Raw genomic sequence first — 57,671 nt, 5'->3', positions numbered from 1 at the left:
GCGTCTCGATTTTCAGGCTGTCGATGGCTTGCTGGGTCAGGGCGTCGAGCGCGGTGTCACGCACCGGATCGGTCTCCAGCCCGAGCATGTTGCGCACCGGGTTGATCACGTACTGGCGCAGCGGCGAACTGACGTAGCGCTTGAACGGATCGGCCACCAGTTTGCTGAACATGCCCGGCGAAGGCGTGTATTCGCCCTTGTCGCGCAGTTCGCTGATGGTCTGACGGATCAGCGCCGGCGAACGGAGGATATTGCTCTCGGTTTCCATGTCCGCCAGCGACGGCGGAATGAACGTGGCGTTGTCCACCGTCAGCGACGTGGTGGCGTCACCCTGGGAGAGTTTTTTCGACTGCACGATCACCTGCGCGGTGATATCGAAGCTCTGTTTGAGCAACAGCGGCAGGAGCAGGGCGATCACTGCAAAGATCAGGAAGACCCGTTTCACCAGTTGCTTGTTGGCGAAGAAGATCCTGAAGAACTCGTGCAGGTAGTTTTCCTTTGGATTCATGTCGGTCACCTGAGAGTTAGTTGCTGTCACTGTCTTTGTTGTCGACGCGGTAGCCGAAGCTGAACCCGACGCCCTGGAACAGCACCACGTCGGCCAGTTGTCGGGCGAGTTCGCCGGCGCTGGCCAGTTTGGTTTTCGGCACGTAGAGCATGTCGTCCGGTTGCAGGTAGGCGATTTGCGGCGCCTCGCCCGACAGGGCCTTCTCGACGTCGTAACGCACGGCCTGCACCTGATTGCCGTTGCGGCGCATGATCACCACCGAATCAAGGCGCGCCTTGACGTTGGTGCCACGGGCCAGGGTCAGCGCTTCAAGTACCGATACCGGCCGACGGATCGGGTAGGAACCCGGTTGGCCGACTTCGCCGAGCACATAGATTTCGTTGCCGGCGGTGGACTTCAGCAGCACGTCCACGGTCATCCGGCCCGGCAGTTGCGCGTACTTCTTGTTGAGGAAGGTTTCCAGTTGATTGACGGTCATGCCTTGCAGCGGCACAGCACCGATTTCCGGGAAACTCGCGTAGCCGTCAGTGCCGACGGTGATCTCGCGGCTCATGCCGGTGGCCGGGTGATTCAGCGCGCTTTTCAGGTTTTGCTCATTGGTCAGCGGGCTGATGATCTGCACGGTCAATTGATTGCGATTGGGCTGGAACAGCTGTTTGCGCTGATAGGCACGCTGGATTTCTTCGCGTGCCTGATCACTGGTCAGCCCGGCGATTTTCACCGAAGTGTTGGCGCCCGGCAGTTCGATGCTGCCATCGGGCAGCACCAATTGGTTGCCGTTGAGCTGGCTGGCGGCGGTGAAGTTCAGGCCGATCTGGTCACCCGACTGCACGCGGTAAGCGTCCGAGCCGCTGGTGCTGATATGGAAGATCACGTCGAGCACATCCTGCGGGCGCAGGGTCTGCTCGATCTTCGGCATATCCGTCGCTTGGGCGTTGGCCGGCGCGGCGGTGAGGATATTCACCGGCATGTTTTGCGTTTCAGAATTGCTGGAGCAACCCGCAAGCGGCAGCAACAGCAGGACAAGCATTTTGGCGTTCATGGCGTCATCCTTCGCGGTTGCTTACAGGTTTTTGTAAAGCCATTTGGGCATGTAGTACTTGCGCCGGTTGAACACGCTGCCGACCACTTTCGCGCCAGCCTGCGTCAGCCGTTGCACGGCGGCCTGAGCGACTTCCCAGCGGGTGTCTTCAGCGCGAACCACAAACACCACGCCATCGACCTGAGTGCTGATCACCAGGGTGTCGGCGGCGGAATACACCGCGTCGCCGTCGATCACGACGAAGCGATACTGGCTGCCCAGTTGATCAAGCAACGGGCTTAGACGCTCGGCGGTCAGGTGCTCCATGGTGCGGATCGGCCGGCCATTCGGCAGTACGTGGAACGGCAGGCTTGAGACCTGCACCACGCAGTCCTGCAACAGCGGCGGGTTGTCCGGGTTGAACAGCAAGTCACGCAGGCCGCGCTCTTTGCTCAGGTTCAGCTGCTGCGTCAGATTGCTCGCCGACTGGCTGGCGTCGACCAACAGCACCTGGCCGCTGCTCATTTGCGCCAACTGGCTGGCCAGCGCCAACGCACTGGTGGTGGTGCCGGCGCCCGGGTTGGCGGCGGTCAGGAAAAGGATCCGCAGATCAAGATCCAGCACGGTCGAGGTCAGGTTCGATTCGCTGGGGTTGGCAATGCTCAGGCTTTTGTTGGTTGAACCGTCCATTAGCTTGCTCCGTGGCCGCTGAATACTTTGAAGGGGGTTTTCAACAGAATCTTCAGATCAAGCAAAAGGCTCTGCTCGGCGATGTAGCTGAGGTCCAACTCAACGCGCTGGTCGAAGTCGATGTTGCTGCGCCCGGAGATCTGCCAGAGGCCGGTCATTCCGGGATAAATCGCCAGACGGGCGAGGTGACTGTCCTTGTAGCGATAGGCGTTGAACGAGGTCGGACGCGGGCCGACCAAGCGCATGTCGCCGGTCACTACATTGATCAGGTTGGGCAGTTCATCGAGGCTGGTGCGCCGCAGAAAACCGCCGATACCGGTGATGCGTGGATCCTGATCAATCTTGAAGTCGATGGCGTCGGCACCGTGCTTGTTCAGGTGGCGCAGCGACTCTTTCAATTCTTCGGCGTTGGCGACCATGGTGCGGAATTTGTACATGCCGAACTTGCGACCGCGATAACCGGTGCGTTTCTGCACGAACATCACCGGGCCTTTGCTGGAGTACTTGATGGCCAGCGCCAGCCCGAGCAGCAGCGGCGAAATCAGCAGCAGAATCATCAGCGCACCGAGGCAAGCGACCACGCGGTTGGTGCGCGACAGTTGCCATGGGCGACCGCCGTCACGGCCGGTGAACCAGCCACGGCCCTGACGATGAATCGCTGCATCGAGGCGCATTCGCTGCTCCGGATCCATGCGTTTATCACGCTGCAGTTGTTGGATCGGTACACCTTTTTCATGTCCAGTCATAAAGTCCTCCGCTGATGTTCAGCCGCGAGCGGCGCGTGGGCGATAGGCAGTCGGGTAGTAATCGCGAAACCATGCGATGAAGCGTCCAAGTCCTTCGTCCAGCTCTATGCGTGGCTGGAACCCGGTGGCCTGGGCCAGATCGCTGGCGTCGGCACAGGTGTTGAGCACGTCGCCCGGTTGCAGCGGCAGCAGCTCGACAATGGCGTTCTGGCCGAGGTGTTTTTCCATCAGCGCCAGATAGGTTTTCAGCTCGACCGGGTGTTGCCCGCCGATGTTGAACAGCCGCCACGGCGCCATGCTGCTGGCCGGGTCAGGCTGCTCGCGATCCCACAGCGGTTGCGCTTGTGGTGGGCGATCGGTGAGACGGGCAATGCTTTCGATGATGTCGTCGATGTAGGTGAAGTCGCGTTGATGCTCGCCGTAATTGAACAGCTTCAGCGGCTCGCCTTCGCTGATTGCCCGGGCGAACTGGATTGGCGACATGTCTGGCCGGCCCCAAGGGCCGTACACGGTGAAAAAGCGCAGGCCGGTACAGGGAATGCCGAATAGATGGCTGTAGCTGTGCGCCATCAGTTCATTGGCTTTTTTAGTGGCGGCGTACAGCGACAGCGGATGATTGACGCCGTCCTTCACGGAATAGGGCGTGTGCTGGTTGGCGCCGTACACCGAACTCGACGAGGCGTAGATCAAGTGCTCGACCGGGTGATGCCGGCAGCTCTCCAGAATGTTGAGGAAACCATTGAGGTTGCTGTCCAGATACGCCCGTGGATTTTCCAGCGAATAACGCACCCCGGCCTGCGCCGCGAGGTGAATCACCACCTGCGGGCGTTCACGGACAAACAGCGCGTCGACGGCCGCGGCATCAGCCAGGTCAACCGTCGCGAGCTGGAAATCGCCGACCTGCTCACGCACCCATTGCACGCGGTCGTGCTTGAGTTGCGGGTCGTAGTAGCTGTTGAAATTATCCAGGCCGACCACCGAGTGGCCGTCGCGCATCAGCCGCAACACGCAATGGGCACCAATGAAACCGGCCGCACCGGTGACCAGCACCTTCATGGCCGTGGTCCTTCGGGCGCGATATGTCGCAGGCCGATGCCGCTGTAGTGCAGGCCGGCGGCGGCGACGTGTTCCGGGTTGTAAAGGTTGCGCCCGTCGATGATCACCTTCGAGCGCAGTTTTTCCGCGAGCAGCTCGAAATCGACCACGCGGAAGTTTTTCCACTCGGTGCAGATCACCAATGCATCGGCGTCTTCAAGGGTGTCGTCGCGGGTGGCGCACAGGTGCAAATCGTTGCGGTAGCCGTAGAGGCGCCGGCATTCGGACATCGCTTCCGGGTCGTAGGCCTGCACGCTGGCGCCTTCGGCCCACAGTGCATCCATCAGATAACGGCTCGGGGCTTCGCGCATGTCATCGGTGTTCGGTTTGAACGCCAAACCCCAAATGGCGATGGACTTGCCGGCCAGGCCTTGCGGAAATTGCGCTTTGAGTTTGCTGAACAGGATGTGCCGCTGCAGGTCGTTGACGTCGGTGACGCTGCGCAGCAATTTCAGCGGCATGCCGTTGTGTTCGGCGGTGTGCAGCAGGGCGCGCAGATCCTTGGGAAAGCACGAACCACCGAAGCCGCAGCCCGGATAGATAAAGTGGTAACCGATGCGCGGATCAGAGCCGATGCCTTTGCGCACGGCTTCGATATCGGCGCCGAGCAGTTCGGTGAGGTTGGCCAGCTCGTTCATGAAGCTGATACGCGTGGCGAGCATCGCGTTGGCGGCGTACTTGGTCAGCTCGGCGCTGCGGTTGTCCATGAACATCAATTTTTCGTGGTTGCGGCAGAACGGCGCGTACAACTCGCTCATCTGCTCGCGGGCCGCTTCGTCGCGGGTACCGACGATGATCCGGTCAGGGCGCATGCAGTCGGCGAGTGCGCTGCCTTCCTTGAGGAACTCAGGGTTAGAGACCACGCGTACGTTCAGCTCGGATTTGCCGCGACGCAGCAGTTCACTGTTGGCTGCGGCGAGCACCTGATCCGCCGTGCCGACCGGCACCGTCGATTTGATGATCAGCGTGCGATCAGCCTCCATGAACGAGGCGATTTGCCGGGCGACGTTGAGCACGTGGCTCAGGTCAGCAGAGCCATCCTCATCGGCCGGCGTGCCCACGGCGATGAAGATCAGCTCGGCGTGCTCCACCGCATCACTGGCCTGAGTACTGAACAATAAGCGCCCGGCTTTAATGTTTTCTTCCAGGGTGCTGGATAAACCCGGTTCACTAATCGGAGGAACTGCTTGTTGCAGTTGCTTGATTTTATTCGGATCAATATCCACGCATAAAACGCGGTGTCCAACATCGGCAAGTGCTGCTGCTTGTATCAGGCCAACATAGCCCGTACCAAATACGCTCACGTCCATATTGGCGTGCCTCGTAAGACGGTGGAAAGAGTTCGAAATGAGACTGTCAAAAGGGGTATAGCGCAGGGTGAGAAAAGCGTGTCAGCAAAATGACATGTTGCACCTGTATAACAGGCCCATTTTTGGGGGCGAATGGCCATCAAGTGCTTGCTATTGCTGGATTTGTCCCGTTCTTGACGCTTTTTTCACAATTCCATTAATGCGATAAACGGTCGCAGGCCGCGAAATTAGAGGCTTGCAGCAACTGGAGTGTGTCAGATTTGAGTCAACGTTTTTTTGACGCTTTAGGGAAAAGTCAGCCATTTCTTGCGCTTTGATGGCCGGGTGCTAGTGTCAGTTTTTGACCGACAAAACCTTGACCCTTTGCCGTTTCGCGTGACCGGAAAAGCCATGTTTCGATACCTGAAAGAACTGCTTTTAATTATTTATCTGCTGCTTTATTGCGAATATTACATTGAGCGGTTAAATGCTATCGGCCTCGGTTTTCCTGCACTTCTTTTTGGCGCGATGTTTTTGGCGCTTACTTTAGCGTTATATCTAACGGCCTATATACGCCAGACACTCATACGACATCTATTCGCATTGGCAATGTTTGCCTCGGCGGTGTTTTTTGATGTCTATACCCGCGTTACCGCGGATTACCTGAACTACAGCAGTTTCGTCTCGCTGGTGTATTCCGGTGGCTTTATTCAGGAGGCGGCGTATCAGTACCGCGATGCGATCCTGCGCGGGGTGCTCAGTGGGCTGTTGTTACTGTTCGGCATCGGCCTCAAACCTCGGCATGCGCTGGTGGTGCCGAACGCCTTGCGCGTGGCCGCGCCGATTTGTGGGGTTTTGCTGCTCAGCGCCGTGCTGTTTTTACGCGCGGGCGAGGGCGCCCGTGGCTTGCCGATCATGTACACGCCGCTGGCCTATCTGAACCTGTTTGCCTATGAGGCGCTGCACAACACCGTCGGCCCGCGTGAACCAGTGACGCTGGCGCGCGCCTCGCAACCGGTCGGCCATGACATTGTGCTGATCATCGACGAAAGCATCTCCGGCAATTACCTCGACATCAACGCGCCGTTCGGCGTGCACAGCAACCTTAAGCAGGCGCACGCTGGCGTCGATATTTTCAATTACGGCTACGCGGCGTCCATCGCCAATTGCAGCGCCGACACCAACGTCACCCTGCGCTACGGCGGCACCCGCGCTGATTACATGCGCATCAATAGCACGCTGCCGTCGATCTGGCAGTACGCGAAAAAGGCCGGGCTGCGCACGGTGTACATCGATGCCCAGCGCACCGGCGGCAATCTGCAGAACCTGATGACCGATACCGAGAAGAAGGACATCGACGAATTTGTGCAATTCGACAAGACCAGCGTGCGCGACCGCGACATGGCGGCAGCGGCGAAGCTGATCGAGCTGCTCAACGACGACAAAGCGGAGCTGGTGGTGATCAACAAGGTCGGCGCGCATTTCCCGGTGCACGACAAATACCCCGATGCGTTCATGGCGTACCGCCCGACGTTGCCGCGCGGTCAGTTCACCGAGGTGGCGGATACTGGTGAGCGCACCGGTTTCAATGGCCAGCCCGATGATTGGGTGCTGTACCGCAACGCCTACAAGAACACCGTGCTGTGGAACGTCGGCGAGTTTTTTGCGCGGGTGTTTGCGCAGGCCAATCTGAACAATGCGTTGCTGATTTATACGTCTGATCATGGCCAGGATTTGCATGAACGCGGTAATCCCGGGCTCAACACCCATTGCGGTGGCGATCCGGTGGAGGAGGAGGGCTTGGTGCCGTTGGTGGTGATTCAGGGTCGCGATCTGAAGACGCTGGATTGGTCGGCGCAGTTGGCGGTGAACAAGGATCGCTCCAGCCACTACAACATTTTCCCGACGCTGTTGCAGTTGATGGGGTATGACCTGGCAGGGGTTGAGGCGGTGTATGGCAAACCGCTGAGCGTGGCGACTGGCGATGAGTTCACGTTTAACTACCGGTTTAATGCGCGGCTGGGGGCGAAGCCGGAGTGGAAGCATATTGATTTGGGGAGCATTGTCACGCCGACGCAGGCGCCGGCGAGTGTGGCGGCGGGGCAGTGAGTTTTGGGTTGGATGGGCGGGCCCTTTCGCGAGCAAGCCCGCTCCCACAGGTTGATCGCATTGCAAAATGTGGGAGCGGGCTTGCTCGCGAAGACGGTGTGGCTGTCACTGCCAATATTGAGTGTGGTACCGAGCCCGATAAACCCCCGGCGCACACCCCAACCATCTCAAACACGCGCGGTTAAAACTCTGCACATCGCTATACCCCAACCGATCCGACACCTCGACCAACTCCAGCTCTCCGGCCTGCAATAAATCCTCAGCCCGATAGCGCCGATACTCATCCAGCAATTCGGAAAAACTCCAGCCCAACGCCTTCAAGCGTCGCGCCGCCGTGCGTTCGATCAAATGCTGCGCCGCACAAAACTGCTTCCAGTCCGCCGCTGCGAGATCCTCGATCAGGTAATCGCTGAGCTGCTCCAGCAACGTCGATTCGCTGTTACGCCGCGTTTGCTCCAGCAACTCCACCAGCGTCTGTTCCAGCCCCTGATTGCCCGGCGTCAGCGCCGCAACAAACAGCTGTGGATCCAGCCGAATCGCCAGATAAGCCCGCTCACCCAGCACCGGCGCCCGAAAGGCGCGCTCATGTTCCTCGCTAGTCGCCGAAAGCAGCGACACGCCCACAACAGGATCACGCCCCAAACCGCTGGCGAGCAATTTGCGCCGCAACATGCTGCACAGGCTGACCAGAATGTAATCGGCAATCGGCGCCGCCGCGCGCAGGCTGCCGGTTTCGACCAGACGTAATTCCACGCGGTCATCCTCACGCACGATCTGCGCGTGGAAATGGCCGTTGAAGAAAGGGAAGAAACGCACGAAATAAGCGCAGGCACTTTCCAGCGACACCGCGACATCGAACAGATAGGTCAGGCCATTGGTGGCCGTCGAGACAAAGCGCCGTCCCGCCGCCAGACCGATCAGCGGGTCGCCGGTCTGCTCCAGCGCGAACGCCCAGAAGCGTCGCGACAGCACCAGCGGAATGCGCATGAACGGCGTGCGCAAGCCAAACAGGCTGCGATGAAATTGCGCTTCGATGGCGTCCTGCGGGATGCCGCGCGCGAGCAGTTCTTCGATGGCCGGCAGTAGGGTCGGCGCGTAAAAGGCGTTGGCGGGCGGCTGATTGATTTTTGTCATGTAGGGCTCACCGCTTGATTCGGGACACTGGTTAGGCTGGCCGACGTTAAGCGATTTGCCGGAGCAAGACCATGCTTGATTTACGCCAGCTCGACCTCAACCTGTTGCTCGCCTTCGACGCGATCTACCAACAGCGCAGCGTCACCCGCGCCGCCGATGTGATGAGCCTGTCGCAACCGGCGATGAGCAACGCGCTGCGGCGCCTGCGTGAATTGTGCGGCGATCCGCTGTTTATCAAGAGTCGCTTGGGCGTGACGCCGACGCTGGTCGCGCATCGGCTGGCGGACTATGTGCGTGCGGCACTTGAGTCTTTGCGCGATGGTTTGCGGATGATCCCGGCGGCGCGGCAGAACAATCCGTTGCTGCGCATCAGTTGCCTGGATTGCCTGCAACCGGTGTTGCTGGATGCGCTGCTTGAAGCGCCGCATGCCGATTGGCAAGTGCGCTATTTCCAGCCGCGCCGGCGTGATGCGCTGCAGGAACTGGCCAGTGGCAAGCTGGATATTCTGATCGACATTGATCAGCCGTTGGCCGGGTTGAGCGGCTTGCATAAACGCACGTTGGCGGCGGATCACTATGTGTTTGCTTACGGTGCTGCGTTGAAAGAGCCGCCGCGCACCTTGCAGGCATATTTGCAGCAGCCGCAGATTCAGGTTTCGAGTCGTAGGGACGGGTTGAGTCCGGTGGATTTGCAACTGGGGCTTAAAGGACTGCGCCGTACGATCGCGGTGACCACACAAAGTACCCTGGCGGCGAAGCTGATTGCTGATCGTCAACCGTTTGGCTTGAGTTTGCCAAGTCGAGTCGCCAGCGCATTGGGTTTGCAGCAAGCGCCGCTGCCGCTGGAGGATGCGGTGGAGCTGAAACTGGCGCTGTACATCGAAGCGCGATACCGCTTCGAGCGCAGTCGCGAAGAGGCCATGCATTGTTTGCTCAATGCCCTCGGCGAGCCCCAGCAAATCCCGGCGAAAACCCAGCACTTGTGGGAGCGCGCGGGCTCACGATAGTGGAGTGTCAGATCCCGGGATGTTGGAAGCACCGACGCCTTCGTGAGCAAGCCCACTCCCACATTCGACCGTGATCCTCCTGCCGGAATGCAATCACCTGTGGGAGCGGGCTTGCCCGCGAAAGCGCTATGTCAGACACCGGGATGTTGGAAGCACCGACGCCTTCGTGAGCAAGCCCACTCCCACATTCGACCATGTTCCTCCTGCCGGAATGCGATCCCCTGTGGGAGCGGGCTTGCCCGCGAAAGCGGTATGTCAGACACCGGGATGTTGGATGCACCAACGCCTTCGTGAGCAAGCCCACTCCCACATTCGACCGTGTTCCTCCTGCCGGAATGCAATCCCCTGTGGGAGCGGGCTTGCTCGCGAAAGCGCTATGTCAGACACCGGGATATTCAATGCACCGACGCCTTCGTGAGCAAGCCCACTCCCACATTCGACCGTGTTCCATCTGCAAAAATGCGATCAACTGTAGGAGCTGCCGAAGGCTGCGATCTTTTGATCTTGATCTTGAAAAACAGATCAAAAGATCGCAGCCTTCGGCAGCTCCTACAGGTGCGACGAGTTGGAGGTGTCGTTGGATTAGTGGTTGGCCGCGAGCAGGCGTTGGTCGACGCTGAGGATCGCGTCAACCATCGCCCGCGCCGCCGGGGTCATGGAGTAGCCGACGCGGCTGACGATGCCGTAACCCAATTGCAGCGCCGGGTCGTTGCGCGGCACGTCGGTGAAATCGAGCAGATGAATCAGCCCTTGATCAACCTGTTCACGCAACGCTTCCAGCGTCGCCAGACCAATCGCATCAGAACGCAACACCACCCGTTGAATCGCGTCAAACTGCGCGCATTCCACGCTCGGATTGAAATCCGGTTCACCCAAAATATCCGCGAGGATCTTGCGAATCATCGGCGGAATCCGCGTGCCCACCACTGGATAATCCAGCAGCGCGCGCAATTTCAAACCCTTCTGCCCGGCCAGTGGATGCCCGGCTCGGCAGAAAAACCGCCCCGGTCGCGTGCGCAGCAACTGCACGTGATACTGCGGATCGCCGACAAAATACCGCGCGTCCGCCACCAGAAATTCGATCTGCTGCTCACGCAACCACAGCGACAATTGCTGCCAGTCACCCTGATGAAAACGCGTGCGAATCGCCGGGTGTGCCTGAATGAATTCCGCCAGCGCTTCCGGCACCAGCACCTGCGCCGGATACGGCCCGCAACCGAATTGCAGTTCGCCGCCGGTGAGGCCGTTGTACTGGGTCAATTCGTTCTGTAACGCCTGACTGCCGGCAAGCAAACGCCGCGCATGCTGCAGCACCAGTTCACCCTGGCCAGTGAGGCGAAACTCGCGGCTGCTGCGCTCGACCAGTTCGCAATCGAGGTCACGTTCCAGCGTCTGAATGCTACGGCTGAACGCCGGTTGGCTTAGGTTGATCGCTTCCGCCGCGCGGCCAAAATTGCGGTAGTCGGCGAGGGCCACGAGGTGGCGAAGCTGGCGTAAATCCATCATGCGTCTCCTGCATTCTGCGGATACTTTTAATGCATTGGATCGATAACACGTTGACTGGCATAAGTACACGCCTGTCCCTCGGTAAACGTCGCCATGTCGCATCCCATGTTCGCTTCCAGCGCCTTCACCCGCACCATTCTCGGCCACGCCGAACAGTCAGGCCTGTGCCCGCAAACCCTGCTGGCACGGGCCGGAATCTGCGCATCGGCTCTCGACGGTCACGACCAGCAAATCCCCGCGCACGCGGTCGAGAAACTATGGCTTGAATGCGAGCAGGCCGGGGCTGCGCCGACGTTCGGTTGTGAATTGGTCAACGGTCTGGCGACCACGTGTCTGCAAGGCCTGAACATTTTGCTCGACTCGGCACCGACGTTGCGCGCCAGCCTCGATTGCTTTGTGGCGTTTGCGCCGCGCGTGACCAATTACGTCGCGGTCGAGTTGCAGGAGTCCGGCGATGACGCGCATTTGCACCTGCGACCGGTGCAAGGCCAGGCCCATCACTTCGGCCTCGATGCAGCAACGATTACCTTGGTGCGCAACATCGCCCGGCGATTGGGCAAGACGCCCGATGCAGTGTTCGTCAGCGTCACTCTGTGCCCAGCGCAAGCCGCCGGACACTGGCTGCACAACAACGGTATTCGCGTCGAACAAGGCGCTCATCCGCGCCTGACCTTGAAGCGCTCAACCCTCGAAGAACCACTGCTCGGCGCCAATCCGTTTCTGCACCAGAGCATGCTTCGCCATTGGCAAACCGAGTCCTCCGCGCCGAGTCGCAACGACAGTCTGGAACTGGCGCGGCACTGGCTGACCGCCGGCGATCAACCGATCGAACGCATCGCCGAACGCCTCGGTTATCGTCAGCCGAGCAACTTTATTCGCGCCTTCCGCAAACAATTCGGCATCACGCCGAAGCAGTTCCGCCTCAATCCGCTGTAAGCACGCCGATGATTGGTTTTTGTCAGCCATCGCTTGTGTGTCAGTGCTGAGGGTTGGGCACCGTGTCAGTGCTGAGCAAACCTGACCGGAGCCCAATAATGATAAGAAAAAGCTCGGTTACGCCCCAAGTCCGTCCGCGACTTGCCCGGCGTGGCCACCCCCGTACGCAACCCCTGACCCTGGCGATTCTCGCCGCACTGTCGAGCCCCGGCTACGCCACCAGTTTCGACCTCAACGAAGACTGGAGCCTGTCGACCAAAACCACCCTGACCCTGGGCAGCAGTTGGTCGACGCAGAACCCCGACAAAAGCCTGATGACCCGTGCCAACGCCTTGCAAGCACAAGGCGTGCGCGCCAATGGCACCAGTGTCAGCGCCGACGACAACCGGCTGAACTTCGAGAAGGGCGACCCGATCTCGCAGAACTTCAAAGGCCTGACCGATTTCAGTCTCGATGGCCAAGGGCAGGGCGCGTTCATTCGTTTCAAATACTGGTACGACCACGCCTACGAAACCCGCAATGGCCGCTTCAAGGATTTCGACGATTCGGGTTGGGATGACCTGAGCAAGTTTCAGGGTTTCAAAACCCTCGACGCTTACGTCTGGAAGGACTTCCAGATCGCCGATCACCCGCTGAACGTCAAGGTCGGCAACCAGGTGTTGTCGTGGGGCGAATCGCTGCTGATCCAGAACGGCATCAACGTGATCAACCCGTTGGACATTTCTGCCTTCAACCGTCCAGGGGTGGAAATCAAAGAAGGCCAGTTGCCGGTGGAGATGATCTCGTTCAGCTTCGGCCTGTCCGACACCCTCAACCTTGAAGGCTTTTATCAGTACAACTGGCGCGAAAGCGCACTCGACGGATGCGGGACTTTTTTCGCTTCCAGCGATGCGATTCAGAAGGGTTGCGGGCCGCTGTACCTGAGCCAGGTGCAGACCGATCAACAGATGCAAGCCGCCGGTTTATACGCCTATTCGCGCGGCAACGAATCGCCGTCGGACAACGGCCAGTTCGGCTTCGCGTTGCGCAACATGATCCCGGCGTTGAACGATGCCGAAGCGGCGATTTACTACATCAACTATCACTCGCGGCTGCCGTATTTCACCCTCGATGCGCGCAACACCTCGCTGCCCGGCACCTTTCCCGGCGGTATTCAGGCGCCGAGCTATGCCGCAGCGTTTCCGGAAAACATTCACCTCTACGGCATCAGCCTCAACGGTGTTGAGCCGATCAGCGGCATCTCGCTCGCGGGCGAGTTGAGCTATCGGCCGAACATGCCGCTGGCGATCAATGCGCCGGACATCAACGTCGCGGTGATCTCCGGGCCGGGCGGCAATTCTTGGGTCGATCTGCCGCCGGGTTTCAACACCAATGCCGGCAGCCGTTACGACGGCTGGGTGCGCAAAGGCGTGTGGCAGATGACCGGTTCGGCGACGCAGGCCTTCGACAACATCCTCGGCGCGACGCGTTTGAGTCTGTTCGGCGAGGCCGGCGTCGTGCACATCGACGACCTTGGCGACGAACGTCTGGGCCGCAACGCCGCGTTCGGTCGCAGCGCCCCGCGCAATGGCTCCGCGTGCAACACCGTGGCGTCGGGCGTGACCAATCAGTACTGCACCGACAAGGGTTTCGCCACCGAATGGTCGTGGGGTTATCGCCTGCGCGCGAGCCTTGAATACAGCGACGTGTTGCCGGGGATCAACCTGATTCCGGCAGTCAACTGGCGCCATGACGTCTCCGGTTATTCCTACGATCCGCAAGGGCCGTTTCAGGAAGGTCAGCAAGCCCTCGGCCTCAGCCTGACCGGCGTCTACATGAACGATTACAGCGTTGAACTGGCTTACAACACGTTCTTCGGTTCCAACGATTACAGCACCCTCGATGACCGCGATTTTGCCTCGGTCAGCTTCAAGGCCGACTTCTAAGGAGAACCCTCATGCGACTGCAATTGTGTGTACTGGCGCTGGCCTGCAGCGTTGGTCTGGCGCAAGCCAAAGGTAACGATCCGGCACCGCTGGGTAAAACCCTGACGCCGATGGGCTCGGAAATAGCCGCGAATGCCGACGGCAGTATTCCGGCGTGGAGCGGTGGCCTGGCGAGCAACGCCGGCACCGTCGACAGCAAGGGCAGTTACAGCGATCCGTATGCGGCGGAAAAACCGCTGTTCACCGTCACTGCGCAGAATCTGGCGCAGTATCAGAAGTTTCTCAGCCCCGGGCAGATCGCGCTGTTCAAGCGCTACCCGGACAGCTACAAGATGAACATCTACCCGACTCATCGCAGCGCCAATCTGCCTAAAGACGTGCTGGAACAAAGTCGCGGCAACGTCGCGAAAACCAGCATGGCTGACGGCGGCAACGGCTTGCACGACTATGCGCGCGGCATTCCATTCCCGCTGCCGACCGAAGGCCTTGAGGTGATGTGGAACCACATGACCCGCTATCGCGGCGGCAGTTACGAACGCATCAGCAGCTCGGCGCTGGTGCGCGAAAACGGCGCGACCAGTTATGTGCGCAACCAGTCGCTGATCAACTTTGCCGACACGGTTTCCGGACTGGAACCGGGCGCCAATACGCTGTTCCTGTTCAAGAGCCGCGTGCTCGAGCCGGCACGTTTGTCCGGTGAAGCGGTGCTGGTGCACGAACCGATCGACCAGGTCGCCGAGCCGCGTTCGGCCTGGCAATACCTGCCGGGGCAACGCCGGGTGCGTCGCGCGCCGATGATCGCTTACGACAACAGCGCGCGCTACAGCAACGGCCTGATCACCGCCGACAACATCGACGGCTACAACGGCGCGCCCGATCGTTTCGACTGGAAGCTGATTGGCAAACAGGAGCTGTTCATCCCCTACAACAGCTACAAGATCGGCAGCCACGCGCTCAAATACGACGAGGTGATCAAGCCCAATCACATCAATCAGGATCTGGCGCGCTACGAGAAACATCGGGTGTGGGTGGTGGAAGCCACGCTCAAGCCAAACGCCCGGCACATCTACGCCAAACGCCGGTTTTATGTGGACGAAGACAGTTGGCAGATTGCTCAGTCGGATCAGTACGACAGCCGTGGCGAGTTGTGGCGCAGCGGTGAATTGCACGCGATTCAGCAGTACGACCATGGTTTCACCTACAACGTGCTGGAGACGTCCTACGACCTGATTGCCGGGCGCTATTACGCCGGCGGCCTGGCCAACGAAGAGACCCAGCCAATGCGCGTCGGGTTCGCGGCGAAGACCGACGACTACACCCCGTCGGATCTGCGGCGTTGGGCTAAATAACCTCTCACCATCACACAACCCCTGTAGGAGCTGCCGAAGGCTGCGATCTTTTGATGTGGTTTTTCAAGATCAAAAGATCGCAGCCTTCGGCAGCTCCTACAGGGGATTTGTTTTCTGTCTGGAGATTGTTTATGCGTCACTGGATTTGTGCTCTAGCGGTCGGCGCCAGCCTCGGCACCGTTCACGCTGCTGACCTTGATGTGAGCCAGGCCAAAGCCCTCGCACAAGAGGCTTACGTCTTCGCCTACGCCACCGTCGAACACGACAAAGTACTCACCGCGATCAACGCCAAACTGCCGTCCAATCGCCTCTACAGCGAACCGCGTCTGCTCGGCCCGCAAGACAACAAAGTCGTCTCGCCGAACAACGACACCTTCTACTCCCGCGCCTTGCTCGACCTGCGCGCCGAGCCGATGGTGCTGCAAGTGCCGGCGATCGAGGATCGCTACTACAGCTTCCAGTTGGTCGACCTGCGCACCGACAACCTCGACTACATCGGCACCCGCGCCACCGGCAATCAGGCCGGGCGTTATCTGATTGTCGGGCCGGACTGGAAGGGTGCAGCGCCGACGGGTTTCAACGGCGTGATTCGTTCGCCAAGTCGCGTGGTGTTTTTGCTTGGGCGCACCGAAGTCAAAGGCGAGGCCGATCAAAAAGACGCCGCCAAAGTGCTGATGGGTTATGCCCTGCAGCCGTTGTCCCGCGCCACCAACAGCGTTGCACCTGACGCACCTGCGCCGTTGCATCTCCCGGCGTATCTGGACACCAAACACGGCGAAGCGCAGGCCCTGTTCAACACCTTTAATGCCTTGGCACCGCTGCATCAATGGACGCCCAGCGAGCAGGCCAAACTCGCTCGATTCGCCGCGATTGGCGTTCTGCCCGGCAGCGCGTTCGCCCCGGCCGATACCCTTCGCCAAGCCATCGCAGAAGGCGCTGAAGCCGGCCGCGAGCAGGTTCGCATCGCCTCCAGCCAACTGTCGAAAGAACAGAACGGCTGGTTTCCATCACCGACCAACATCGGCAAATTCGCTGACGATGACCTGACCCGCGCGGCCGTCGCCTGGCGCTACATCTACGCAAATGACGCGGTCGAAGCGGTTTACCCGATGGCCCTGCACGATGCCGAAGGCCAGTTGCTCGACGGTCGCCAGACCTATCGCCTGCATTTCCCCGCCGGGCAGTTACCGCCGGTGAACGCCTTCTGGTCGCTGACCCTGTACGACGGCAAAACTCAATTGCTGGCGAGCAATGCCATCGGGCGTTACGCCTTGGGCGATCGCAGCGCCGATTTGCACTACGACGCCGACGGCGGCCTCACGCTGCTTCTGCAACCGGACGCGCCGGCACAGGCCGAGCAAGGCAACTGGCTGCCGACGCCACAAGGCCCGTTCAACCTGCTGCTGCGTTTGTACCTGCCGAAAGCCGCTGCGCTGGATGGCAGTTATCAGTTGCCGACGATTGCGAGAGTCGAGCCATGAGTCTGACGATCAATCGTCGCCAGATGTTGGGTGGCATGAGTGTGCTCGGAGGAGGGCTGATGATGCCGCGCTGGTTGCTGGCCGATGAAACCCAAGCGGTCGCGCAAGAGGCGTGGATCTACGCTTTTCCGATGCTGATGCATTACCAGACGATGGAGAAACAACTGCTTGATCCGAGCGCGGCGGAGTACGTCGGCGGCTTCAATCGTTTCCGCCATTACAGCCAGCTCTACACCCCGGCCAATCGCGAAATCGTCACGCCGAACAACGACACGCCTTACTCCTGGGCCTGGCTCGATCTGCGCACTGAGCCGCAAGTGTTGAGCGTGCCGGCGGTGGATGCCGATCGTTATTACGTGCATCAACTGGTCGATCAGTACACGCATAACTTTGCCTATGTCGGCGTGCTCAGCACCGGACGCGAGGCAGGGGATTATCTGATCGCCGGGCCGAACTGGCAGGGGCCGGTGCCGAAGGGCATCAAAGCCGTGCTGCGCAGCGAAACCGAGATCGTCATGCTGCTCGGGCGTACCGGGTTGAAGAACGCCGACGACATGCCAGCAGTGCGTGCGTTGCAGCAGCAATACCGTTTACGTGGGTTGCATGAATACAGCGGCAGCCCGGGCCCGCTGGCCGCGCCGGCGATTGACTGGCCGGCGTGGGAGAGCAAAACCGGGTTGGGGCCGTCGTTTATCGCAGTGCTTAATCAGATCCTTGCGCTGTGCCCGACTCAACCTGCAGAACAAGCATTGCGCGAACGCTTCGCACGGATCGGCATTGTGCCGGGGCAGGCGTTCGACTTCGCCGTGCTGCCGGTCGAAAAGCAGCAAGCGATCGCCGCCGGAATCAAACTGGCGCAAGCGCAACTGCAAGAGACCGCCGCGCAAACACGCTCCACGCTTGGCCTGTTTGGTAACCGTGAGGCAATGCATGGCAATTATCTGAATCGCGCGGTCGGGGCGTATCTGGGGATTTACGGCAACAGTGTTGAGGAGGCGTTTTACGCTGGCAGCCGACTGGATAATCAAGGGCAACCGTTGCAGGGCGGCCGGCGTTATCGTCTGCGTTTTGCACCGGGGCAATTGCCGCCGGCCAGCGAGTTCTGGTCGCTGACGTTGTATGACTTGCCGGATCGGCAGTTGGTGGCGAATCCGCTTGATCGGTATTGTTTGAGCAGTCGCGATCAATTGCAGCGCGATGCGGATGGTGGGCTGACGTTGTGGATGCAGGCGAATTCTCCTGGGGCGGGGCAGGAGAGCAATTGGCTACCGACGCCGCAGAACGGGGCGTTTAACGTGATTTTGCGCTTGTATGGGCCGAAGCAAGAAGTGGTTGAGCAGAAATGGCGGATGCCGGTGGTTGAGGTTATTTAGAAGCAAAAGATCGCAGCCTGCGGCAGCTCCTACAGAGGAATGCAATCACCTGTAGGAGCTGCCGAAGGCTGCGATCTTTTGACCTTAAGGCGTAACGATATTGAACTGCGGCCCAAACGTATCCAGGCTGCCCATCAACTCGCCCAGTTTCTTGCCGTTGCCTTGCAACTTGATCAAGCCTTTCTGCATCGCCGTCGGGAAATCCAGTTGCTTGAGGCTGATCTTCTCCAGCGTGTCTTTGCTTAAACTGACACTCGCATCCGCCGCTGGATTGAGCCCGGCCCGATGCGTCAGCACACCGTTGCGCAAGGTCAGATTAAAGTCTTTCTGCAAGTCCTCGAACGTCCAGTTCAACGTCAGGTCGTGATTCACAGCCTTGTCGCTGTCCAGCCGCACCGCCAGATAATCAAAGAACATTTCCGGGCTCATCGCCCGCACCATGTCCACCGACACCGACGTGCCCGCATGGGGCGGCACGCCGTTGCGCAGTTCCATCGCGCCAGTCAGGTACATGTTGCGCCAGGTGGCGTTCTCGCTTTGATAACCCAATTGCTCCAGCGTTTCGGCCTGCGCTTTGTGCGCCTCGGCGTTGTCCGGCTCGGCGAATAACAACTGATTGCCCAACTGTGCCGCCCAGCGATAGTCACCGCTGGCCATGGCTTTGCGCATTTTATCGAGCACTGCCGCGCCGCCGCCCATGGCCTCGACCGTGCGTTTGGCGGTGTCCACCGGCGGCAGCGGATTGAGGTTGGCCGGGTTGCCGTCGTAGAAACCCATGTAGCGCTGATACACCGCGCGGGTGTTGAAACTCAGCGAACCGTAGTAGCCACGGGTGTACCACTTCTGGTCGAGCGAGCCCGGCAGTTTGGTGATGGTGTCGGCTATTTCCTGTGGCGTCAGGCCCTGATTGAGCAGGTGCAAGGTGCGGTCATTGAGGAACGCGTACATGTCGCGCTGGTCGGCAAGGAACGTACGAATCCGCTCGCCGCCCCAGGTCGGCCAGTTGTGCTGGGCGAACAGCACGTCAGCCTTGTCGCCGTAGCGCGCCAGGCTGTCGTCGAGGTATTGCGACCAGGCCTTGGCGTCACGCACTTGCGCGCCGCGCGGGGTGAGGACGTTGTGCATCATCTGCGTGGCGTTTTCGGCCATGCACAGTGCTTTCAGCTCCGGCAGATACATGTTCATTTCCGCCGGTGCTTCGGTGCCCGGCGTCAGCTGGAACTCAAATTGAATGCCGGCGATGGTGCGGGTCTCCAGCTCCTTGGCGATCAAATCGGTCGGCGGGATCAGCGTGACCGTGCCGCCGGTTGGCGAACTCTTGCCCAGACCGGCATCGACCTGACCGTTTTCACCGCGCGGCAACAGGCTGCCGAACTGGTACTGCGCGCGACGGCTCATGGCGTTGCCGGCCATCACGTTTTCGCTCATCACGTGCTCCATAAACCCGGCCGGGGCGAACACCTTGACCTTGCCAGCCTTCACATCCGCCTCGTCGATCACCCCGCGCACGCCGCCGAAATGGTCGACGTGGGTGTGGCTGTAAATGACGGCGACCACCGGTTTGTGCGGACGGTTAGCGTAGTACAGATCCAGCGCGGCTTTGGCGGTTTCGGCCATGGTCAGCGGGTCGATGATGATCAGCCCGTCGTCACCTTCGATGATGGTCATGTTGGCCAGATCGAGACCGCGCACCTGATACAACTTCGGGCTGACTTCAAACAGACCGGCGTGCGCATTGAGCTGGGCCAGTCGCCACAGGCTCGGGTTTACCGACTCTGGTGCTTGATCCTTGGCGAGGAAGTCGTAGGCCTGCACGTCCCAGATGACCTTGCCGCTGGCGTCCTTGATCTGACCCTTGAACGGCGCGATCAGGCCTTTGCTGATGGATTCGAAATCGGTGCGGTCGCTGAAGGGCAGTTGCTTCAGAACAGCGGCGTTGCTGGCGATGGTCTGTGCGCTGGGGGCGACGGGCGCGTCGGCAGCGAGCACCGACTGGCTCAGACACGCGGTGATCAGGCAGGCCAACAGGCCGCGGGGGCTCAAAGTGAAACGTTGCATGGCGTCTCCGGTTTTTATCGTTATGGGTGAACCAGTTTCAGAGGGTAGGGCGGCGCTCTGGCGCGGCGGTGATCGTCAACGGACAAAAACCATTCAGGGCCGCTATCCTTGGCGCAGGTTCATTGATCAGGTTTCGCCATGCTTGAGGTTCGCAACGTCTTCAAAAGCTACGCCACCCCCCAGGGCTCCTTGCCGGTGCTGCAAGGCGTCGACCTGACGCTGGAGGCTGGCAGCAGCCTGGCGCTGATGGGCGAATCGGGCAGTGGCAAAAGCACTTTGCTGCACCTGGTGGCCGGTCTGGACAAGGTCGATCGCGGCAGCATCCGCAGCGGCGAGCATCGGCTGGAGGAGATGAACGAGGCGCAACTGGCGAACTGGCGGCGTACTGAAATCGGTCTGGTGTTCCAGCAGTTCAACCTGATCGGCAGTTTGCGCGTTGAGGACAATCTGGCGTTTCAAGCGCGACTCGCCGGGCGCCACGAGCCGCGCTGGCAGGCGCATCTGGTGCAGCGCTTAGGCCTTGGCGATCTGCTCAAACGCTATCCGGAACAGCTTTCCGGTGGCCAGCAACAGCGCGTCGCGTTGGGCCGGGCGCTGGCGTCGCAGCCGAAATTGCTGCTGGCCGATGAACCGACCGGCAGCCTCGACGAAGCGACCAGCGATGAAGTCCTGCGGCTGTTGCTCGAATTGCTCGATGACACGCCGACCACTTTGTTGATGGTTACTCACAGTCAGCGGGTCGCAGCGCAATTGGCGCAGCGCGTGGTGCTGTCCAAAGGTCGGCTGACGTGATGGTTTTTCGCCAGACCCTGCGCGCGCTGCTCAGCCATTGGCGGCGCCATCCGGTGCAGTTTTTCAGTGTGCTGACCGGGTTGTGGCTGGCGACCAGTTTGCTGACCGGCGTCGAAGCGCTGAACAGTCAGGCCCGCGACAGCTACGCCCGCGCCAGCCAGATGATCGGCGGCGAACCGCAGGCCAGCCTGAGCACGCCGAGCGGCGCAACGTTCACTCAGCAATGGTTTGTCGATCTGCGTCGACAGGGTTGGCCGGTGTCGCCGCTGTTGCAGGGCCGTTTGATCCTCAAGGATCACGAAAATCAGCGGCTGCAATTGATGGGCATCGAGCCGGTATCGCTGCCGACGGACTCGGCGGTGGCCGGGCAGGCCATGCCGATCGAGCGCATCGTCGAGTTCTTCTCGCCACCCGGCAGCACATGGATTTCCCCGGATACCTTGCAGGCCTTGAACCTCGCAGAGGGCGCCACGCCGCAGACAGTCAACGGCTTGGTCTTGCCGCCGCTGCGAATGCAAAAGGACATGGCGCCCGGTGTGTTGCTGGTCGACATCGGTATCGCGCAAACCCTGCTCGAACAGCCGGGGCAACTGTCACGGCTGTTGCTGCCCAAGGACTTTCACGCCGAGTTGCCGGCCTCGTTCACAGGTCAGTTGCAGCTGAAAAGCAGCGGCGAGGAAAACAATCTGGCGCGGCTGACCGAGAGCTTTCATCTCAACCTTGATGCCTTGGGATTTCTCTCGTTTCTGGTTGGCTTGTTCATCGTCCACGCGGCGATTGGCCTCGCATTGGAGCAGCGTCGGGGCCTGCTGCGCACGTTGCGCGCCTGCGGTGTCAGCGCGCGAATGTTGATCCTTTGCCTGATCGTTGAGTTGGGCATGCTGGCGCTGATCGGCGGAGTGTTCGGCGTGATCAGCGGCTATTGGCTGGCCAGCGTGCTGCTGCCGGATGTCGCCGCCAGCCTGCGCGGTTTGTACGGCGCGGAAGTGGCGGGGCAGTTGCGCCTGAGCCCTTGGTGGTGGTTCAGCGGCATCGGTTTAAGCCTGTTCGGCGCCTTGCTCGCCGGCGGCAACAGCCTGCTGCGCGCGGCACGATTGCCACTGTTGGCCGTGGCCGATCCGCAAGCCTGGCATCAGCAATATGCGCGCTGGTTGCGGCGGCAAGGTTGGTTGGCGGCAGTGCTGCTTGCGATTGCACTGGCTGCGTTGATCTGGGGTGACAGCCTGGCCAGCGGTTTTGTGTTGATGGCTGGGTTGCTGCTCGGCGCCGCGCTGGCGTTGCCGGTGTTGCTCAGCGCGATACTCAATCAATTGCTCGGGCGCAGTCGTTCGGTGCTCGGTCAGTGGTTTCTCGCCGACTGCCGGCAGCAATTACCGGCGCTGAGTCTGGCGCTGATGGCGTTGCTGTTGGCGCTTGCCGCCAACATCGGCGCCGGCAGCATGACCTCGGGTTTTCGCCAGACCTTCAACGATTGGCTCGAACAACGTCTGAGCGCCGAGCTCTATATCAACCCGAGCAATCCGGCGCAGTCCCGCGAAATGTACAGCTGGCTGCGGCAACAGCCGAACGTCGCAGCGGTGCTACCCAACTGGCAGGTGTCGGTGACGCTGCAAGGCTGGCCGGCGGATGTCTTTGGCGTGATCGATCACCCGCATTATCGCGAGCACTGGCCGTTGCTCGATTCCAGCGGCAGCGATCCATGGGGCCATTTGGCGACGGACGATGCGGTGATGCTCAGCGAACAACTCGCTCGTCGCCTGAAACTGCAGGCCGGCCAGCACCTGACGATCCCCACGCCCAACGGCCCATGGTCGCCGCGCATCGTCGGCATCTACGCCGATTACGGCAATCCGAAAGGGCACCTGCTGGTCAACGTCAATCACCTATTGCGCGGCTGGCCGCAACTGACGCCGAACCGCTTTAACCTGCGTATCGAGCCGAAAAATATCCCGACGCTGTTGAGCGCGTTGCAGACGCGGTTTCAGCTGGATGACAGCCGCATCGTCGATCAGGCGCGGCTCAAGGGCTGGTCGGTTCAAGTGTTCGAACGCACCTTCGCGGCGACGGCGGCGCTGAACAGTCTGACCCTCGCGGTCGCTGGCGTGGCGCTGTTTATCAGCCTGCTGACCCAGAGTCAGAGTCGCCTCGGTCAACTCGCGCCGCTGTGGGCGCTGGGCGTGACGCGCAAACAGTTGATGCTGCTCAACCTCGGTCAAACCTGGCTGCTGGCGGTGCTGACGCTGGTATTGGCATTGCCGCTGGGGATTGCGCTGGCGTGGTGCCTGGACGCGGTGATCAACGTGCAGGCGTTTGGCTGGCGCCTGCCGTTGCGGGTGTTCCCGTGGCAACTGCTGCAACTGATGGGGTTGGCGTTGCTGGCGACATTATTGGCTTCGGCATGGCCGCTGTATTCGCTGTACCGCACGCAACCGGCGGATTTGTTGAGGACGTTTGCCCATGAGGATTAACCGCGTGGTGCTGATGCTCGCGCTGCTGCTCGGCGGTTGCGATCAACCGGCGCCTGAGCAGAAGGGCTTTGCCGGGATGGGCGATAAGGCTGAGGCGTACACAGCGGTGGTGCCGGGGCGGGTGTTCAGCTTTCCAGCGGATCACGGCGCGCATGATGGTTTTCGCATCGAGTGGTGGTACGTCACCGCCAATCTCAAGGATCGGCAGGGCAATCAGTTCGGCGTGCAATGGACGTTGTTTCGCAGCGCCCTGAAACCCGTGCCGGAGCAAGCGGGGTGGAGCAATCAGGTGATCTGGCTGGGGCATGCGGCGGTGACGTCGGCGTCTGCACATCACGCCGCCGAACGTTATGCGCGCGGTGGCGTGGGCCAGGCCGGCGTTCGCGTGGCGCCGTTTGAGGCGTGGATCGATGATTGGCGGTTTAGCAGTCAGGCTGCCGATCCCTTGAGCGATTTACAGCTCAGCGCTCGCGACAAAGACTTCGCCTATCAACTACACCTCACCGCCAATCGCCCGTTGGTGTTGCAGGGTGACAAAGGCTTCAGCCGCAAATCCGCAGAAGGGCAGGCGTCGTATTACTACAGTCAGCCGTTTTTTCAGGCCAACGGTACGTTGCAGATCGACGGGCAGACCTACACCGTCAGCGGCCCGGCGTGGCTTGATCGCGAGTGGAGCAGCCAACCGCTGAGTGCCAACCAGACGGGCTGGGACTGGCTCTCGTTGCATCTGGACAGTGGTGAAAAGGTCATGCTCTTTCGCACCCGCCAGAAGGATGGCGCGCCTTACCTGACCGGCACCTGGATCGCTGCCGATGGCCAGACGCAAACCCTGAGCGGCGATCAGATCGCCCTCACACCGCAAGACACCGTCAACGTCGCCGGGCGCAAAATGCCGATCCGCTGGGTGATCAGCATCCCCGACAAACACCTCGATATTCAGGTCAACGCGCTCAACCCCAAAGCGTGGATGAACCTGCGCATCCCCTACTGGGAAGGCCCGGTGAACATCACTGGCAGTCACCCAGGCCAGGGCTACCTGGAAATGACCGGCTACTAACGGCCACCTACAACCCCTGTGGGAGCGGGCTTGCTCGCGAAGGCGTCATCCCGGCTATTCCGGTGACTGACCCACCGCTTTCGCGAGCAAGCCCGCTCCCACAATGGATTTGCTGATTGCCCCCAAACACCACAAAACCCTGTAGGAGCTGCCGAAGGCTGCGATCTTTTGATCTCGCTGGTTAAACAATCAAAAGATCGCAGCCTTCGGCAGCTCCTACACGGATCGGTTTGAACTCGGGTTGCTGTGGTGTCCTCTATAGAGAAACCTGTCGAGGATTGATCATGAGCGACGACCTGCAACCCCCTGATCTCACCACCTGGCAGCGTCTGTTCGACGACGAAACCTACTGGCAACAATCCCCCGACGCTCACTACCTGGATCTGCAACGCATCGCCGACGACTTGCTCGGCCAAGGCGCCATTGACCTTGAGCAATGGCAGATCCTCCGCGCCAAAGCCGCAGACCTGCACAAGGATTCGCCCGCCATCAACGTCGCCCGTGAACTCGACGACCCCGAAGCCTGAGGACACCCACCATGAAACCCATCACCCCCAGCGAACACCCCGACGAACCGCGTCCCGCCGGCGAAACCGAGCGCGACAACGACGCCCTGCGCCCCACTGATCCCAAGCAGCGCCAAAGCCACGGCAAAGGCACCCCCAGCGGCGAATCCACCGCACAAGACACCGCAAAACAATCTCAAACCAAGCCCTGAACAGCGTCTATGCTCAATCGGACATCCGTCGCCAAAAACGTTTTGGCGACGGTGGCTGCCATTCATCACAGGGAAAGTATTGCTTATGAAGCTCCACGCACTGGCCAAAGCCATCACCCTCGCAACCGTACTGTCCGCCACCAGCTTCGGAGCATTTGCCGCCGATATTCCGCTGTCCGCCACCATCGAAGCGGATCAGGTCACCACCAAAGTCGTCTCCGTCGATCCCGCCAACCATCAGGTTGTGCTCGAAGGCGCGGAAGGCCGTCAGGTTCACGTACAACTCACCGACAAGGCAAAAAACCTCGCCAACCTGAAGGTCGGTGATCTGGTCAAAGTCCAAGTCCAGCGTTCTGTCGCCGCTTACCTGGATACCGACGTGGATAAAGGTCTGCCTGGCACGACCGAACGCACCGGCGAACTGCGCAAGGCGCCGGGCACTGATAACCCTGGCGGCGAAGCGTTTCGTCAGGTTCAGGTACAGCTGAAAATCACCAAAATTGATTTGAAGAAGAATCAGGTAACACTGGAAAACCCGTCGGGCCAATCGAAAACACTCGACGTGAAAAAGCCTGAAATTCAAGCCAAACTGAAAGATCTGAAAGTAGGGCAGAGCGTCATCGTCACTTACACCGATATATTAAAAGTGACCAGTCAGCATGAAAGCTGAGTATTAACTCTACAGGATGATTGTTCTTGTACAGCTTTGTGTATGAGAACAATCATATAAAAGATTCTGTAGGAAGTTTGTCGGTAAATATCGGAGTGACGGAGTTTTAACTTTCCAGTACATAAATTTCACAATTCTTCATGACGACATAACCGCCAACTTCAATTAAAATCCCTTCCGTTCGCCCAGTGTCAGGGCTCTTTACCGGTGCATGGATTGCCAGGCCATAACACTGGGCGAACACTTTAAACGAAGCGTATGTATACAAAATTCGGCAACAAAAAAGGGCGACTGAATAGTCGCCCTTTTTTGTGTCTTTAAATTATGCCGACGCTTGCATCCCGGCCTTGCCTCTCTGCTGTTCAAGACGCTTGATCGACGCCTCGTACATTTTCGTACGCCGATGATCCTTGCCGTAGGTGCCTGCGGCGGCGACGGTGCCTGACTGAATGTGATCCAGATAGCTGAAGATCTTGCGTGGCGACAGAAACTTGATGCCATAGCCCAAGCTCACCATGCGATCCTGCAGCGTATATCCAGGCACCCGATCATCCATGCAAAAGTGCAAACCATGAGACTTGGCCAGACGAGCATTCCACAACGTGCAGAAACTCTTCAGATGAGTTTCCCGATACGGCTTCGGCTCTTTGGTTTTCAAACCCAACTGAGTTTTAGCGCGACGGACATAATGCTTGCAGAAACGCGAAGTTAATCGCCATGTCTCTCTGAGCATTCCGCGATTGATTTGCTCGACACAACCGACGGCGGCGATCTCCGGATTATTCGCGCACTCACGCATCATCATCGCAAATACCTCTTTGTCATAAACAAAGGTATCGGTGTGCAACAGAAACAGATAATCGGTTTCAACCCTGTCCAGCACCAGATCCAGCGCCTTGCCATGCGCGATATGACCCTGCTCACCTTTTACAGAAGGGCGCTCGATCAAATTGATCCAGTCGAGCGTACGCAGATAATCGAGGCTAGCGTCTGCGGAATCGTTGTCCACCACCCACACCGGAATGCGCTGCTCCTGAGCGTGCTCACGCAGCAGCTCAAGGCACATTTTGGTCAAGTCCGGCGTCTTGTAATTCACCAGCACAACGCTGAAATTCGCCTGCTGCTGGGCTGGAAAATCTAAGGCTTTCATATCAGAAGGTCTCATCCGCGACTCATGGGCGACAGTGGTTCATGGGGCGGGATGGTAACGATGGAACCTTAGGTGAACCTTAATTTTGGGGTTAAGGAAGGGGGCGGGGTGTGTCGCGGGGGCGGCAGGCTGGTAGGTGAGTAAGAGAACAGTGGTGCCATCGGGACGTTGCTATGGACGAAGTGACGACGCGACAGCATTGAAGGCGATTGAAAAAAGAAGTAGCAGGAGCGGGTTATTTTTCTCAAGTCACAGTGCTTTTTATTGAAAGTTAGGATTGGGGAAGTTTTAGCGTAAGTAGGTCTAAATGGCACCATCGTTGCGGTAGGCTTTAATGTTAGCGATTGTAATGCTTTCTGCTTTAAAGGTGGCGCTGCATGAGTCATTGATCTCAAGTTTAAATTTGTAGATTTGATCATTATTTGTAATCGATATGCGTGCCACTCCAGTAAAACTGAAATTTTCTACCTTGATGTCTTTGACATTATTAATATAGATACCAAATTCATACTCGTTATATTGTTTTTCTAGCCATTTTTTGGGTGCGAATGCCTGCTCTATTTCGCTATGTAGTTTTAAATAAATGCAATTGCCTTCAAACCGTGCATAGGAAATACACATTTTTGCTGGCGAGTGGCTCTCTCCAAAAATAGAAGTCCACTGTTTTTTGTTAGAAATTGAAGATGTCCACATGCTTTTTCACTCTGATAAGTGCTGGTATCCAAGTTTTTTCAGTAGAAGGCTATTAACATAGCCCGCTTAGAGAAAATAGCGGTGTCACGTGCAAGAAGCATTATTTTGTTTGATTTCGTGAAAACAATGTCGAGCTTCTTGAAATTAGTTTTTTAATATGTTGGAAGCTTCTTTTTTGCGCTGGGTGGGAATATTGGTTCTTGGATCGGTTTAATGGATGCTGAATTTATTGTCGAGAATGTGTGAAATTAATTTCCACGCTGGGAGTGCAATGGTTCACTATTTGGTGATTGGAAAAATAATGACGACCAGTCCATTGATTTCCGCATGTTGTAGATGTGGCATTGATTAAAGTTGTGTTGCCAATTGATTTTTTTCCGCTTGTGAACGGTGATAGATTCATTTTGATGCTTTCGAAAATGAATCTATACTATTTTGCCGTGGTGAATATTTTGTTTTTTTGTTGGGTTGGTTACTTTTTAAAGTTATATGGCTGTTATGTTCTAAGCTCGACGTATTCTTTGAAAAAAGAATAAAAATTATCAGCTATTTCTTTTGATGGTTTTTTCTTAAACAAGTCATAGCTAATGATTTTCCCGTTTTCAGATGGGCTGCAGTCAATTGCCCAGCAAATTTCATCGTCCTTGAAGTAGATGACTGCATATTGCCTTGGTAGTTCGAATTCTGCTCGGCAGCGCGTGGTGCTGTAATTTACTGTTCCGCCATTGTCTATAGTTGCATCGTTGTCCTCAATTCCGCATATTTCTGAATCCGCTGCGCCACCACCACCGCATACAACCAAAAAATCAAAAAAGTCTTGAGGCAATTTTAGTCCAAGAATACTTTCGAGTTTTTCAACTTGCTCGGTACTTGTTGGGCCAAGCCAAAAAGTTTCTTCGTCCGAATTGTCTAATTTTGTTATCAGATCTTGATAGTTATGCATGGTTGTACTCACTCAAAGTCTTTGGCTCGTTCCTTCCAGTATGCTTTCCTGAATTTTGCATACTGCAATTCAAGTTTTGGATCATTCCTGAAACTGTCGCCATCTTCAATAGTACCATGTAGTTCTCTATGGTATTTCTTATGTACGGTGCCGGTAAGCTCTACCATTGGCCCTGGTTCATCACCCGTCACGTGGTGAAGGTTTATATATTTTCCATCTGGACCAATTGGGGCGTTCCCGTTTTTCATAAGATCCAGGTTGCTCCACCCGTCCTCTTCGATTTTTTTGCGTATCCGAGGGTCAACGCTTTTATCTATTGTGCTAGGGATCCCAGGCTCCACGTCTACAGAATTTTTATAGACTTTACGACCCAGTACTTCCTCGGGTTTGTATTTGGTGCTCGAAAATTTGCGAATATCTTTTTCGGGAGTACCCGGCTCCTCCGGGCAATCACCAGGAAAACAACTCAACCCCAACGGATCCACCCACCCCGTAGGGTTAGGCACGTACTGGTAGTTATTCAACCCACCCGCAAGCTTGATCGGATCCGGCGTCAAAAACCGTCCAGTCCCCGGATTGTAGTAGCGGTGCCGGTTGTAATGTAACCCTGTCTCCGCATCGAAATACTGACCTTGGAACCGTAACGGGTTATCGATTTCGCTGATGTCCAACTCGGCGAGGTTGCCGTAGGCACGGTATTTCGCCGACCACATGATCTCTCCGCTGTAGTCGGTGAGTTCTTGAGGGGTGCCTAGGTGGTCGAGTTGGTAATAGAACGGCGTTGCCTTTATGGGGCCTTCGCCATCGAGCATGGCCAGTGGGCGGAAGCTGCCGGGTTCGTAGATGTAGGTGCGATAGCGATTCTCGGCGCTTTCGGCGATCAGGCGTTCACCTTGCCAGAGGAACTCGGTGGTCTGACCATTAACGGTTTTCTCAATGCGACGGCCAAAGGCGTCGTATTTGTAGCTGGCATTGCTACCACCGGGCAGGCTGACACCAATCAAACGGTGCTGGCAGTCGTATTGGTATTCGGTGACGATTTTTTGTCCGGCACCGCGGCGTTCGCGGGCGAGATTGCCGTAGGCGTCGTAGTCGTAATGCCGGTCGCCTTGCATAAGCAGGCGATTGCCTTTGACGTTGGCGAGGTTGGCAGCCGGCAGGTCACTTTGACCCAGCAGGTTGCCGGCGGGGTCATGGGCGAAGGTTTCGGGTGTGGCGCCGCGAACGCTGATCAGCCTATCGAGCGGATCATAATGGTAGCTGCGATTGCCTTTGCGGCTGTCGTCAATGCCGGCGAGGTTGCCGTTGGAGTCGTAGTTGTAGCGACGCTGGAACAGATTGCGATCCTGCTGACCTACGGTGTGCGCTTGAAGCCTTCCCTGTTCGTCGTATTGGTATTGGCTGAGCAGAACGCCTTGTTGGCGCTGTTGCTCACGGCCAGCATCGAACTGGTGCGTAGTCAGGCGCGAACCATTGAGGTCGATACTGCTCAACCGACCGCCGGACAAGTGGCGATAATCGAGCGTGCTGCCGTCGGGGAGTCGGCACTGGCTCAGTTGGCCGACGCTGTCGTACTCGTAACGCGTGGTACCCCAGCCCTGGTGTTCCGTGATCAGTCGGTCTTGTACATCGTATTCATAGGCGAGGGGCCAGAGGCCATCGTTAACGTTTACCAGGCGACCCAATGCGTCGTAGCTGTAATGGATTTCTTCGCCGTCAGCGAGGGTTTTGACCAGCAAGCGGCCAGAGGTGTCGCGCTGATACGCGGTAACCAGCTCACTGCCATCGTCGCCGAATTCAGTTTTCTTCAGCAGCTTCCCGTTGAGATCGTACTCGTACGCGGTGCGGCGCCCGTCGAAACCGGTTTCCTGCTGGATCAGGCCGTTGGCGTAGTAATCAAGGTGGTAATTTTCGCCGCGTTCGTTTTCGATCTCAGTAAGCAGCAGGCGCGCATTGTCGTAGCGATAACGAAGTTGGCTACCATCCGGGTTGATTCGACGACTGACCAAGTGGAGATTGTCGGCGTATTCATAGCGAGTAATACGCCCAAGCTCGTCGCGTTCTGCGGTGACGCGCCCGTACGGGTTGTATGTGAACGCGCGGTTAGCGCCTCCCGGCAGGGTGATCTGTGCCAGACGGTTAGCGGCATCCCATTGGTAATGAGTGATCGCTCCGGTTTCTTCCTGACGCGTAATTTGCCTGCCGAGGGCATCGTAGCGGTACTTGCGCTGGCCACCGTCGGGCAGACGTTCCTCCAGCAATTGGCCGAGGTTGTTCCAACCTAACTGGTGGCGGCTGCCGTCGGGATGACGGATCTCCAGCAAGCGGCCTTGGCGGTCGTAGCTGTAGTGTGTCGAGTTACCATCAGGGTCGATTTGTTCGGTGATATCGCCTTGGTCGTTACGCCAGTAAATCCACTTGGCAGTACCGCGATTCACGACTCGGACAAAGCCGTTGTAGTACTCGTAGGTGGTTGGCGCGTCTTCTGGCGGAATCACCGCGACCAAGCGACCTGCTTCGTTGTACTGATACTCGGTGACCGCACCCATCGGATCTTTTTCTGCGATCAATCGGCCCTTGTCGTCGTAGGCCTTTAAGTGCTCAGCACCATCCGGATCTACTTTGGCGACGAGTCGTGCCTTGTCATCGTGGGTGTAGACCTCTTCGCTGCCATCGGCATTGGTAACCGTGACGCTGCCTTTGTCATCCCAAGCGTAGTGCGCATCCATCTGAGAGAAACTTGCCCAGTGATGAATGCAACGCGCGGACTTGCCTTCCTTTTCCCATTCCCAGTAAAAACTTGCGCCGCCGGCGAGTTGCCGCTCAAGAATGACGTTTTGCTCGTTGTAGGCGTAACGCTCGGACTCTCCCAGCGCGTTAGTGGCTTTGATCAAGCGATGTTGAGCATCGTATTCATAAGTGGTCAGCGTCTGGACGGTGTTCCAGGCGTCTTCAAGATTGTCAGCCGGAATAAATTGCTGATAATCGATGGCGACAATGTGCTTGCGGTCGTAACGGACGAGTAGGGCGCGGCCGGCCCCATTATCCACGCGCTTGATACGCCCATGGATGTCTCGCGTGATATGCAGGCGGTTGTCGTAGTGGTCGCTTATGGCGATCAGCGTCGCGCCTTTGCTGTTGAAGCGGAAGTGATAGAACTGCGGTTTATCGCCAGCTTGTGTCAGCACGAGTTCGGATGGATCGTCGCCAAGAAAGATCGCGGCTTCCGAAAGGCTGTTAGTGATCGCCGGCCGTTGTACGCTGGGCAGTGGGAAAGTGGTGACCCGGTTTTCGTGATCGGTCCATACAACTTCATCGCCGTTGATGTCCACTCGTTGTGCGAGCGCATGACTCCAGCCATAGCCCAGGCCGCAGTCGATCTCAGCTGCACTGGTTCGGTAAAGGCGAGTCCAACTGAACGGCAGCAAGCCACCGAGCTCACCATCAGTAATTGTCAGCAACTCTTCGCCCGTAACCATAGAGACAGGGCAGCCATTGGTGCAGGTCTTTTTGGCGCACGTAGCACTTTTGTCATCGGGTGTTTTGGACTGATTAGACGCGTCGTCGACTTTTTCTTTCGGTTGTAACGAGCCGCTATGTTTTTTGTCTCGTGGAAACGAGGAGGCATCCTTGACCTCTTGCTTCGGAGTGTCCGCCGTTTTAGGTAGCTGCTTCTGGGGAGGCTTTTGCGCCACTTGGTTCCGCGGAGCCCCTTTCGACGCTTCAGCAGCGGCTTCATCGATCTTCAATGCAGCCGTTTTAGCAGGCTTCATCGGGACGTTTTTGGCGCTAGCGATGACGGGTTTCGACACTTCCGCGTGCGCTGGCAGGCTGTGCTTGTTGCTGAGGGTCATCAGCGTTGAGGCGAGATCCTCAAGGTACTTGACCGCTTCGCCGGACTTCACGGTAGACAGGGCTTTCGTTCCCAGTCGAATGGCGAGACCAGCGCCGCCAGTGAGGCAGATACCGAGTACTACGTTGATCAGAAACTCCGAGGCGATCCCTCCGATGACATCAACCACAACTTGTGGCGGCAACATACCGACCCACGCCACGATTGCCGATACGTAGATGAACATCAGGGGTTCGTCGCTAAGGATCAGCAGCCCCGAGGCGATCGACTCTTTAGATGCCGCGTAAAGTTTGTCGATCTCAATATCTGTCAGGTAGTTCTTCAGCTTTTGATAGTTTTTCTCCGGATGCGCTAGCAGCTCGAAGAGACTCTTGATGTCATCCCAGAGTCGCAGCAGGGCTTCTTCGAAAGTTTTCAACGCTCTTTTGAGCAAAATCTCCGAACGTCCGATACGATCCGCTGCCGAGTAACTGGCCCACTGTGGCTGGAACTTGCCCGACCATTCGCTTTGCAGCCAGCCGCCAAGTTTGCCGATGACACCTTGATACGAATCATAGAGCGCCTTCACATCGCTCTGAGATACGTTGGGGAAAAAGGTGATGCGATAGGTTTGCCCTTTCTTGGCGCCTTCGATCACTTTGATACCGCTTGGGCCGATCATGGTTTCGATAACCGGGCCGGTGACGTCGTCGTAGAAGGTGCCTTTGGTGACAGGCTCCAGTTTGACGGGGGTATTACCAATGGGCACGAAGCGCGCTGACTCGAACATGTGAATCAGCGTGAAGTCACCTACCAAAGGGCAGGTAGCATAGGTTTTCACCGCGCCCGTTTCGGTTTTCCGTTCGGTGATAGTCACTTCGTTACCGACCTTGAAGGTCTGGTCGACATCGAGCGCCCAGCCAGTCCAGAAGCCGTCTGCCCATTCCTTGTAATCGCTCAGGCAGTTTTTGAAGTCATTGAGAATCAGGTTCACGTCAGGCGCTTTCGCGTCCAGCACGCGCAGAACCAAGGTACCAATTGGGTCGTTCATGACGTGACTTCCTTTGTCAGCTGTGCAGCGAGACGCTCTGCCATATCTTCTGTGTTTGGGTTCTGGCGCACGAAGCGCTCAACCTTTCTGCGCAAGTTGGCTTCAGGGAATTCGAAGTACAACTGCGGGCAATCCTCTGATAGCCACTGCATCAGGTTCTCGACGACGGTGGTGTGATCCTTTTGCGCGAGGGTATCCAACAGCGATTGGGGCACCTCCCACCACGGCCACTGTTTTGCGGGAGGCACAGTTCTTATGCCGACCTCAAGGGTTTGTCCGTTGATCAAATAGCGTTGGAATACCGGGAGCAACTCGCCTGCTGAGGCGCCTAAACCTTCGATGATCGGGTAGATGTGTCGACCGTCCCAGAACCTGAAAAACACCTCAGTAGCGTCCGGCATTTTTACCTGAGTCAGGCTGCGCAAATGCTCCAGCACCGTTTCCGGCGCGCTGGTGGATACCGCCAGCCAGCCCCAATCCAATGCATCGGTTTCGGCCACCCATTCGAGGAAACGCGTACCGGCCGTGATCTCAGCGAGATAAGGCATGACCGGAAGCCAGTCGGCGTAAGGCGTTCCGCCCCAGATGGGCAATAGTTGTGGCGCGGCATTTTGCTGATAAAAAGGTTTTAGCGGCGCGCCATCGCTCGCCGCACTAATCACCAAATACAGTCGCTCACCAGTTTGCAGCGGCTGTTGTGCCAGCCAGTCCTTGGGTGTCAGTCGATCAGATGGCACAGGCACCTGCCTTGCATTTTTCGCACTCTTCGCAGAATGGCGCGTTGCGTTTGAGGGTGTTGGTTTGCGCCGGTGTCAGGACTTGGCCGGCCTTGTCGGCGTCGGCCTGTTTGAGGATGCCGGGCATCAGCGGGGCGGCGCCGGTTCCGGTGCCGGGGCTGCCGCCGGAGTTCATGTTGATCACCGGGCCGCTCATGGTCACGCCGCCGGCGTCGATTTTGATGAAGCTACCGCCGCCGATGAGGGTCAGTTCGGCGCCGGCTTCGAGCACGACTTTCATGCCGCTGCTGAGGTGGATTTCCTGGCCGGCGTCGATGAATTGGCCGGTGCCGATTTTGATGTGCTGGTTGACGCCCACGGTGAGGTGGTCGTTGGCGCGCGCTTCGACTTTGCGGTCGGCGTAGACGGTGTGGTGTTCTTCGGCTTTGAATTCGCTGTAGCTGTTTTGCTCGACGGTGTCGTGGCGCTCGTTGCCGACGCGGATTTTCTGGTCGTGCTCGATGTTCTCGTCCCAGTCGCGCTGGGCGTGCAGGAAGATCTGTTCCTGACCTTTTTTGTCTTCGATGCGCAGTTCGTTGTAGCCGCCACCGCCCATAGAACTGAGGGTCTTGAACGTGCTGCGGGTTTTGTTCGCCGGCAGCTCATACGGGACGGTGTTTTCCTTGTGGTACAGGCAGCCGCTGATCAGCGGTTGATCGGGGTCGCCTTCAAGGAAGGTGACCAGCACTTCCATGCCGATGCGCGGGATGGCGATGCCACCGTATTGCGCTCCGGCCCAAGCGCTGGAGACACGCAGCCAGCAGCTGGTTTTGTCGTCGGCCAGGCCTTCGCGATCCCAGTGGAATTGCACTTTGACGCGGCCGTATTCGTCGCAGTGGATCTCTTCACCTTTGGGCCCAGTGACCACGGCGCTCTGACTGCCGAGGATGCGCGGTTTCGGGTGGTTCAGCGGCGGGCGGTTCGGCACGTCCCACGGCGTGGCCTGAAAGCGGTTGCGGTAACCCTGATGGAAATCGTCTTTCAGCGCGGTGGTGTCACTGGTGACCGATTCTTCCAGCACCTGCGGCTGCTTGCCTTCGTGGAGTACTTCGGTGAGCAGCCAGAGGTCATTCCATTTGGCTTTCGGGTGTTGCGTCAGCGCGAGAAAGTGGCCGCTGACCAGCAATGGCTGATCGCTTTTGCCTTCGGCGAGCTGGAAGTCGCTGCGATGGCGTTCGAGGGCGCGTTTGGCCAGGTGTTTGCCGCGCTCGCGGTCAACGAAACGGCCTGGGTAGTCGTAGTCTTCGAGGTCGGGCAGGGCGTCGCCACGGTTTTCGCTTTCGAGGGTGAGGCGCGGTTTTTCGAAGTCGTAATCGCGGCGGGTGGTGCGGCTGGTGCGAGTTTCCAGGCGCAGGTCGAAGCGCTTGATCACCGGGTCGCTGGCGACCATGCCGGAGTCTTGCTGATAGGCCACGGGCGCGAGTTTCGGGAATATCGTCTGGTCATCGCCGAACAGCAGTTTGTGGCCCATGGCGCTGTGCTGGAAGTGGTAGTGAATGCCTTCTTCTTCGCACAGGCGCTGGATGAAATGCAGATCCGATTCATCGTATTGCACGCAGTAAATGCGCTCGGGATAAATCGAACCGGTTTTGAATTCGTAGGCGTTGCCTTGGATACCGTGCTCTTCAAGCACCATGCCGATGATTTTCGGCACTGTAAGGTTCTGGAAGATGCGCTGGTTGACGCGGTGCGCGAGGTACGCGAGTTGCGGGCGCAGGGTCACGGAGTAGCGAGTCAGGCGTTTGCCGGAATCGCCTTGCGCGGCGCGGTAGATCTGGCCGTGAATGCCGCTGCCGTCGGGTGACAGTTGCAGAAAGGCCGGTTTGTGCAGCAGGGTTTCGAGATCCAGCGACGGCTGCTCACTGACCAGCTCCACCTCGAAGACAAAAGGCTGGCTGATGGCTTCCCGGCCTTGCAGGGTAAACACCTGAAAGTCAGCGGAAAGACCTTCGATGGTCAGGGCAAAGTGGGTTTCATTGGCCGGCGCGAACATCCCTTGTTCCTCGTGCTGTCACAAAAATCTGGAGTTGCGAAAACAACATCGACCAGCAGAGCTGGCCGATGCTTGTAACAATCAGCCGTAATTAAACGACTGGAGCACGCCAGTCATCGGAACCCGAAGTACCGGATACTTCGTGGGTCCAGGTGATTTTGCGGTAGGTGAACTGCACTTCTTCCAGGTGGGTGAAGTGCGAGTTGCCTGGATCCTGGCAGTTGTGCATTTTGTTGTTGATGGCGACGATGATCGCGTCTTCCAGTTTGGTGGTGTAGTAGTGCTCTTGGGTACCTTGAGCAGAAGTACGGAACCACTGGATAACGATTTCGCTCATGCGCTCGCCGGAGGTCAGAGCAGCTTGCAGCAGAGGCGAAGCCTTGTCGTAGACCTTGGTGATCACAACTGGCTTGTGAACGCGCTGACCGGTTGGCTGACCGGATTGTGGGTCACGCGGGATGATCACGTCGTGGCTGAAAGCCTGAACCATAACCTGGTCTTCGTGGCCTTCCTGGTAGGTGTTGCCAACGGAGTCGGCGGTGAAGGCGCCGGCAGTGATCAGGCCTTGTTTTTCGCCGGTAACCGACATGTACGCTGGTGTTGCCATGGGGTGCTCTCCTTGCGGAATAAAGTTTAGGTGCCCGGAGGCGAAAACGCCCGGTGGGTGCCTGACAGTTATCAAGGAGCGTGCCAACAGGTTTTAGAGCCAGTGAAACCGGGGAGTTCGCTAATGCGCAGAGCTGAATTCAGGATGACTTACGGTGATTCATGGCGAATGTGCGCAAGAAGTTGCGCAGTGGTGCGCAACTTCTTGCGCACTCGCCTGAAGCCCTTGTCGCCTCTAGTGTGTAGCGGGATTGATGGCCGCGGATCATCAACAAGTGCGCAACTTCTTGCGCATCAAGGCCTGATGCCATCACCCGCTCATTTGAAACGATCCTGCGTTACTGAGGGTCAATCACTCACACCCGCAGACCTGCGTCTGAAAATTCCTCAAACCGAGTGAGACCGAACGACATGAAAATTCTGATGGTTCTGACCTCCCACGATCAATTGGGCGACACCGGCAAGAAAACCGGCTTCTGGCTGGAGGAGTTCGCTGCCCCGTATTACGTGTTCAAGGATGCCGGCGCGCAGCTGACACTGGCCTCGCCCAAGGGTGGTCAGCCGCCGCTGGATCCCAAGAGCGACGAGCCGGCTGCGCAGACTGAAGCGACCGGGCGCTTTCGCAAGGATTCTGCGGCGCAGTCGGCGTTGGCTTCGACGGTGAAACTGGGCTCTGTGAAAGCGGCGGATTTCGATGCGGTGTTTTACCCGGGCGGTCATGGGCCGCTGTGGGATCTGGCCGAGGATCGTCATTCCATCGCGTTGATCGAGGCGTTTTATAACGCGGGTAAACCGGTGGCGGCGGTGTGTCATGCGCCGGGCGTGTTGCACCATGCCAAAGGTCCGGACGGTGAACCGCTGGTCAAGGGCAAGCAGGTGACTGGGTTTACCAACAGTGAGGAAGAGGCGGTGCAGTTGACGAATGTGGTGCCGTTTTTGGTTGAGGATGAGTTGAAGGCCAAGGGCGGGATTTTTTCGAAAGGGCCGGATTGGTCGGTTTACACCCGTGAGGATGGGTTGTTGCTGACGGGGCAGAATCCGGCTTCTTCGGAAGAGACGGCGTTTGCGTTGCTTTCAAAATTGCGCTGAGGTTTTTTTAAGATCAAAAGATCGCAGCCTTCGGCAGCTCCTACAGGGGAGTCCACACCCTAATGTAGGAGCTGCCGCAGGCTGCGATCTTTTCAGCGGTTACCCGAAAGTGCGGCCAGGCTCTCATCAATTGAGCGCTTTTGGGTTTCGGCATATAAGCCCAGCTCGTCGATGGTCGTGCGGCCCAGTGCCTGTTCGAACGCCTTTCGGTTGGAATGCTCGCCGTAGTGCGTTTGCGCGGCATCGCCAAGGTTCGAGTGAAAAATCCCCGCCGCGCTAACCGGCAGGAAATCTTCGTACACCAGCGGTTCTGCCTTCACGTAGCCATCGCGCAGTAATTGCTCCAGTGACGCGTCGCCAAGTCCTCCCGCCGCCAGTCCTTTTTCCGTAGCGAAATAGCGAAAATACGCCAGCTCTTGTTCGCGCATGCCCTCGACGCTGTCAGGAAATTCGCCAAAGTGCTGAGTCATCAGCGCGTTGTAGTGTGCGGCGTTGGCTTCGTTGGGGAAGTCCCCCAGTTCATCGCGAGCAGCATTCAACAGTAAGTCATACAGTGCGCGACCCTTGGGTGTGAGTGCTGCACCGCGCTGTTCGATTTCGCCGAAACGCGCGCTGTGGCTGCCTCGGATTTCGTCCTGGTCGGTAAAGGCGATTGGCTCATCCAGCGCTTTGAAACTGGTCTGGCGCAGCAAGATCGGGCACTGCCGGCGCGGCGGGCCTTCAATCACGGCTTTCGGGGTGATGCCATGGGCGGGCATTTGCTCTTGCACGCGGTCGATGTCCAGCGTGCGCGGCGTCAGGTGGTTGATGTGCGGGCCTTTGAAGGCAACCACGTCGGCAATCAATCGATGTTGAGCGCTGAGCGTCTGGTACTGCGCGGCGGTGACCGTTGCGCTGTGATGCCAGCGAAAGGTCTCCAATGCCTGTAGGACGAATTCCTGCGCTTCGCTTTCCGCCAGTCCGCCAGCGGTTTCTGCCTGGGAAATTAGACGCAACGCTGTAGGCGTAAAGATCGAACGCTTGGCCAGCACGGATTCAGCGAAGGTGCGCAGCTCAAGGTCTTTGATCAACTCCAGTCGCAGCAACGACGTGAAGACCCTGAACGGGCTGACTTGCAGCGAATCCTCATGCACCGCGCGAAACGCCGTGGAATGCACCGGCACACCCGCCGGCGTCAGATCGTAATAACCCACCGGTTGCATGCCCATCACCGCAAACAGGCGGGCGAGGGTGGCCAGTTCGGTCGCGGTACCGACGCGAATGGCGCCGTGACGTTCCATGTCCAGTCGTTCGATTTCGCCGGTACTTTCCAGTTGCCGGGCAATTTGCGTGTCCCGGTCAAGAACGCTGCGATTAGTCTGTTCGACCAATTCCATCAGCGCGCCGTACAGCGGCACTTCTTCTCGGTACATGTCGGACATCGCTTTGGAGAAGCGTTGGCGGATCAGGTCGGGGCTGACGAACGGCTGCACGGTCATGAAAAAAATTCCTGCCACGGTCACGTATTGGATAGATGAAAAGATCGCAGCCTTCGCCTACGTCGGCAAACGAAGAATCCTACGAACTTCATTCTGCCAACGACTGATCCACCAGTTCGATCCAGTGCATGACTGGCGTGCGGCCGGCGCTGGCCAAGTGGCTTTGGCAGCCAATGTTTGAGGTGACGATCAGCTCAGGACGGCCGCTCTCCAGCGCATTGAGGCGGTTGTCGCGCAGTTGCCGGGCCAGCACCGGTTGGGTCAATGAGTAAGCCCCTGCTGAACCGCAGCACAAATGGCCATCGGGGACAGCGGTGAGGTTGAAACCGATGCGGGACAAGACTGCTTCGACGGCGCCGTCAAGTTTCAACGCGTACTGCAAGGTGCACGGGCAATGCACGGCGATGCGTCGTTCGCTGGCGGCGCACACTTGCTCCAGCGGTTCTCGGGTGAGGATCTGCACCAGATCCACGGTCATTTCGCTGATGCGCTGCGCTTTCGCCGCGTACAGCGGATCGTCCGCGAGCAAATGCCCGTAATCCTTGATGAACGCGCCGCAGCCGCTGGCCGTTTGCACAATTGCTTCGGCGCCGTTTTGCAGATGTGGCCACCACGCGTCGATGTTCTGTCGGGCGCGGGCGAGGCCTTTGGCTTGGGCGTCGAGGTGATAATCCAGCGCACCGCAACAACCGGCCTCGGCCACCGGCGTGACGCTGATGCCCAAGCGATCCAGCACCCGCGCCGTCGCGTCGTTGGTGTTCGGCGACAAACCCGGTTGCACGCAGCCTTCGAGCAACAACACACGGCGAGCATGCCGAGGGGCAGGGCGCGAACCGTTGACCAACAGATGCTGCGGCAGTTTGCTCTCAAGCAAGCGCGGCAGCAGCGGGCGAAACGTTGTGCCCACTCGCAGCAGTCCTTTGAACAGTCGCGGATTCGGCGCCAATGCGCGTAGGCCTTCGCGCAATAGACGTTGAGCGGCCGGGCGCGGCACCGCGTGGTCGACCACCGCGCGACCGATGTCGAGCAAGTTGTGATAGTCGACGCCGGACGGGCAGGTGGTTTCGCAGTTGCGGCACGACAGGCAGCGATCCAGATGCAGTTGTGTCTGCGCGGTTGGCGGCGCGCCCTCGAGCACCTGCTTGATCAGGTAGATGCGCCCGCGCGGGCCGTCGAGTTCGTCGCCGAGCAATTGATAGGTCGGGCACGTCGCGTTACAGAAACCGCAATGCACACAGGTGCGCAGGATTTTTTCCGCCTCGGCGGCGCGGGGCAACTGTAGCGATTGTTCGCTGAGGGTGGTTTGCATGGCTAGAACTCCGCGTACATCCGCCCGGGATTGAACAGCCCTTGCGGGTCGAGTTGCGCTTTGAGCTGGCGGTGATAGCGCGGCAATGTCGCAGGCAAAGGCTGAAACGGTGATTCGCTGGCACCATGGGTGAAGCAGGTCGCATGGCCACCGAGTGACTGGGCGAGGGCATGAATGTCGGTGCTGGAGGATTTCAGCCAGCGTTGCGCGCCGGCCCAGTCGATCAGTTGCTCGCCGGGCAAGTCCAGCGGCCCGAGATTGTTTGGCAGCGACAGGCGCCACAGGGGCTGGCCTTCGTCGAAAAAGCTCAGGCGCTGCTCATTCAAATCACGCCAAAACGACGAGTCCAACGCTTCGCCACCGAGGCGTTGATGCGCTGCGGTCACCGAGCCTTCGCCGCCCTCAAGACGCAGATAAAGGCTTTCGCCATCGTGACACGCGGCGCTGATCGGCAACGGTTGCTGGCCCCACTCGGCCAGTTTGGCCAGCGCCCGCGCACAGTCGATATCGAGGCGAATGCTCAGGCATTGGCGGGGTTTGGGCAGGACTTTCAACGAGACCTCGGTGAGCACGCCGAGGCAGCCGAAACTGCCGGCCATCAGCCGCGACAGGTCATATCCGGCAACGTTTTTCATCACTTCACCGCCGAAACGCACATGCTGACCGAGGCCGGTGATAACGCGCGTGCCAAGCACGAAATCCCGCACAGACCCCGACCACGGTCGCCGAGGCCCGGACAATCCTGTCACGATCATTCCGCCGACCGTGGCGCTGTCGGCAAACGACGGCGGTTCGCATGGCAGCATTTGCCCATTTTCATCCAGCGTCGCGAGCAGTTCGGACAACGGCGTGCCGGCGCGCGCAGTGATCACCAGTTCGGTGGGGTCGTAAGCCACGATGCCGCGATGCGCGCGGGTGTCGAGCACTTCACCGGCCACCTCGCGACCGAGAAACGCCTTGCTGTTGCCACCCTGGATTTTCAGCGGTGTGGCATTGGCCCGCGCTTCGTTGACCTGATCGAGCAAGGCGTCGACGTCAGCCATCAGAAACGCTCCAGTTCGGGGAAGGGCAGTTGCCCGGCGTGAATGTGCATCGCACCGAATTCGGCGCAACGGTGCAGAGTCGGAATGTTTTTGCCGGGGTTGAGCAGGCCTTTCGGGTCGAACGCGGCTTTTACCGCGTGAAACAGGCTCAGTTCGTCGCTGTTGAATTGCGCGCACATCTGATTGATTTTCTCGCGACCGACGCCGTGTTCGCCGGTGATGCTGCCGCCGACCTGTACGCACAGTTCGAGGATCTTTCCGCCCAAGGCTTCGGCGCGATGCAGTTCGCCGGGTTGGTTGGCGTCGAACAGGATCAGCGGGTGCATGTTGCCATCGCCGGCATGGAACACGTTGGCCACGCGCAAGCCGTATTCTTCGCCAAGGCGCGCGATGCCTTGCAAAACGCCGGGCAATTCGCGGCGCGGGATGGTGCCGTCCATGCAGTAGTAATCGGGTGACAGCCGACCGATGGCCGGGAAGGCGTTTTTGCGGCCGGCCCAGAAACGCACGCGCTCAGCCTCGTCGCGGGCCTGGCGCACTTCGGTGGCGCCAGCCAGATTCATGACCTCGCGCACGCGTTGGCAATCGTCGTGGACGTCGGCTTCGACACCATCGAGTTCGCACAGCAGAATCGCCTCGGCATCCACCGGATAACCGGCGTGGATAAAGTCTTCAGCGGCGCGAATGGCGAGGTTGTCCATCATTTCCAGGCCGCCGGGAATGATCCCCGCCGCGATGATTTCAGCGACCGCGCGGCCAGCCTTTTCCACCGAATCGAAACTGGCCAGCAGCACTTTCGCCACTTGCGGTTTGGGCAGCAGTTTGACCGTGACTTCGGTAATGATCCCGAGCAAACCTTCGGAACCGGTGAACAGCGCGAGCAGGTCGAAACCTGGCGAGTCGAGGGCGTCGGAGCCGAGGGTCAGGCGTTCGCCTTCGATGGTCAGCACTTCGATTTTCAGCAGGTTGTGCACGGTCAGGCCGTATTTGAGGCAATGCACGCCGCCAGCGTTTTCGGCGACGTTGCCGCCGATGGAACAGGCGATTTGCGAGGATGGATCCGGCGCGTAATACAAACCAAACGGCGCAGCAGCCTGGGAAATCGCCAGATTGCGCACCCCGGGTTGAACCCGCGCGGTACGGGCGGCGGGGTCGATGTACAGGATGTTGTTGAAGCGTGCCATGACCAGCAGCAGGCCTTTTTCCAGCGGCAAGGCGCCACCGGATAAGCCGGTGCCGGCGCCGCGAGCGACCACCGGGACGTTGTTTTGGTGGCAGAGTTTGAGCAGGGTTTGCACTTGCTCGATTCGCCGGGGCAGGGCGACCAGCATGGGTGTGGTGCGGTAGGCGGAGAGGCCGTCGCATTCGTAGGGTTTGAGTTCTTCTTCGCGCCACAAAATGTCGAGATCGGGGATGGCTTGTTGCAGGGTTTTCAACAGTTGGACTTTATTAACGTCCGGCAGCGCACCGTCGAGGCGTTCGTCGTAGAGGATGTTCATTTCACCCCCTGCTCCTTGGATGAACACTTTCCCCTGTGGCGAGGGGATTTATCCCCGTTGGGTCTCGCAGCGGCCCCAATCCTGAGAGTCCGGTGTGTCTGATACCCCTCAATGGAAGAGCTGGGGCCGCTTCGCAGCCCAACGGGGATAAATCCCCTCGCCACAGGAATGGGTTGATTACATTCATGCGCGTTGATTACCCAAAAACTCCCGATACAACCGCGCGGTATTCGACGGCTGTTCGACCATCGGCATGTGCCCGACGTTATCCCACACGTCCACGCGCAAATTGGCGATGCCCTTGCTCCAGACCGGCACGCTGCTGACGTCGATCAGCCGATCCTTGCGCCCCCAGAGCAGCAGCGCCGGGCATTTGATGTCTGCGAGTTTCGGTTCCATCGGCGGGCTGGCGCGGAAATCGCGGAAGATTTCTTCGAGGTCATCGCGATTTTGTTCGTAGCGCTGAGCGATCGCGTCGAGCACCAGTTTCGGCACCCACGGCGGCGATTCCATGGTCATCGCGTAGAAGTTTTTGAACTCTTCGCGAGAGTTAATCAGAAACGGGTTATGCCCGCGCGCCAGATGCCGTTCCATGTCGCTGGCCTGCGGTGCCGTGACGCCGGCCGGGTCAATCAACGCCACCGAGGCGATGCGATCCGGGTACGTCGCCGCCAGCCACGCCGCAATGTAGCCGCCCATCGAGTTGCCGATCACATGGACTTTCTCTACGCCGCAGACGTCGAGCAACTGAATCATGCGTTTGGCTTGCAGCGGAATGTCATAACCGCCGCCAGCCTTGAAGCCGGTTTCGCCATGGCCGGCCAGATCCGGAATGATCACTCGATACTGCCGGACAAAATGCCGGGCGAAGCGCAGCCACAAATTCTTGTCGGCGCTGTAGCCGTGCAACATCAGGATCGCGCTGGACGCTTCATAAGGCCCGCCCTGCCAGGTCGACACCGTCATCTCGGCGATCGGCACTTCGATTTTGTGCAACTTGTACAACTTGGCCTCGATGGCCATGTTCAGGTCGTACAACCAATGGCCGACCGCCGGGTAACTCAACCAGCTCCAGGCCACGAATACTGCGAGGGCGACAAACAGCAAAAGCATCGACGTCTTCCTTTTACGTGTTCAGGACAGAATGTGGTCGGCCGGTTTCAGCGCCCGGGTCAACCGGTAATAACTGAAACTGAAGCCGGGAAACATCGCGATCACATGACCGCTCTTGCTTTGATACCAACTGTGGCAACCGCCGGACTTCCAGACCGTGCGCTCCATCTCCCGATGGATCATCTCAGTGTAGGTACGTTCCGCTTCGGGGCGCACTTCGATGCTGCGCAAACCTTTGGTTTTGAGCGTTCTTATGCAGTCGATGATGTAGTTCATCTGCGATTCGATGATGAACAGCGCCGATGTATGGCCAATGCCGGTGTTCGGCCCAGTGACGATAAACAGGTTGGGAAAGTCCGGCAGACTGGTGCCGAGGTACGCGCGGGGATATTCGGCCCAGACATCTCTGAGTTGCACAGCGTTTTTGCCGCTGACGGGGTAGGAAATAACGCCGTCGGTGGCGTCGTAACCGGTCGACCAGACGATCAGATCCACATCGATGTGTTGGCCATCAACCGTGTTGAGTCCGCTTTCATCGATTGAGGCGATGCCATGGTCGCGGTTGTGCAGCGTCACGTTGGGTCGAGTCAGCGCCGGGTAATAGGTGCTGGAGACCAACACCCGTTTGCAACCGATGGTGAAGTCGGGCGTGAGTTTTTCGCGCAGCACCGGGTCAGGCACCTGGCGTTTGAGAAACTTCAACGCTTGCTTTTGCACCATGCGAATCGCCGGTTTCGAGTATTTGAAAGCGATTACGCGGGTTTCGAATTGCCAGTAAATCAGCCATCTCAGCAGCTTGTAGGCGGGTTTGATGCCGAGCAGCCAACGTTGAAGCGGCCCGAAAACGCGATCCGCGCGGGGTAATACCCAGTGCGGCGTGCGCTGGAAAACGTGTAGTTGCTCGACCTCCGGAGCAATCGCCGGAATCACCTGCGCCGCGCTCGCACCGCTGCCAATGATGGCGACGCGTTTACCGCGATAGTCGTAGTCGTGATCCCAATTATTTGTATGAAATGTCTTGCCCTGAAAGCGATCCTGCCCCGCAAAGTGTGGGATCACCGGTTGGCTCAGCGGGCCAGAGGCGTTGATCAGAAACTGCGCGTAGTAAATACCTTTGGCGCCGGTGTAAACCGTCCAGCGTTTTTCCAGCTCATCCCACTCGACGCGCTCGACATTGGCCTGCAGTTCCACGCGCTCGCGGAGGTTGAATTGGTCGATCACGTGTTCGGTGTAACGCTGTAATTCCGCTTGCCCGGCAAACATCTGCGACCAGCGATACGGTGCAAACGACAGGGAATACAGCGGCGACGGCACATCCACCGCTGCGCCGGGGTAGGTGTTCTGGCACCAGGTGCCACCGAAAAAATCGCGTCGCTCCAGCATGCGAAAATCGTCGATCCCGGCCTTGAGCAAATTGACCGCCGCGCACTGGCCGCCAAAACCGCTGCCGATGATCAACACTTGATAACTGCGCATGGGCCTCCTTCTTATAGTTGTTTTTCCGTTTTGCTCCTTTCATGTATAGCCAAATATTCGGCCTGTAGGAGCTGTCGAGTGAAACGAGGCTGCGATCTTTTGATTGTTGTCAGAGCCAGGATCAAAAGATCGCAGCGTGCCGCAGCTCCTACAGGAAGTGTGTTGTTGCCGTTTTGTGGCCGCTGGCCGGTGATGGCTATTTAACGTTGCCCTGATAGACTCCCAGCACATCTATTCAACGCAGTGCGCAGGTTCCGTCGAGTCATCGAGGCCCTTATGGGAAACACCGGGGGAAAAGGACTTTCATTGGCCAGGAGGCTTTATACATCGCGCACCATTGGGCTGGCGCTGGGGCTCGTTTGCGTCAGTGTGGCGATGTATCCGCTCGATCCGCCGGCCTGGGTGTGGGCGGTGATGTTGATCAACGGGGCCGTCTGGCCGCATCTGGCGTTTCAATGGGCGCGACGCTCACCCACGCCGTATCACGCGGAACACCGTAATTTATTGATCGATGCCTTTTTCGGCGGCTTTTGGGTCGCGGCGATGCATTTCAATCCGCTGCCCAGCGCCACCACCGTTTCGATGATGGCCATGAACAACGTCGCCATCGGCGGGGTGCGTTTTCTGCTGGCAGGCCTGGCGGCGCAGATTCTCGGGGTTGGCGTTGGTCTTGTGGTGTTTGCCCCGGCATTTGTTGCTGTGACTTCTCCCACACAACTTTACGCCTGCTTGCCGCTGCTGATGCTGTATCCGCTGGCGTTGGGCTGGATCTGTTTCCGTCAGGCCTACACGCTGGGACAGCACAAACGCGAACTGCTGGCCCTGAGCCGCACCGACAGCCTTACCGGGCTGCTCAATCACGGCGCCTGGAAGGATCAACTGGACAGCATGTTTCAACGTTGCAAGCGGCAAACTCAGGGCGCGGCGATTGCCTTGATCGATATCGATCATTTCAAGTCGATCAACGACACCTACGGCCATGTGGCGGGGGATATTGTGTTGCGGCAGTTGAGCAAAATGCTCAAGCAGAACCTGCGCTCCACTGATGTCGCGGGGCGTTATGGCGGTGATGAGTTTTGCGTGATTCTTCCGGACTTGCCGCTGTTCAATGCCGCGCAGGCGATGGAGGCGTTGCGCGAGCGTTTTGCCACGATGGTTTATGAGCAGAATCCGGCGCTGAAGGTCAGTTTGAGTATCGGCCTGGCGGCGTACGACCCCGCGCATGCCGACGCGACCCGTTGGCTCAATGATGCCGATCAGGCGCTGTATGAAGCGAAGGCGGGCGGGCGCAATCGGGTGATCTGCAATTGCGATAGCAAACCGCGACACGAGTTGCTTGATTCGGTCTGATAGCTGCAGCGCATTACCCTTGTGGGGGCGGGCTTGCTCGCGAATGCGGTGGGTCAGACGCTCAAATTGTGCCTGACACGCCTTCGCGAGCAAGCCTGCTCCCACAGTTGACCGCGTTCCAATGTGGGAGCGAGCTTGCTCGCGAAGGGGCCAGCCGACCCAGCGCTTTACTCTTTGACACTCATGTATTCCTTAGCCCACAGAATGTATTCCTCAGGCTGGGTATAGGTGTGCGTCAATTCGGTCGCGCTCAGATCCGATGCCTGAGTGAAAATCTGCCGCTGTTCGCGCAGGCTGTCGTACGTCGCTTTGATCGCCGCAAAGTACGCGCCATGACCGTCGATGGTCACGCGCACGCCGAGCTCGGCCAGACGCTTGTCGTCGCGCAGCGCCGGGTTGCCGTAGGTGACCAGCATCAGCGGCACAGTCAGGTGTTCGGCGATCTGTTCCAGTTGATCGAAGTCTTGAATGCCAACCATGCAGATGCCGTCGGCGCCCGCCGCTTGGTATTGCTTGGTGCGGCTGATGATTTCCTGGTTGGGCAGGATGCCGGCGTTGGTGCGCGCGATGATCGCCATTTCCGTGTCGACCCGGGCTTCCAGTGCCGCGCGAATCTTGCCGACGCCTTCGGCGACGGTGATCAGGTCGGTGGATTTGCGGCCGAATTGCGCGGGCAGCAAGGTGTCTTCGATGGTCAGGGCGGCGACGCCGGCGCGTTCCAGTTCGACGATGGTGCGCATCACGTTGAGGGCGTTGCCGTAGCCGTGGTCGGCGTCGGCGATTACCGGCAATTGCGCAACGCGGCCGATACGGGTGGCCTGTTCGGCGAACTCGCTGAGGGTGATCAGGGCAAAGTCAGGGGCGCCGAGCACCTGCAACGAGGCCACGGAACCACCGAGAATCCCCACTTCAAAACCCAGGTCAGCGGCGATGCGGGCCGACATCGGGTCGAACACCGATGCTGTGTGGTAGCAAGTGTCGGAGGCCAGCAACTGACGGAAGTTACGGCGCAAATCTTGATGAGAAAGCCTGGACATACGAGTTCCACCAATACAAAGGAATGGAAAGGCTTGAGCAAATGTGTCAACGCCGAAGGTTTAAAAGGCTATCACGCGAATGGGTCAAGGATCATGACGAATTTGCGCGGCTGGTCAGGCGGGGAGCCGTTTGCTGAAAGGTATCACCTGTGGGAGGGGGGTTCTGGGGTGAGAAGATTTTTGTGCTGATGAGATTATTGTGGCGAGGGGATTTATCCCCGATCGGCTGCGAAGCAGTCGTAAGACCGGCAAATGCGGTATGTCTGGAAGAATGAGGTGGCTGGTTTTGGGGCCGCTTCGCAGCCCAGCGGGGATAAATCCCCTCGCCACAGGGGTCTCCTGGGGACAGGTGATCTTCATACCCACTCGAAAGCAGTGAGGGGTTAAGCAGCCACAGCCTGCTGCTGTTGATTCGGCAGCATCACCGCGCGTACCGAATTGCCCGGTTGCAACTGCAAACGTTGCGCCGTGAGGCGATCAACCACCAGGCTGCTGCCGACGCGGCGACCACGGGCGACGGTGATGCGGCAGTTTTCCAGACGACGGTTGTGGATCAGCCACAACGGCGCCTGCTCATCTGGCGTGCCAAGGCTCAAGGTCAGTTCCAGGCTGTCGCGCACGGTGCGGATGTTGCGGATCGGCGCCTCAATCACCGGGCCGCCGTCAAAAATGTCGATGTAACCTTTGTGCGCAAATCCTTCGGCTTGAAGAATCTTCAGTGCCGGCTCGGTATTCGGGTGCGCCTGACCGATTGCAGCCTGCGCCTGTTCGGTGAGCAGGCAGGTGTACAGCGGCTGACGCGGCATCAGTTCGGCGATGAAGGATTTGTTGCCCAAGCCGGACAAGTGATCGGCATGGGTGAAATCCATCTGGAAAAAGTGTCGCCCCAGACTGTCCCAGAACGGCGAACAACCCTGCTCATCAGCGCTGCCGCGTAATTCGGCGATCATCCTTTCACCAAACAGATGCGGAAACTCGGCGACGAACAGCAAACGCCCCAACGACAACAATCGTCCGTTGCTGCCGGTGCGCTGATCATGGCGCAGGAACAGCGAACACAGCTCCGATTGCCCGGTCAGTTCGTTGTTGAGGAACAGCGTCGGAATCTGCCGCTGAATCCCCAGATCCGGTGCCGAACTCACAGTCAAACCAACGCGATAGTTGTACCAGGGCTCGCGCAAACCGACCGCGCCCGACATCGCGCTGACGCCGATCACCCGCTGGTCATCGTCTTCGAGCACGAACAGATAGTCGGCGTCGGCGCGTTCCACCTGTTCGGCGAACGCACGTTGCGCCCAGCGCACCCGGTGCGCCAGGCGATCTTCGTTGGCCGGCAGGGTGGTAAACCCCGGGCCGACCTGTTGAACCAGCGTCATTAACGCGGGCAGGTCGCTGACTTTGACCGGGCGGACAATCATGCGGTAACTCCTTTTACGCGCCTGTTCGGGCGGCTCACAGGGCAATCAGCCGGATCGGGCTGCCTTCGCTCACGTGCAATGCGGCACACATGGCCGGGGTGAGGGCCAGCGGTTGCCCCGGCTGATAATCCAGTTCGGCAACAATCGCGCGGTAACCGTGCAGCGCATCATTGCTCAGCAGATAACGGCCACGCGCATCGATCTGAGGTTGCGAATGGACTTGAGCGGTCTGGCTATGGGTGATCGAGCGAATGTTCGCTGTGCGCGCATACAGCGTCGGGCCAGCGTCGAACAGGTCGATGTAGCTGTTGGTTTCGAAGCCTTCGCGCTGAAGAATGTCGAAGGCTTCCTGACCGTCCGGGTGGATGCGACCGATACATTCCTGTGCCGCCAACGGCAGCATCGGCACGTAAATCGGGTATTGCGGCATCAGTTCGGCGAGAAAGCGCCGGCTCTGTAAGCCGCACAGGCGCTCGGCTTCAACGTAGGGCAAGTCGAAAAAATGCTTGCCCAGTGCATCCCAGAATGGCGAGTTGCCGTCCGCATCGCTGTATCCGACGATTTCGGTAATCACTGCCTCGGCAAAACGTTGCGAATGAGCGGCGATAAACAGCAAACGCGCTCGCGAGAGCAATTCAGAAAATGGCGTGCGCTCCAGCGCCGCGTCGATGTGGAAACCGCGCAGCAAGGTGTGATCGTTGAGGTCGTGGCACAGCGACAACGCAGGCACGCCGTGTTCGATGTTCAGCTCGCGCGAGGCACTGGTGAAGTGGCGATTGCGCAGGCTGTAGAACGGTTCATCAAAACCCGCCGTCGAGACAATCTCGGAGCAACCGACGAGGCGCTGGTTATCCAGATCTTCGAGCACGAAAAAGTAACTCTCCGGGCCGTGCGCGCTCGCATCGCGATCGAACGACGCACAGGACGCGGCGATTTTCTCGCGCAACCGTTCGCTGTCATCCGGCAGGGAGGTCACGCCCACCAGACTGTCACGGGCCAATTGTTGCAACTGAGGCAGGTCGGTTATCTCGACTGGGCGTAAGACCAGCATGGATGTACTCCTGTATCAAAAGGTTCGGCGAATTCGCCGAACCTGACTATCACTGTCGGTTTCCACGCGCGAAATCAGCGGTCGCCTGATTTGTTGTCAGACGCCGCCCTTTTTTATGTCAGCCATTGCTCGGATCGGGCAGTGCGGTGCTGGCGCCGAGCTTGTTGAGAAAGAACAGGTACACCAGCCCCAGTGCGATCCAGATCAGGCCGAGTTTTTGTGCATCGACGCCCATGTTGTACATGATGGCCGCGACGATGATGAAGCCGATCACCGGGCAGATCAGGTGGCGGATAACCTGGCCGGATTTCTGCCGACGCCAGTAGTAGTTGATCACCGTCAGGTGCAGTAGCATGAAACCGCTGAGTGCGCCGAAGTTGACCAGCGAGGTCAGGGTGTCGACCGAATTGATGAACAGGTAGCAGATCAGCAGCGACAGCGCGGCCACGAGATAGATACTCAGGTACGGCGTGTTGTGTTTCGGGTGCACCTTGGCCAGCACTTTCGGCAGTTTGCCGTCGCGGGCCATGCCAAACAGCAGACGCGACACGGCGGCTTGCGAGGTGATCGCCACAGCAACGCCCCACGCCAATGCAGTCGCTACGCCGGTGACGGTTGCCAGCCAGCTGCCAGCGGCGATTTCGGCGATTTCATAGAATGCGGTGTCGGCGGATTTGAAGCCCATACCGGCTGCCAGATCGGTGGCAATCCAGGTTTGCGCGACGAAAATCACCCCCATCACGATCAGCGTGATCAGTGCGGCTTTGCCGACGCTTTTGCCCGGATCACCTTTGATTTCCTCGGCGAGCGTCGAGATCGCGTCGAAGCCGAGGAACGACAGCACGGCAATCGACACCGCTTGCATCAGCAGGGCAAAGTTGAAGGTTTCCGGGTTGTACAGCGGCGCCAGGGTCAGCTCGCCGTTACCGCCACCGTTGTGCAGGGCCGTCCACGCGTAGAACAGGAAAATGCCCAGCACGACCAACTGCGCCAGCAGAAAAATGATGTTCATCCGCGCCGTGAAGGTGATGCCGCGCAGGTTGACGAAAGTCGCGCTGACCAGGAACGCCAGAATGAAGCCGACTTTCGGAATGTCTGGATACAAATGGTTGAGTGCCATCGCTGCGTACACATACAGCAGCGGTGGAATCAGTAGATAGTCGAGCAGCATCAGCCAGCCCGCGATGAAGCCGACGTGTTGATTGAGGCCGCGTTGCGCGTAGGAATACACCGAGCCGGCAATCGGAAAAGCCTTGGCCATACTGCCGTAGCTCAGCGCGGTGAACAGCATTGCCACCATGCCAATGATGTACGCCAGCGGCACCATCCCCGGTGCCTCGGCGTTAACGTAGCCGTACACGCCGAACGGGGCGATGGGGATCATGAAGATCATCCCGTACACCACCAGGTCGGTGAGCGTCAGGCTCCGTTTCAACTCTTGCTTGTAGCCGAATTCTTCAATTTCCATGAAGCGCAACTCCTTGTCAGCCAATCGGTCGTTTTAGTTGTTATGTCGGTCCATCGTTTACAGCTTCAGCGATCTTTCGTTACAGCAATGGCGCGAGGTATCCGGCCCAGCGCGATACGGCTTCGGGGCTGCGCAGCAAATCGTTGCGCACCTCGATCAGCACCGAGTCTAGGCCTCGCGCATCGCCGTGTACGGGCACGGTCATGTCACCCAGTGGATCAATCTTGTACGGCTGATTGCCCGCGACTTTCAGCGGATGTTCGCCGAGGCCATCGAGCAGACGTTGCGCGTACTCCTTTGCTTGACCGAACAGCACGCCGATTTCCAGTGGTCGTGGCTGGCCGTAATACACCGGGGTGAAACTGTGGATCCCCACCACGCGCACCGGTTGTCCTTGTGCAACGCGTTCATCGATCAGCGTCTGCAAACGCGCATGAAACGGCTTGAACAGTGTCTGACGCCGGTATTCGCGCGTGGCTTCGTCGAGCTCGCGGTTACCCGGAATCTGATAAATCTCGCTCTGTGCCGGAATGCTGTCCGGCGCATGGCGTGGGCGATTCAGGTCGATCAGCAACCGTGAATAGTTTGCGCTCAACAGCGTTGCGCCAAGTTGTTCCGACAATTGCTCGGCCAGTTGCAGTGCGCCAATGTCCCAGGCGATGTGTTCACGTGCGGCGGCATCGTCCAGGCCTAGATTATTCAGGGCCTCGGGGATGTAGCGGCTGGCGTGCTCGCATACCAGAATCAAAGGATGCGTCGAGTCGGCGCGGCTCAGGTTGTAGACCGGTCGGGTAAACAACCCCAGCTCGGCGGATTCAGTACAGGCGTGCATAGTGCTCACACAGGTCAGCGGGCGAGAGCTGTTCCGTCAGCGCCAATTCCTCGGTTTTAAGGGCGTGGTATGTGTCGAGCAACGGCTTGGGCAGCCATTCGTTGAAGGCTGCACTGTCGCGCAGGCAATCCAGTGCCTGGGCCAGCGAGGCGGGCAGGGCGACAATGCCCCTTGCCTTGCGTTGCTCGTCGTTGAGTGAATCGGGAATTTCATCGGTGATCGCGTTCAGCGCCAGACGCTGTTCGATGCCCAAACGTCCGGCGATCAGCAAGGCGGCCATGGCCAGATGCGGCGAGGCAGTGGCGTCCATGGCGCGGAATTCGAGGTTGAACTGGTGGGCCACGGATTTGCCGCCGAGAGTCACGGTCGGGCAGATGCGCAACGCCGCTTCCCGATTTTGCTGGCCGAGGCAGGCATAGGACGCGCTCCAGTGATGTGGCTGCAAACGCTCATACGAAACCGGCGTTGGCGCGGTGAACGCACACAGCGCTGGCAAATAGTGCAGGATTCCTGCGGCCCAATGCTGACCGATGCTCGACAGACCGTTGCTGGTGCCAGCGTCGTACAGCATCGGCTGACCGCCCAGATCGAGCAGGCTGACATGCAGATGCACACCGTTGCACACCGCGTCCGCCGCAATTTTCGGCGCGAAACTCAGGTCGAGGCCCATTTGCCGGGCGATCTCCCGGGTGATCTCGCGCACGTTCACCGCGCGGTCTGCGGCCGCTACGCCGAGCGTCGGACGGCAGGTGATTTCGTATTGATGCTTGCCGTATTCGGGCAGGAACATTTCCGGCTCGACGCCGCCAGCACGCAGGGCGCTAAGCAACCAGCCAGCGAATTCGGCACCTTGACGCTGGGCTTCGAGGGAGAACGCCAAGTGTTCGGCTACACCTGCGTGAAGGTTGAATTCGTGTTCAAACGCGGCGTTAACCTGCAACCCCAACTTATCGCGATAACGCTCGATTTCATCGCGCAGCAGCGTGCGTGGGCAGGCGCCCCAAGGGCGGCCATCGGTTTCGCGGATATCGCCGTGAATGAAGTCCAGCGCTGGCGCACTCGCGTCCGGGCCATTACTGACGGTGACGCGGCTGCTCAGATCCGGGATCAGCCGCAAGTCGCCATAAGCGCCCCATGGATTGGTCGAGGCGATGATGTCCTGTGGCGTCAACGCACTGTTGGCCGGCACCCAGCCGCAACCCGCCGCTTGATAATGCTCAAGCTCATCGGTGGGAAACGAGCGGCCACGGGTGATGCCGATCAAGTCAGTGGTGACGATGGTGGTCATCGGCAGCGGCGTCAGGCGCGCACTCATGGCTGCATCTCCTGCAACCGGCCGAGTATGGTTTGGGTGTCGGTGATCCAGCAATAACCCTTGATCGCGTTCAGGCAGGCGTTGTGCCGTTCGGCGCTGTAAGTGGCGCAGGCGTCTTCGACCAGCGTGACCAGATAACCGCGATCGGCAGCATCGCGCACGGCCATGTCGACGCATTGATCGGTGACAATGCCGGCGATGATCAGGTGACGGGTTTCGAGGTTGCGCAGCACGTAGTCGATGTTGGTCGAGTTGAACACGCCGGACGAAGTTTTCGGCAGAACGATTTCGTTTTCTACCGGCGTCAGGTCTTCGATGATCCGCGCCTGCACGCTGCCTTTGGGAAGGTGCATGTCCGAAAGTTTGTGGTCGAGCGAACGGTCGCGACCATCGGCGGTGAGGCTTTCGATAATGGTGTGCAGCACGTTCTGCTGCGCTTCACGAAAGGCACTGAGCAAGCGCCGTTGATTGGGCACCACCTGCATCTGCGTTCGGGTCAGGAAGTACTCGGCGTCCGGATCGTTGAGGTGCGGATCGAACTGCGGTTCGAGCCAGGCACGCTGCATGTCCACCAACAACAGCGCGGTATGGTCGGTGACAAACGGCAAGTCCCGCGGCGAGCGGTGGGGAAGGCTGAACATCCTTATTTATCCTCCAGCAAGTGGGTGGCGAAGTCGTTGCGCAAGGCGTCGATGCCGTCCAGGCGATCGGCGAGGTTGTCAGTGCGCAAGGTCAGGCAGGCGATCAGCGCCTCGACCTGGGCCAGCGCCGGCACCATGGTGTCGAACGGCGAGGCTGATTCGACCGGGGCGCTGATGATCAAGTCGGCCAGTTCGCGCAGCGGCGAGGCATAAATGTCGGTGAACAGCACCACCCGTGCGTTGTTGGTTTTCGCAGCGGTGGCCACGCGCAGCGCTTGCGTCTGATAGCGGCGATAGTCGAACAGCAGGACGACGTCCTGACGTTGCAGGTCGAACAGCCTGTCGGGCAATTGCGCGTTGTCTTCCAGCGCAAAGCAGCCGGGGCGCAGCAGACGCAAGTGATTGAGCAGGTAAGTCGCCATCAGGCTGCTGAAACGGCCGCCAAAGCAATACACCTGATGCCGCGCGTCGAGCAGCCAGTCGGTCAGGATGCGCACGTCTTCGGGTTGGGTCAGCGATTGGGTTTCGACCAGCAATCGATGGCTGTCGGCCAGGTAATGGCTCCAGGCGTCGTCCTTGTTTTGCTGTGCGCGAGGCTGCAACAGCGTGCGCGGTGAGCGCAGGCGATGATCCATGTCGCTGAGGAGGGCGTCCTGGAATTCGGCGTAACTGCCAAACCCGAGTTTTTTCACCAGACGGACGATGGTCGGATCACTGACGCCGGCATGATCGGCCAGACGTGCCATCGGCCCCAGACCATTGCGCGGGTACTGATCGAGCAAGGCGCGAACGACTTTGCGCTCCGACGGCGTAAGATCCAGGCCGGGATCGGTGATCAGGTCTCTGAGAGGGGGCATCCGGGCTCCTGCTGGATGGGTTTGTCGAATTTGCTTCACAATTCGCCAAAACAGTATTTATGTAACTGAGGTTACATGTCTAGCGAATTTTTCGTGGGTTGGCCAAGCTGTGAAACAGGTGCGAAACGCCCGTGTAACAGGGTCTACGCGGTGGTCGACTGGGCTTGTAGTCCATTGCCCATTGTTGTGTCAGACATTACCGATATTTGCTGACGCGGATCATCAATGCCTGAACAGCGAGTTGCCCGCTAAGCCCCTGTTTACGGCACAATTGCCGCCCGCGAAGATTGCATTAGTCCATTTCAGACCCTTCGAGTGAGTGATCCCCTGTGCAAACCACCCGGTTGACTCTGATTTGCCATGCTCGAACCGTCGCACAGAAATTGGCGTGTTTTCCTACAAACGAGCCTGTTGAAAATCCGCTGGCGGCGTCCGACTTGCTGGCTGATCGATATGCCACGGCGTCCCGTATTCTGTGCGGGCCGGAATTACGCACACAACAGACCGCTGCGTGGTTTGGCGCAAACGCGCAGATCGACGAGGCATTGCGCGATTGCGATTGGGGTCGCTGGCACGGGCGGTCGATCAAGGATCTGCAACATAAGGAAGGCGAAGCGCTGCAAGCCTGGCTGGCAGACCCGAGTGCCGCACCACATGGCGGCGAATCGGTGGTTGAGGTCTCTGAGCGCGTGGCGAAATGGCTGGACGAATTGAAAGCGACGCCTGGCCATATCGTCGCGGTGACTCACCCCTACATCGTGCGCGCGGCGCTGATGCAGGTGGTGCAGGGCGCAGCCTTCAACGCGATAGACGTCGAACCGCTGGCGGCGGTCGAATTACGATTTAACGGTATCTGGCGTTTGCGTTTGCCGGGTATTGATCTTGAGGAAAGATTTTGATGAAACAACTATTGGTCATCGGCATCGGCGCCGGCAATCCCGACTACATCACCATGCAAGCGGTGAAAGCGCTGAATCAGGTCGACGTGTTCTTCCTGATGGACAAGGGCCAGAGCAAGGACAAGCTGATCGACCTGCGCCGGGAGATCTGTGATCGCTACATCACCGACCCCGACTACCGCTTCGCCGAAGCGCATTGCCCGGAACGCGAGCGTGGCGACGTCGATTACACCTCGGCGGTGGTGGATTTGAACCAGGCCAAGCAGCAGACCTTCGAGCGGATGATCAACGAAGAATTATCCGACGGCCAATGTGGCGGTTTCCTCGTCTGGGGCGACCCGGCGTTGTACGACAGCACCGTGCGTATTCTGCAATCGATTCTGGCCGAGAGCCGCTGCGAGTTCGAGTTTGAGGTGATTCCGGGTATCACCAGCGTTCAGGCGCTGGCGGCGCAGCACAAAGTGCCGTTGAACACCATCGGGCGCTCCATCGAAATCACCACCGGCCGGCGTTTGGCGGCGGGGAAGGTGAGTGACTCTGACAGTCTGGTGGTGATGCTTGATGCGGAAGATTCCTACCATCATGTGGCGGATCCGCAGACGCAGATTTACTGGGGCGCTTATCTGGGCACGCCGGATGAGATTTTGATCAGCGGCAAGTTGGGGGAAGTGGCTGACGAGATAGAGCGCGTGCGCAAGGCGGCGCGGGCTGAGCATGGGTGGATTATGGATACCTATTTGTTACGCAAGCCTTAGGTCTTCGCTGGTCGGGCGGGCCTCTTCGCGGGCAAGCCCGCTCCCACAAGGGAATGCATTCCAAA

At 58.7% G+C, this 57,671-nt stretch carries 47 protein-coding genes (1 of these 47 running past the window's edge); 17 read left to right on the top strand and 30 right to left on the bottom strand.

Annotated features, from left to right (window positions below):
* The 6 genes in view from KFS80_RS23760 to KFS80_RS23735 are tightly spaced (at most 21 nt apart) and all read right to left on the bottom strand, a layout consistent with a single transcriptional unit that may run on beyond the window.
* On the bottom strand, positions 1-508 hold the start of the coding sequence (locus tag KFS80_RS23760) for a GumC family protein (RefSeq protein ID WP_053119136.1). It extends 1,085 nt beyond the left edge of the window; the window shows 508 of its 1,593 coding nt (coding positions 1-508); it begins with the start codon at positions 506-508; the stop codon falls past the left edge of the window.
* Positions 509-524: 16 nt separating this feature from the next.
* Entirely contained in the window at positions 525-1,550 is a 1,026-nt protein-coding gene (locus KFS80_RS23755) for a polysaccharide biosynthesis/export family protein (protein WP_053119138.1), read from the bottom strand.
* A gap of 21 nt (positions 1,551-1,571) precedes the next feature.
* Positions 1,572-2,219: a CpsD/CapB family tyrosine-protein kinase gene (locus KFS80_RS23750; protein WP_008084477.1), complete on the bottom strand. Its 648-nt coding sequence runs from the start codon at positions 2,217-2,219 to the stop codon at positions 1,572-1,574.
* Positions 2,219-2,965 (bottom strand): sugar transferase, encoded by a 747-nt coding sequence (locus KFS80_RS23745; RefSeq protein ID WP_053119140.1) that lies wholly within the window; start codon positions 2,963-2,965, stop codon positions 2,219-2,221. The genes KFS80_RS23750 and KFS80_RS23745 overlap by 1 nt, the downstream gene beginning before the upstream one ends.
* An 18-nt stretch (positions 2,966-2,983) precedes the next feature.
* On the bottom strand, positions 2,984-4,021 hold the full coding sequence (locus tag KFS80_RS23740) for an NAD-dependent epimerase/dehydratase family protein (RefSeq protein ID WP_159812503.1): 1,038 nt from the start codon (positions 4,019-4,021) through the stop codon (positions 2,984-2,986).
* The gene (locus tag KFS80_RS23735) at positions 4,018-5,370 is read right to left on the bottom strand and encodes a UDP-glucose dehydrogenase family protein (protein WP_212546148.1); all 1,353 of its coding nucleotides are present in this window, start codon (positions 5,368-5,370) and stop codon (positions 4,018-4,020) included. Before KFS80_RS23735 ends, KFS80_RS23740 begins: the two co-directional genes overlap by 4 nt.
* Positions 5,371-5,760: 390 nt before the next feature.
* Here KFS80_RS23735 and KFS80_RS23730 point away from each other — a divergent pair, with 390 nt between their 5' ends.
* Complete coding sequence (locus tag KFS80_RS23730) at positions 5,761-7,458, top strand: sulfatase-like hydrolase/transferase (protein ID WP_212546147.1); 1,698 nt, start codon at positions 5,761-5,763, stop codon at positions 7,456-7,458.
* A 105-nt stretch (positions 7,459-7,563) separates the two neighbouring features.
* Here the strand turns inward: KFS80_RS23730 and KFS80_RS23725 are convergent, their stop codons facing one another.
* The gene (locus tag KFS80_RS23725) at positions 7,564-8,592 is read right to left on the bottom strand and encodes a helix-turn-helix domain-containing protein (protein ID WP_212546146.1); all 1,029 of its coding nucleotides are present in this window, start codon (positions 8,590-8,592) and stop codon (positions 7,564-7,566) included.
* Between the two features lie 71 nt (positions 8,593-8,663).
* Here KFS80_RS23725 and KFS80_RS23720 point away from each other — a divergent pair, with 71 nt between their 5' ends.
* Positions 8,664-9,599: a LysR family transcriptional regulator gene (locus tag KFS80_RS23720; RefSeq protein WP_212546145.1), complete on the top strand. Its 936-nt coding sequence runs from the start codon at positions 8,664-8,666 to the stop codon at positions 9,597-9,599.
* A 582-nt stretch (positions 9,600-10,181) separates the two neighbouring features.
* On the opposite strand, the gene KFS80_RS23715 is transcribed toward KFS80_RS23720, so the two are convergent.
* The gene (locus KFS80_RS23715; protein WP_212546144.1) at positions 10,182-11,102 is read right to left on the bottom strand and encodes a LysR family transcriptional regulator; all 921 of its coding nucleotides are present in this window, start codon (positions 11,100-11,102) and stop codon (positions 10,182-10,184) included.
* 96 nt (positions 11,103-11,198) lie between these two features.
* Between KFS80_RS23715 and KFS80_RS23710 the strand changes: the two genes are divergently transcribed.
* From KFS80_RS23710 to KFS80_RS23690, 5 genes are all read left to right on the top strand, one after another.
* Positions 11,199-12,041, top strand: a complete 843-nt coding sequence (locus KFS80_RS23710; protein WP_212546143.1) for an AraC family transcriptional regulator — start codon at positions 11,199-11,201, stop codon at positions 12,039-12,041.
* Between the two features lie 98 nt (positions 12,042-12,139).
* A complete protein-coding gene (locus KFS80_RS23705) occupies positions 12,140-13,966 on the top strand; it encodes a DUF1302 domain-containing protein (RefSeq protein ID WP_212546142.1) in 1,827 nt (608 codons plus the stop codon).
* An 11-nt stretch (positions 13,967-13,977) separates the two neighbouring features.
* The gene (locus KFS80_RS23700; RefSeq protein ID WP_212546141.1) at positions 13,978-15,315 is read left to right on the top strand and encodes a DUF1329 domain-containing protein; all 1,338 of its coding nucleotides are present in this window, start codon (positions 13,978-13,980) and stop codon (positions 15,313-15,315) included.
* 131 nt (positions 15,316-15,446) lie between these two features.
* Positions 15,447-16,796, top strand: a complete 1,350-nt coding sequence (locus tag KFS80_RS23695) for a DUF1254 domain-containing protein (RefSeq protein ID WP_212546140.1) — start codon at positions 15,447-15,449, stop codon at positions 16,794-16,796.
* Positions 16,793-18,169 (top strand): DUF1254 domain-containing protein, encoded by a 1,377-nt coding sequence (locus KFS80_RS23690; protein ID WP_212546139.1) that lies wholly within the window; start codon positions 16,793-16,795, stop codon positions 18,167-18,169. Before KFS80_RS23695 ends, KFS80_RS23690 begins: the two co-directional genes overlap by 4 nt.
* Before the next feature lie 84 nt (positions 18,170-18,253).
* Here KFS80_RS23690 and KFS80_RS23685 read toward each other — a convergent pair whose 3' ends face one another.
* The gene (locus tag KFS80_RS23685; RefSeq protein WP_212546138.1) at positions 18,254-20,227 is read right to left on the bottom strand and encodes an alkyl/aryl-sulfatase; all 1,974 of its coding nucleotides are present in this window, start codon (positions 20,225-20,227) and stop codon (positions 18,254-18,256) included.
* A gap of 138 nt (positions 20,228-20,365) precedes the next feature.
* Here KFS80_RS23685 and KFS80_RS23680 point away from each other — a divergent pair, with 138 nt between their 5' ends.
* The 6 genes from KFS80_RS23680 (at position 20,366) to KFS80_RS23655 (ending at position 25,932) form a co-directional block, all read left to right on the top strand.
* Complete coding sequence (locus KFS80_RS23680) at positions 20,366-21,019, top strand: ABC transporter ATP-binding protein (protein WP_212546137.1); 654 nt, start codon at positions 20,366-20,368, stop codon at positions 21,017-21,019.
* Positions 21,016-23,487 carry an ABC transporter permease gene (locus KFS80_RS23675; RefSeq protein WP_212546136.1) on the top strand — a complete coding sequence of 824 codons (2,472 nt, stop codon included), beginning with the start codon at positions 21,016-21,018 and terminating at the stop codon, positions 23,485-23,487. The genes KFS80_RS23680 and KFS80_RS23675 overlap by 4 nt, the downstream gene beginning before the upstream one ends.
* Positions 23,477-24,544, top strand: a complete 1,068-nt coding sequence (locus tag KFS80_RS23670) for a lipocalin-like domain-containing protein (RefSeq protein ID WP_212546135.1) — start codon at positions 23,477-23,479, stop codon at positions 24,542-24,544. Before KFS80_RS23675 ends, KFS80_RS23670 begins: the two co-directional genes overlap by 11 nt.
* A 284-nt stretch (positions 24,545-24,828) precedes the next feature.
* Positions 24,829-25,071: a hypothetical protein gene (locus KFS80_RS23665; RefSeq protein WP_053119173.1), complete on the top strand. Its 243-nt coding sequence runs from the start codon at positions 24,829-24,831 to the stop codon at positions 25,069-25,071.
* An 11-nt stretch (positions 25,072-25,082) separates the two neighbouring features.
* Positions 25,083-25,262: a hypothetical protein gene (locus tag KFS80_RS23660; protein WP_053119175.1), complete on the top strand. Its 180-nt coding sequence runs from the start codon at positions 25,083-25,085 to the stop codon at positions 25,260-25,262.
* A gap of 85 nt (positions 25,263-25,347) precedes the next feature.
* Positions 25,348-25,932, top strand: a complete 585-nt coding sequence (locus KFS80_RS23655) for a hypothetical protein (RefSeq protein WP_159812497.1) — start codon at positions 25,348-25,350, stop codon at positions 25,930-25,932.
* 322 nt (positions 25,933-26,254) lie between these two features.
* On the opposite strand, the gene KFS80_RS23650 is transcribed toward KFS80_RS23655, so the two are convergent.
* The 7 genes from KFS80_RS23650 to KFS80_RS23620 all read right to left on the bottom strand — a co-directional run bounded on the left by KFS80_RS23650 (position 26,255) and on the right by KFS80_RS23620 (position 36,977).
* On the bottom strand, positions 26,255-27,082 hold the full coding sequence (locus KFS80_RS23650; RefSeq protein WP_212546134.1) for a glycosyltransferase: 828 nt from the start codon (positions 27,080-27,082) through the stop codon (positions 26,255-26,257).
* A gap of 303 nt (positions 27,083-27,385) precedes the next feature.
* Positions 27,386-27,775 (bottom strand): Imm50 family immunity protein, encoded by a 390-nt coding sequence (locus KFS80_RS23645; protein WP_212546133.1) that lies wholly within the window; start codon positions 27,773-27,775, stop codon positions 27,386-27,388.
* A 496-nt stretch (positions 27,776-28,271) separates the two neighbouring features.
* The gene (locus KFS80_RS23640; protein WP_212546132.1) at positions 28,272-28,718 is read right to left on the bottom strand and encodes an SMI1/KNR4 family protein; all 447 of its coding nucleotides are present in this window, start codon (positions 28,716-28,718) and stop codon (positions 28,272-28,274) included.
* Between the two features lie 8 nt (positions 28,719-28,726).
* Positions 28,727-33,601: an RHS repeat-associated core domain-containing protein gene (locus KFS80_RS23635; RefSeq protein ID WP_212546131.1), complete on the bottom strand. Its 4,875-nt coding sequence runs from the start codon at positions 33,599-33,601 to the stop codon at positions 28,727-28,729.
* A complete protein-coding gene (locus tag KFS80_RS23630; RefSeq protein WP_212546130.1) occupies positions 33,598-34,338 on the bottom strand; it encodes a DUF4123 domain-containing protein in 741 nt (246 codons plus the stop codon). Before KFS80_RS23630 ends, KFS80_RS23635 begins: the two co-directional genes overlap by 4 nt.
* Positions 34,328-36,370, bottom strand: coding sequence for a type VI secretion system Vgr family protein (locus tag KFS80_RS23625; RefSeq protein ID WP_212546129.1), 2,043 nt, complete (start codon positions 36,368-36,370; stop codon positions 34,328-34,330). The genes KFS80_RS23630 and KFS80_RS23625 overlap by 11 nt, the downstream gene beginning before the upstream one ends.
* A 91-nt stretch (positions 36,371-36,461) precedes the next feature.
* On the bottom strand, positions 36,462-36,977 hold the full coding sequence (locus KFS80_RS23620; RefSeq protein ID WP_007919523.1) for an Hcp family type VI secretion system effector: 516 nt from the start codon (positions 36,975-36,977) through the stop codon (positions 36,462-36,464).
* A gap of 410 nt (positions 36,978-37,387) precedes the next feature.
* Between KFS80_RS23620 and KFS80_RS23615 the strand changes: the two genes are divergently transcribed.
* A complete protein-coding gene (locus KFS80_RS23615) occupies positions 37,388-38,065 on the top strand; it encodes a type 1 glutamine amidotransferase domain-containing protein (RefSeq protein ID WP_212546128.1) in 678 nt (225 codons plus the stop codon).
* A gap of 92 nt (positions 38,066-38,157) precedes the next feature.
* Here KFS80_RS23615 and hglS read toward each other — a convergent pair whose 3' ends face one another.
* From hglS to KFS80_RS23585, 6 genes are all read right to left on the bottom strand, one after another.
* Complete coding sequence (gene hglS, locus KFS80_RS23610; RefSeq protein WP_212546127.1) at positions 38,158-39,543, bottom strand: 2-oxoadipate dioxygenase/decarboxylase HglS; 1,386 nt, start codon at positions 39,541-39,543, stop codon at positions 38,158-38,160.
* Positions 39,544-39,631: 88 nt separating this feature from the next.
* Positions 39,632-40,852: a glycolate oxidase subunit GlcF gene (gene glcF / locus KFS80_RS23605; RefSeq protein WP_212546126.1), complete on the bottom strand. Its 1,221-nt coding sequence runs from the start codon at positions 40,850-40,852 to the stop codon at positions 39,632-39,634.
* A gap of 2 nt (positions 40,853-40,854) precedes the next feature.
* Entirely contained in the window at positions 40,855-41,895 is a 1,041-nt protein-coding gene (glcE, locus tag KFS80_RS23600) for a glycolate oxidase subunit GlcE (RefSeq protein ID WP_212546125.1), read from the bottom strand.
* Positions 41,895-43,394: a glycolate oxidase subunit GlcD gene (gene glcD, locus KFS80_RS23595; RefSeq protein ID WP_212546124.1), complete on the bottom strand. Its 1,500-nt coding sequence runs from the start codon at positions 43,392-43,394 to the stop codon at positions 41,895-41,897. Before glcD ends, glcE begins: the two co-directional genes overlap by 1 nt.
* Positions 43,395-43,577: 183 nt before the next feature.
* Complete coding sequence (locus KFS80_RS23590) at positions 43,578-44,507, bottom strand: alpha/beta fold hydrolase (protein WP_212546123.1); 930 nt, start codon at positions 44,505-44,507, stop codon at positions 43,578-43,580.
* Between the two features lie 21 nt (positions 44,508-44,528).
* On the bottom strand, positions 44,529-45,983 hold the full coding sequence (locus tag KFS80_RS23585) for a flavin-containing monooxygenase (protein WP_212546122.1): 1,455 nt from the start codon (positions 45,981-45,983) through the stop codon (positions 44,529-44,531).
* Between the two features lie 276 nt (positions 45,984-46,259).
* Between KFS80_RS23585 and KFS80_RS23580 the strand changes: the two genes are divergently transcribed.
* A complete protein-coding gene (locus tag KFS80_RS23580; protein WP_159812485.1) occupies positions 46,260-47,333 on the top strand; it encodes a diguanylate cyclase in 1,074 nt (357 codons plus the stop codon).
* Between the two features lie 167 nt (positions 47,334-47,500).
* On the opposite strand, the gene KFS80_RS23575 is transcribed toward KFS80_RS23580, so the two are convergent.
* The 8 genes from KFS80_RS23575 to KFS80_RS23540 all read right to left on the bottom strand — a co-directional run bounded on the left by KFS80_RS23575 (position 47,501) and on the right by KFS80_RS23540 (position 55,952).
* Positions 47,501-48,370, bottom strand: a complete 870-nt coding sequence (locus KFS80_RS23575) for an isocitrate lyase/PEP mutase family protein (protein WP_053119221.1) — start codon at positions 48,368-48,370, stop codon at positions 47,501-47,503.
* Positions 48,371-48,753: 383 nt separating this feature from the next.
* Positions 48,754-49,788 (bottom strand): arginine N-succinyltransferase, encoded by a 1,035-nt coding sequence (astA, locus tag KFS80_RS23570; protein WP_212546121.1) that lies wholly within the window; start codon positions 49,786-49,788, stop codon positions 48,754-48,756.
* A gap of 34 nt (positions 49,789-49,822) precedes the next feature.
* Complete coding sequence (locus tag KFS80_RS23565; protein WP_212546120.1) at positions 49,823-50,839, bottom strand: arginine N-succinyltransferase; 1,017 nt, start codon at positions 50,837-50,839, stop codon at positions 49,823-49,825.
* A 118-nt stretch (positions 50,840-50,957) separates the two neighbouring features.
* The gene (locus tag KFS80_RS23560; RefSeq protein WP_212546119.1) at positions 50,958-52,307 is read right to left on the bottom strand and encodes an APC family permease; all 1,350 of its coding nucleotides are present in this window, start codon (positions 52,305-52,307) and stop codon (positions 50,958-50,960) included.
* Positions 52,308-52,386: 79 nt separating this feature from the next.
* Positions 52,387-53,139 carry an N-formylglutamate amidohydrolase gene (locus tag KFS80_RS23555; RefSeq protein ID WP_212546118.1) on the bottom strand — a complete coding sequence of 251 codons (753 nt, stop codon included), beginning with the start codon at positions 53,137-53,139 and terminating at the stop codon, positions 52,387-52,389.
* A complete protein-coding gene (locus tag KFS80_RS23550; protein ID WP_212546117.1) occupies positions 53,123-54,454 on the bottom strand; it encodes a type I glutamate--ammonia ligase in 1,332 nt (443 codons plus the stop codon). The genes KFS80_RS23555 and KFS80_RS23550 overlap by 17 nt, the downstream gene beginning before the upstream one ends.
* Positions 54,451-55,095 carry a cysteine hydrolase family protein gene (locus KFS80_RS23545; RefSeq protein WP_212546116.1) on the bottom strand — a complete coding sequence of 215 codons (645 nt, stop codon included), beginning with the start codon at positions 55,093-55,095 and terminating at the stop codon, positions 54,451-54,453. The genes KFS80_RS23550 and KFS80_RS23545 overlap by 4 nt, the downstream gene beginning before the upstream one ends.
* Positions 55,096-55,097: 2 nt before the next feature.
* The gene (locus KFS80_RS23540; protein ID WP_159812478.1) at positions 55,098-55,952 is read right to left on the bottom strand and encodes a MurR/RpiR family transcriptional regulator; all 855 of its coding nucleotides are present in this window, start codon (positions 55,950-55,952) and stop codon (positions 55,098-55,100) included.
* 329 nt (positions 55,953-56,281) lie between these two features.
* On the opposite strand from KFS80_RS23540, the gene KFS80_RS23535 reads away from it, so the two are divergent.
* The gene (locus KFS80_RS23535) at positions 56,282-56,851 is read left to right on the top strand and encodes a histidine phosphatase family protein (protein WP_212546115.1); all 570 of its coding nucleotides are present in this window, start codon (positions 56,282-56,284) and stop codon (positions 56,849-56,851) included.
* Positions 56,851-57,606 (top strand): precorrin-6A synthase (deacetylating), encoded by a 756-nt coding sequence (cobF, locus tag KFS80_RS23530; RefSeq protein WP_212546114.1) that lies wholly within the window; start codon positions 56,851-56,853, stop codon positions 57,604-57,606. The genes KFS80_RS23535 and cobF overlap by 1 nt, the downstream gene beginning before the upstream one ends.
* Positions 57,607-57,671: the final 65 nt, after the last annotated feature.

Origin of the sequence: Pseudomonas rustica, from assembly GCF_018336155.1 — a bacterium.
Classification (GTDB): Bacteria; Pseudomonadota; Gammaproteobacteria; order Pseudomonadales; family Pseudomonadaceae; genus Aquipseudomonas; species Aquipseudomonas rustica.
This window is presented reverse-complemented; position numbering and strand designations above follow the sequence as displayed.

Coding starts and splice junctions, on each gene's coding strand:
- KFS80_RS23755 (WP_053119138.1), bottom strand. CDS start 1,550: ATGAACGCCAAAATGCTTGTCCTGCTGTTGCTGCCGCTTGCGGGTTGC.
- KFS80_RS23750 (WP_008084477.1), bottom strand. CDS start 2,219: ATGGACGGTTCAACCAACAAAAGCCTGAGCATTGCCAACCCCAGCGAA.
- KFS80_RS23745 (WP_053119140.1), bottom strand. CDS start 2,965: ATGACTGGACATGAAAAAGGTGTACCGATCCAACAACTGCAGCGTGAT.
- KFS80_RS23740 (WP_159812503.1), bottom strand. CDS start 4,021: ATGAAGGTGCTGGTCACCGGTGCGGCCGGTTTCATTGGTGCCCATTGC.
- KFS80_RS23735 (WP_212546148.1), bottom strand. CDS start 5,370: ATGGACGTGAGCGTATTTGGTACGGGCTATGTTGGCCTGATACAAGCA.
- KFS80_RS23730 (WP_212546147.1), top strand. CDS start 5,761: ATGTTTCGATACCTGAAAGAACTGCTTTTAATTATTTATCTGCTGCTT.
- KFS80_RS23725 (WP_212546146.1), bottom strand. CDS start 8,592: ATGACAAAAATCAATCAGCCGCCCGCCAACGCCTTTTACGCGCCGACC.
- KFS80_RS23720 (WP_212546145.1), top strand. CDS start 8,664: ATGCTTGATTTACGCCAGCTCGACCTCAACCTGTTGCTCGCCTTCGAC.
- KFS80_RS23715 (WP_212546144.1), bottom strand. CDS start 11,102: ATGGATTTACGCCAGCTTCGCCACCTCGTGGCCCTCGCCGACTACCGC.
- KFS80_RS23710 (WP_212546143.1), top strand. CDS start 11,199: ATGTCGCATCCCATGTTCGCTTCCAGCGCCTTCACCCGCACCATTCTC.
- KFS80_RS23705 (WP_212546142.1), top strand. CDS start 12,140: ATGATAAGAAAAAGCTCGGTTACGCCCCAAGTCCGTCCGCGACTTGCC.
- KFS80_RS23700 (WP_212546141.1), top strand. CDS start 13,978: ATGCGACTGCAATTGTGTGTACTGGCGCTGGCCTGCAGCGTTGGTCTG.
- KFS80_RS23695 (WP_212546140.1), top strand. CDS start 15,447: ATGCGTCACTGGATTTGTGCTCTAGCGGTCGGCGCCAGCCTCGGCACC.
- KFS80_RS23690 (WP_212546139.1), top strand. CDS start 16,793: ATGAGTCTGACGATCAATCGTCGCCAGATGTTGGGTGGCATGAGTGTG.
- KFS80_RS23685 (WP_212546138.1), bottom strand. CDS start 20,227: ATGCAACGTTTCACTTTGAGCCCCCGCGGCCTGTTGGCCTGCCTGATC.
- KFS80_RS23680 (WP_212546137.1), top strand. CDS start 20,366: ATGCTTGAGGTTCGCAACGTCTTCAAAAGCTACGCCACCCCCCAGGGC.
- KFS80_RS23670 (WP_212546135.1), top strand. CDS start 23,477: ATGAGGATTAACCGCGTGGTGCTGATGCTCGCGCTGCTGCTCGGCGGT.
- KFS80_RS23665 (WP_053119173.1), top strand. CDS start 24,829: ATGAGCGACGACCTGCAACCCCCTGATCTCACCACCTGGCAGCGTCTG.
- KFS80_RS23660 (WP_053119175.1), top strand. CDS start 25,083: ATGAAACCCATCACCCCCAGCGAACACCCCGACGAACCGCGTCCCGCC.
- KFS80_RS23655 (WP_159812497.1), top strand. CDS start 25,348: ATGAAGCTCCACGCACTGGCCAAAGCCATCACCCTCGCAACCGTACTG.
- KFS80_RS23650 (WP_212546134.1), bottom strand. CDS start 27,082: ATGAAAGCCTTAGATTTTCCAGCCCAGCAGCAGGCGAATTTCAGCGTT.
- KFS80_RS23645 (WP_212546133.1), bottom strand. CDS start 27,775: ATGTGGACATCTTCAATTTCTAACAAAAAACAGTGGACTTCTATTTTT.
- KFS80_RS23640 (WP_212546132.1), bottom strand. CDS start 28,718: ATGCATAACTATCAAGATCTGATAACAAAATTAGACAATTCGGACGAA.
- KFS80_RS23635 (WP_212546131.1), bottom strand. CDS start 33,601: ATGAACGACCCAATTGGTACCTTGGTTCTGCGCGTGCTGGACGCGAAA.
- KFS80_RS23625 (WP_212546129.1), bottom strand. CDS start 36,370: ATGTTCGCGCCGGCCAATGAAACCCACTTTGCCCTGACCATCGAAGGT.
- KFS80_RS23620 (WP_007919523.1), bottom strand. CDS start 36,977: ATGGCAACACCAGCGTACATGTCGGTTACCGGCGAAAAACAAGGCCTG.
- KFS80_RS23615 (WP_212546128.1), top strand. CDS start 37,388: ATGAAAATTCTGATGGTTCTGACCTCCCACGATCAATTGGGCGACACC.
- hglS (WP_212546127.1), bottom strand. CDS start 39,543: ATGACCGTGCAGCCGTTCGTCAGCCCCGACCTGATCCGCCAACGCTTC.
- glcF (WP_212546126.1), bottom strand. CDS start 40,852: ATGCAAACCACCCTCAGCGAACAATCGCTACAGTTGCCCCGCGCCGCC.
- glcE (WP_212546125.1), bottom strand. CDS start 41,895: ATGGCTGACGTCGACGCCTTGCTCGATCAGGTCAACGAAGCGCGGGCC.
- glcD (WP_212546124.1), bottom strand. CDS start 43,394: ATGAACATCCTCTACGACGAACGCCTCGACGGTGCGCTGCCGGACGTT.
- KFS80_RS23590 (WP_212546123.1), bottom strand. CDS start 44,507: ATGCTTTTGCTGTTTGTCGCCCTCGCAGTATTCGTGGCCTGGAGCTGG.
- KFS80_RS23585 (WP_212546122.1), bottom strand. CDS start 45,983: ATGCGCAGTTATCAAGTGTTGATCATCGGCAGCGGTTTTGGCGGCCAG.
- KFS80_RS23580 (WP_159812485.1), top strand. CDS start 46,260: ATGGGAAACACCGGGGGAAAAGGACTTTCATTGGCCAGGAGGCTTTAT.
- KFS80_RS23575 (WP_053119221.1), bottom strand. CDS start 48,370: ATGTCCAGGCTTTCTCATCAAGATTTGCGCCGTAACTTCCGTCAGTTG.
- astA (WP_212546121.1), bottom strand. CDS start 49,788: ATGATTGTCCGCCCGGTCAAAGTCAGCGACCTGCCCGCGTTAATGACG.
- KFS80_RS23565 (WP_212546120.1), bottom strand. CDS start 50,839: ATGCTGGTCTTACGCCCAGTCGAGATAACCGACCTGCCTCAGTTGCAA.
- KFS80_RS23560 (WP_212546119.1), bottom strand. CDS start 52,307: ATGGAAATTGAAGAATTCGGCTACAAGCAAGAGTTGAAACGGAGCCTG.
- KFS80_RS23555 (WP_212546118.1), bottom strand. CDS start 53,139: ATGCACGCCTGTACTGAATCCGCCGAGCTGGGGTTGTTTACCCGACCG.
- KFS80_RS23550 (WP_212546117.1), bottom strand. CDS start 54,454: ATGAGTGCGCGCCTGACGCCGCTGCCGATGACCACCATCGTCACCACT.
- KFS80_RS23545 (WP_212546116.1), bottom strand. CDS start 55,095: ATGTTCAGCCTTCCCCACCGCTCGCCGCGGGACTTGCCGTTTGTCACC.
- KFS80_RS23540 (WP_159812478.1), bottom strand. CDS start 55,952: ATGCCCCCTCTCAGAGACCTGATCACCGATCCCGGCCTGGATCTTACG.
- cobF (WP_212546114.1), top strand. CDS start 56,851: ATGAAACAACTATTGGTCATCGGCATCGGCGCCGGCAATCCCGACTAC.